Consider the following 55,826-nt stretch of genomic DNA (forward strand, 5'->3'; position numbering starts at 1 on the left):
GTCCCGAGCGGAGGCACGCTCCACGGGCCGGTTCCCTTTGTACGGCGAGGAGTTACAAGAGACATGGGACTGACCGCGAAGATCCGTACCCGCGACGGATGGGCCGTGTCGCACGCGGTCGTCACGGTGACCGACATGACCGGGGCGCAGGTGCTGCGGGCCGAGGCCGACGCGGAGGGGACCGTACGGGACGTGAACCCGCTGGCGCCCGGGCCGTACACGGTGATCGTGACCGCCGTCGGGTACGCGCCCGCCGCCGCCACGGCGATCGTCACCGCGAGCGGCCGGGCCGAGGTCGGCACGGTCACGCTGGCCCGGCAGGGCGGCACCGAACTGCCGCCGCCCGGCCCCTGGACCGTAGACCCGGCGCACTCCACGGTCGGCGCCGTCGCCCAGCATCTGGGCATCTCCAGCGTGCGCGGCCGGTTCACCGACTTCGCCGCGACGGTCGAGATCGCGCCCGACGACATCGCCAAGTCCCGGGTGGAGGCGGTCATCCGGGCCGCGTCCATCGACACCGGCAACGGCATGCGCGACGAGCACCTGCGCTCGGCGGACTTCCTGGACGTGGCCCGCTGCCCGGAGATCACCTACTCCTCGACGGGCCTGACGGCAGCGGGCTCCGACCGCTGGACGGTCCACGGTGAACTGACCCTCCGGGGTGTCCTACGGCCCGTCGACCTCGACCTCGCCTACCTCGGCACCGGCGCCGATCCCTGGGGCGGTACGCGAGCGGCGTTCCGGGCGACCACGGAACTCCACCGCGAGGACTTCGCCATGAACTACAACCAGGTCGTCCAGGCGGGCATCGCCGCGATCGGCACGACCCTCAAGGTCGAGCTGGACATCCAGGCGGTCCAGGGCGAGACGCTGCCTCAGGGGTAAGCGGCCGCGGTGCGCCTAGGCTGGACGCATGGCACCGAACATCGCGACCAACACCACCGTTTCCCTGGACGAGTTGCTCGACTTCGTACGGCCCCGTCACCGCGCCCTGCTGCTGACCCGGCGGGGAGACGGCGGACCCCAGGCCTCGCCGCTGACCTGCGGGGTCGACGACTCCGGGCGGATCGTGGTCTCCACCTACCCCGAGCGCGCCAAGACCCGCAACGCCAAGCGGGATCCGCGGGTCAGCATCCTCGTCATGAGCGACGAGTGGAACGGCCCGTGGGTCCAGATCGACGGCACGGCGGAGGTCATCGACCCGCCGGAGTCGGTGGAACCGCTGGTCGAGTACTACCGCAACATCGCCGGCGAGCACCCGGACTGGGACGAGTACCGCGCGGCCATGCTGAAGCAGGGCAAGTCGATCATCCGGATCACGCCGGAGCGGTGGGGCCCGGTCGCCACCGGGGGCTTCCCCGCGCGGCTCGCCTCGGACGAGTAGACAACCACGGCCCACCACCACCCGACGGACGGAGTCCGGCGCAGCGCCTCGAAGCCTGCGAAGCAGTGCGAGAGACGCGGACAAGAGGGGTCCGCGCGGCCATGCTGAAGCAGGGCAAGTCGATCATCCGGATCACACCCGAGCGGTGGGGCCCGGTCGCCACTGGGGGCTTCCCGGCGCGGCTGGCCGACAACTGAGGCGTTCTCAGCCTCGTTTCACCATCGCCTCGATGCCCGCCACCAGCAGGTCCAGGGCGAAGATGAAGTCGCGGTCCATCATCTCCGCGACCGTGTCGCCGCCCCGGGCCGCCATGAGTGCCCTGGACTCCTCGATGACGTCGGCCGTCGCCGGGGACTCGTTCACCGTGGTCATGGCGTCTCGGAAGTAGTCGTCGGGGGTCATGCCCGTGTCGGCGACGCGGGCGAAGAAGTGGCCCTCGATCGTGCCGTAGCCGTACACGAACTGGAAGACGGCCGAGATCGCCCCCGTCAGGCCGTGGGCCGGCAGCCCGGTGCGGCGGATGACGCGCTGGACGACACGGGAGAACGCGAGCGAGTTCGGGCCGATGTTGAGGAACGTGCCGGCCAGCGGCGACAGCCACGGGTGCCGGACCAGCAGCGCCCGGTACTCCGTGGCCAGCATGCGCAGTTGCTCGCGCCAGTCCTCGCCCTCGGCCTCCGGGTCGGGCAGCCGCAGCTCGCCGAAGACGGCGTCCAGGGCGAGTTCGAGGAGGTCGTCCTTGGTGTCGACGTACCAGTAGACGGACATCGCGGTCACCTTGAGCTCGGTGGCCAGCCGCCGCATGGAGAACCTCGCGAGCCCCTCGGCGTCGAGCAGTCGTACGGTGGCGTCGGTGATGCGGGTGCGGTCGAGCCCGGAGGGCTGTCCTCCGCCACGACCGCCGCGCCGCGTCCTGGTCTCCAGCCACACGCTGGTACGCGCGTTGCCGGCTGCCTTCACCATGGGCGCACCTTCCTCAGCATTCCAACCCGGCCACCTTACGCAGGGTTGCCGACCACCATCTCCGAGTCTGCCCGCTCAGCCCGCCACAGCAACGCGGCCGCGAGCAAGCCCCCGGCCAAGACAGCGACGGCACCCACCAACTGGCTGACCTCCAGGCCCGCCGAGAAGGAGTCGGTCACCTCCTTCCGGTCAGCCGCGGAAGTCGCCGCCGCCAGGCCCGCGGGCAAGGACACCGCCGCGAACCGGGAACTCAGTACCGCGCCGAGTACGGCGACCCCCAGCCCGTTCCCGAACTCGCCCAACGTGCCGTTGACCCCCGCGCCGATCCCCGCCTTCTCCGGCGGAATCGCACTCATGATCGCGTGAGCCATCGCCGGATTGGCCAGCGCGGCCCCCGCCCCGATCAGCAACAGGCCCAGCAGCGTGCCCGCATAGCCGCCGGAGGCGATCACCGCGATCGAGGCCAGCCCCGCCGACATCAGCACCATGCCCAGGGCGATCGCCACCGGCGCCCCGAGCTTCGCCGTCCACTTGGCCGCCAGGCCCGAGAAGTTGAGCGCCACGATCGCCAGGGCGAGCGGTGCCGTCCGGACGCCGGCCTCCAACGGGCCGTAGCCGAGGACGAATTGGAGGTGCTGGGTGAGCAGGAAGAGGGAGCCGGCCATGCCGAAGGTGATCAGGACGACCCCGGTGACCGCGCCGGTGAACCTGCGGTCGCGGAAGAAGTCCAGGTCCAGCATGGGGTACGGGATACGGCTCTCCCAGTACGCGAAGGCGGCCAGTACGAGGACCGCCACCGCGCCGGTGAGCAGGACCCGCTCCGAGGTCCAGCCGTGGGCGGGGCCGGAGATGATCGCGTAGACCAGCGCGGCCATGCCGATGGTCGAGAGCAGGGCGCCGAGGAGGTCGGGGCGGTCGCCGCGCGGGTTTTTCGACTCCGGGACCAGGGCCACCGCCGCGACCAGGGCCAGCGCGGCGACCGGCAGGTTGATGAGGAAGATCGCGCCCCACCAGAAGTGGTTCAGCATGAAGCCGCCGAGGAGCGGGCCGGTGGCGAAGCCGAGCGCGTTGACGGCGGCCCAGATGCCGATCGCTCTCGGCTGTTCCTCGGGGGTGAAGATCTGCATCACGACGGCGAGCGTGGTGGTGATGAGCAGCGCCCCGCCCACCCCCATGCCGGCACGCGCGGCGATCAACTGCCCGGTGGACTGGGCGAGTCCGGCGACCAGCGACCCCACGCCGAACAGCACGAGGCCCGCGATCAGCATCTTCTTGCGGCCGTAGCGGTCGGCGGCGCTGCCCGCGGTGAGCAGCAGTCCGGACTGGACGAGCGAGTACGCGTTGATCATCCACTGGATGTCCGCGGTGCCCGCGCCCAGCTCGCGGGTGAGCGAGGGGATGGCGACGTTCAGGACGGTGTTGTCGAGCAGCACGGTGAGCTGCGCCAGGCAGATGACTCCGAGGACGATCCAGCGCTGGGAGTGGGCCTGGAGGGCTGGGGAGGTCGGCACGGTTGGCATGTTGTACACCGTAGAACAGTTCCTTTACGGTGTACAACGGAGATACGAAGAAGGGCGGTGACCGTGTGGTCACCGCCCCTCTCAGGTCAATCCGACCGTCAGCTGCTCGTCTTCTGCGTCAGGTCGTAGAAGGTGGCCGAACCGACCGTCACCTTCTTGTAGTTCTTCTCGACCCACGAGGTGATCTGCGAGGAGCTGCCGGTGCTGCTGCCGCCCATGCCGGTGCCGCCCGAGATGAAGTAGTGGATCTTTCCGTCCGCCACGTACTTCTGGAACTGGGCCAGCGTCGGCGACGGGTCGGTGCCGTTGAAGCCGCCGATCGCCATCACCGGGTCACCGGTGGCGAGTTGGTAGCTCGCGGCGTTCTGGGAGCCGATGGACGCGGCGACCCAGGTGTACTTGCTCGCGTCCGTCGACAGCAGCTTCTTGGCCGCGGAGGTCACGGTCGCGCCGTTGAGCAGGCCGCCCACACCGCCGCCCATGCCGCCGCCGTCGCCCATCTGGCCGCCGCCGAAGCCGCCGCCCTGGTTCTGGGTCGTGCCGCCGCCACCGGGCGCGGTGCCCGTGCCGCCGCCGGGCATGGTGCCGCCGCCCGGGAAGCCGCCGCCCTGGTTCTGGGTGGTGCCGCCGCCGGGCATCGTGCCGGTGCCACCGGTGCGGTTGCCGCCGCCGAAGCCGCCACGGCCACCGCCCGGACCGCCGCCGCCCATCATGCTCGCGCCGGCCGGACCGGCCGTCGGGATGGAGCCGGTGTGCGCCGAGTTGACCGTCGACATCGTGTACGCCGCCGGACCGGCCAGACCCGCCACGATGCTCAAGCCGACCGCCGCGAGGGCGAGTTGGCGGCCGATCTTCGCCACGAAGATCAGGCCGAGCGCACCGGCCAGCGAGCCGAGGAGCACGAGCCACTTCAGCCAGGGCAGGTAGTCGGGGGTGCGGTTGAGGAGGACGTAACCCCAGACGCCGGCGGCGACTACCGCTGCGGCGAGGGTGATCGACGCCCAGATCTCGCCGCGTCGTTCCCACAGGGAGCCGGCGCCGATGCCGATCACGGCCGCCAGGTAGGGGGCCAGCGCGATCGTGTAGTACTGGTGGAAGATGCCGGCCATATAGCTGAAGACGACCAGGGTCGTCACCAGCGAGCCGCCCCACACCAGCAGCGAACTACGCCTGACCGAGGTGCGGCCCAGCTTGCGCGTGGCCACCAGGCCCGCGACGAGGAGGATCAGCGCGGCAGGCAGCAGCCAGGAGATCTGGCTGCCGATCTCGTCATTGAACATCCGGTTCCAGCCGGTGGCACCCCACATGCCGGTGCCCGTGCCGCCGCCTCCGCCGCCGACGCTGCCGGTCTCGTCGCCGCTGAGGCGGCCGAACCCGTTGTAGCCGAAGGTCAGTTCAAGGAAGCTGTTGTTCTGCGAACCGCCGATGTACGGGCGTGAGGACGCCGGCCACAGCTCGACGATCGCCACCCACCAGCCACCGGCGGCGACCAACGCGGCCGTCGCCAGGCCCAGTTGGGCGAACCTCTTCTTCACGCTCACCGGCGCGCAGACCGCGTAGACGATGGCCAGCGGCGGCAGGATCAGGAAGGCCTGAAGGGTCTTCGCGAGGAACGCGAAACCGATCGCGGCACCGGCCCACACCAGCCACTTCGTACGGCCGTCCTCCAGGGCCCGGACGACGAGGTAGCAGGCGACCGCCATCAGCAACGCCAGTGCGGCGTCAGGGTTGTTGAAGCGGAACATCAGCGCGGCGACCGGGGTGAGCGCCAGCACGGCGCCCGCGATCAGACCGGACTGCGGGCTGTACCGGCGCCGTACCGCCGCGTAGACGACCGCGACCGTGCCGACGCCCATCAGGACCTCGGGGACCAGGATCGCCCACGAGTTGAGGCCGAAGATACGGACCGAGATCTCCATCGGCCACAGGAACGCCGAGGGCTTGTCGACGGTGATCGCGTTGCCCGCGTCCAGCGAGCCGAACAGGAACGCCTTCCAGCTCTTGCTGCCGGCCTGAACCGCCGCCGAGTAGAAGGAGTTGGAGTAGCCGGACGCGCTCAGGTTGTAGAGGTAGAGGAGCGCCGTCGCCAGCAGCATCCCCCAGAACGCGGGGCGCACCCAGCGCGGGTCCTCGGGCCGGCCGCGCCACAGACGGCGCCCGAGCGGCTGCTTGGGCTCACCGGCCTGGGGGGCCAGGATCTCCGAGGACGCGACCGGCTCGTGGACAGCCGTGTCTCTGTCTCCGGTGTCACCGGCCGGCGCCCCCCAGGACGAGGGGCCGCCTCCTCCCGGATAGGTCGTCTGATCGGTGTCGGTGCTCATCGGGGGTCCCTCGGGTCGGTGTCGTGGGGACGCACCGGCTGCAACTGCATCGTCGCGTCCCTCCAGGTGCCGTCCGCGGCTTCACCGGCGCGGAACTGGGTCGTGCTGTCGTACGTGGTGGTGTCGTACGTCCCCTGCTGGGGCTGGGGCTGCGGCTGCCGCTGGGGCAGCGGGTCGTACGAACCGTTGTGCTGTGCGTGCTGAGGCGTCGCCGTCGAATAGGTGGGCGACGCAGGGGTGTTGAGGGCTACGACCGTCAGCTCCTGCTCGCTGTCGCCGCGGTCCGGGAAGACCCAGGCGCGCAGCAGCAGGAAGCGCAGCACGGTCGCCGCGAGGTTGGCGACCACCAGGACCGCCAGCTCGGTGGAGTGCCCCGGGTTGCTGCTGGCCGCGTTGAGGGCGGCGAGCGAACCGGCGGTGAGCGCGAGGCCGATGCCGTAGACGACCAGGCCCTGTGCCTGGTGGCGGACGGCGCCGCCCCGGCCGCGGACCCCGAAGGTCAGCCGGCGGTTGGCGGCCGTGTTGGCGATCGCCGAGACCAGCAGCGCGAGCGCGTTGGCGATCTGCGAGCCGGAGAACTGCCGGAAGGCGCTGTAGAGCACCAGGTAGAAGAGGGTGGAGAGACCGCCGACCACGCAGAACCCGACGAGCTGGCGGGCCAGCCCCTTGGGCACGTCCTGGATGTCGCGGTCGCGGGGGTCGTCGCCGAAGGGTCGCGTGACACGGTCGAGCGGCAGCGAACCGGAGGCCAAGGCCTTGCCCACGCGCCACACTCCCTTCAGGTCCTCGGTCGCCGTCTTGACGATGTGGACGGTCGAGTTCGGGTCGTCGACCCAGTCGACCGGCACCTCGTGGATGCGCAGTCCGGCCCGCTCGGCCAGCACCAGCATCTCGGTGTCGAAGAACCAGCCGGTGTCCTCGACGAGCGGCAGCAGCGCCTGGGCCACATCACGCCGGATCGCCTTGAATCCGCACTGGGCGTCCGAGAAGCGGGCCTGGAGCGAGCCGCGCAGGATCAGGTTGTAGGTCCGGCTGATGAACTCGCGCTTGGCGCCACGCACGACACGCGACGAGCGGGCCAGCCGGGAACCGATCGCCAGGTCGGAGTGACCGGAGATCAGCGGCGCCACCAGGGGGAGCAGCGCGTTGAGGTCGGTGGAGAGGTCGACGTCCATGTAGGCGAGGATCGGGGCGTCCGAGGCGGACCAGACGGTGCGCAGTGCTCGACCGCGCCCCTTCTGCTCCAGCCGGAACGACTTCACCTCGGGGATCTCCGACTCCAGCCGCGCCGCCACCTGAGGAGTGGTGTCGACCGACGCGTTGTCCGCGATGGTGATGCGGAACGCGTACGGGAACGTGCGCTTGAGGTGCTCGTGCAGTCTGAGCACACATGGCTGGAGGTCCTTCTCCTCGTTGTAGACGGGGATCACTACGTCCAGGACAGGCGTACCGGCGTCTCCGGCCGGGAGGTGCTCCCGCGCCGGCAGGGTGCCGGGAGAAGAGTCGGTTCGCATGAACCAAATCTCCTCAAGCGCCCTGTTGCACCCATGTGGTGGCACTGTGGTGTGCCTGTGAGTGCGATTGCCAATTCGTTTCGGCCGCGGGCGTGGGCACAGCCGGTGCGAGCGCGGGCAGATGCACGGTGAACACCGTGCGTCCGGGAACACTGTCCACGGTGACGGCACCGCCGTGCGCGGTCGCGACCGCCTGCACGATGGCGAGGCCAAGACCGGTCGAACCCGTCGAGCGGGAACGCGCCGAGTCGCCGCGCGCGAACCGTTCGAAGACATGCGGCAGCAGATCGGGCGGGATGCCCTGGCCGTTGTCCTCGACGTCCACACACATCCACGGTCCGCGCCGCTGGACGCGGGCGGTGATCGTGGTGCCGGGTGGCGTGTGCTTGCGGGCGTTGCCCAGCAGGTTCACGAGGACCTGCTGGATACGGGCCGCGTCCGCCGACACGAGGGCCGGTTCGTCGGGCAGGTCGAGGCGCCAGTTGTGGTCCATGCCGGCCGCGCGCGAGTCGCTGATGGTGTCCACGACGAGCGGGATGAGGTCGGTCTGGTCGAACTGGAGCGGTCTGCCCGCGTCCAGCCGGGCGAGGAGGAGGAGATCCTCGACGAGCAGGGTCATCCGCCCGGCCTCGGACTCGATCCGTCCGAGCGCGTGCTTGGTGTCGGGCCCGGTCTGTTCGCGTCCGCGACGGGTCAGCTCGGCGTATCCACGGATGGAGGCGAGCGGCGTCCGCAGCTCATGGCTGGCGTCCGCGACGAACTGCCGTACCCGCATCTCGCTCTGCTGTCTGGCGTGCAGGGCGCCGTGCACATGGTCGAGCATCCGGTTGAGCGCGGCACCGACCTGGCCGACCTCGGTGTGCGGGTCGGTCTCGGACTCGGCTACGCGTTCGTTCAGGGTGACTTCGCCGGTGTGGAGGGGGAGTTCGGAGACGCGGGTGGCGGTGGCGGCTACGCGGCGCAGGGGGCGGGTGGCCACACCGACCAGGACGTACCCGGCGATACCGGCGGCGACCAGGCCGGCGGCGGTGACGCTGAGTTCGACGAGGATGAGGGTGGTGACGGTGTTGTCGGTGTCCCCGGTGGGGATGGCGACGTAGTAGTTGCCGTTCGGACCGGTGACGTACTTGACGAGGTAACTGCCCAGCCCGGGAAGGTCGGCGGAGTGCGTCTTGCCGTCCTGCGCGACCTCGTTGAGCGCCTCCTTCTGGGCGGCGGTGAGCGGCTTGCCGCTCATGCCGGAGACGCCGGTGTTGCTGTTGGTCGACTTCTGACCGACCTTGCCGTCGGTGATGGAACCCTTCTTGACGCTCGCGGCGACCGTGCCCTCCGGCTGCGGCCCCCGGCTGACGAAGTCGACGAGGTTGACCGCTTTGCCCTTCGGTTGCTGCTCCTTCTCACTGGGTGGGTTGGAGGAGCCTTGCGTCTGTCCCTCGGGCGGCTGTCCGAAGCCGCCCGAGGCACGGATCGAGACCTCGCTCAGCTTGTCACCGAGCTGATCGTACAAATGCGACCGCAGTGCCACCGTCGTCACCGTACCGATCACCGCACACACCACCGCGATCAGCGTCACCGACGCGACGACGAGCCGGGTCCGCAGGGTACGCGGCTTACCCGCTCGCCTCTTCTGCGCATGCGGCCGTCGTCGCCCGCTCATGAGGCCGCGGGCTTGATCAGGTAACCGGCGCCGCGCCGCGTGTGGATCATCGGCTCACGTCCGGCGTCGATCTTCCGTCGCAGGTACGAGATGTAGAGCTCGACCACATTGGCCTGCCCGCCGAAGTCGTACGACCACACGCGGTCGAGGATCTGCGCTTTGCTGAGTACACGCCGGGGATTACGCATGAGGAAGCGCAACAGCTCAAACTCGGTGGCGGTGAGGTGGATGCCCTCCCCGGCCCGCGACACCTCGTGGCTGTCCTCGTCGAGGGTGAGGTCACCGACGACCAGCACGGAGTCCGAACGACGGTCGGCGGCACCGGAGCGGCGGATCAGCCCGCGCAGCCGGGCCACGACCTCTTCGAGGCTGAACGGCTTGGTGACGTAGTCGTCGCCGCCGGCGGTGAGCCCGGCGATACGGTCCTCGACGGCGTCCTTGGCCGTCAGGAACAGCACCGGAACGTCCGGCAGCTCCCGGCGCATACGGCCGAGGACAGTCAGGCCGTCCATGTCCGGCAGCATCATGTCGAGGACGACGGCGTCGGGCCGGAACTCGCGCGCGGTCTGGATCGCGCCGGTTCCGTCACCCGCGCTACGGATCTGCCAGCCCTCATAACGGAGGGCCATGGACAGCAGCTCGGTGATCGACAGCTCGTCGTCCACCACAAGCACTCGGACGGGGCTCCCGTCCGGCCTCAGCAGTTCGGTGCGCCCCTGGGGCGAGGTCGTGGTCATAGTGGACACCATGTCGGGGTCCTCTAAGAGCACGCTTTCTAGAGTCTGTGATTTTCCTGAGAAACTCACAGCCGCCTCTCAGGCCACGCCTTGGAACCGCTTGCCCAGTACTCATCCGGCGGGGGTGGAACTGTGCGTTCCACCCAGCCGATGTCCTCGGCTCAGGCCCTCGCCTCAGAGCCCGAACAGCCGAGCCCCGTTGTCATGGCACACCGCCCGCAGCCAGTCGTCGCCGAGGTCCAGCCGCTCCAGGGCGTGCAGTTGGTGGACGTACGGATACGGGATGTTCGGGAAGTCGCTGCCGAGCAGCACGCGGTCGCCGAGCGCGGCCAGCCGGGGGAGCGCACGCGGCGGGTAGGGCGCGAAGCGTTCGCTGAAGTCCGTGAACGCCATCGTCGTGTCCAGCCGCACCTCCCCGTACCGCTCGGCGAGATCCAGGAAGTCCTCGTACTCCGGCATTCCCATGTGCGCGAAGACCAGCCTCAGTCGCGGGTGCCTGGCCAGCACCCGGCCGATGGGCTCGGGCCCGGTGTGCTTGCCGGGCGCGGGCCCCGAGCCGCAGTGGATCACGACCGGTGTACCGGCCTCGGCGAGCAACCCCCAGGCGGGGTCGAGGAGTTCGTCGGCCGGGTCGTACGCCCCCACCTGTACATGCGCCTTGAAGACCCGGGCGCCGGAGTCCAGCGCTTCCCTGACGTACTCCCCGACTCCCGACTCCGGAAAGAGAGTCGAGGTGTGCAGACAGTCGGGAGTGCGGGCGGCGAAGTCCACGGCCCAGTTGTTGAGCCACTGGGCCATGCCGGGCTTGTGCGGATAGAGCATGGCGGTGAAAGCGCGTACTCCGAACTCCCTGACCCGCGCGACCCGTTCGGCCTCCTCCTCCCGATACGTGATCGGCCATTCGAGCAGCCCACCGGTCGCCGCCCCGAGCGCGTCGAAGTACTGCCAGACCTTCCTGAGCACCTGCTCCGGCATGAAGTGCGTATGCACGTCGACCAGCCCTGGCAGCCCGAGCCGCTGCCAGAACGCACGCACTTCGGCGGCCTCGCCGTGTTCATCACGTTGATCACGCCCATCACGCTCATGACGCTCAACGTCCATACGGAACCCCACTCCTGACCATCACGGTTTCCCGGCCCTCATGCCCCGGCGTCAGAACAACCCCTCCTGCACCCCGGGCACCTCGCGCCTGAACTCCCGCACCGGCACGGTGAATTCACCACCCTCACCCCCGGCGGGAATCAACCCCCACCCCGTCATCAACCGTGTATCGAGCACCAGCACGCCCCGCGCGGTCGCGAGGTGGAGATCCGGTCCCGCGGCCGCGATCACCTCCCCGCTCACCTCACCGCCCGCGACCAGCCCGCTCACCTCACCCACGGCGGCCGGCAGTCCCGCGAGGCCGAACACGTCCACATGGTCGACGGGTTGATACGGCTCGCGGTGCAGCGACTCCGGCCATTCGCGCAACGCGAGGGCGCGGGCGTGCAGTTCGGCGATCTCGGCCGCGCGCTCCGCCGCCGAGTCCGGCAACGCGGACCGTACGGCGCGCTTCTCGGCGTAGGGAATCCGGTCCGGCACCCGGAGTGCGGCCCGCAGCAGCTCCTCCGAGCGGCGGCCGCCATCAGCGGGCCGAGGCCGAGCCAACTGAAGCAGACGGCACCCTGCTCGAGCAGCCGCGCGGAGCCGCGCTCTTCGGCGGTGATCCCGACCTTGAGCAGACCGGGCCCGAACCAGGCCAGATATACGTGATACGGCCGCGGGTCGTCGGCGATCGTGTCGGCGGCCACCGAGTGCGCCCGGTCCAGCCGCCCGCACTCCTCGCACCGCGCGCCCGTGCCCCGCTCCGGCACGGCCGCCCGCACCGGACAGGGATGCCCCCGCGCTCCGACACATGTCCGCCCGCCCCCTTCCGCGACCGCGAACGCCACCCGCTTCCCCCGGGGCAACGGACTCCCGCGCCCGCCGTCCCACTTCAGCTCAGGACCGTCCGCCGCCCACCGCAGTCCCGAGCACTTCCACGTCTGTGCCATCGCTCACGAGACTAGACGGCGCCACTGACAACGGCCTCAGCCCACGGTCTCCCCGACCTGGGCGGACTCGCGGGGCACCACGACCGCGTGCTCCTCGGCCACCCGCCCCCGCCCGGCCAGCCGGCACCCGACACACCCGGGATGCCCCGCGCGCGCCAGCGGATCCCGCACCCGCATCCCCCACTGCGCCCGGTCCCGCCGCCCGGGCGGTTTGCCCCACCCGGTGAGATGCAGCGCCCAGGTGACCAGGAGGCTCACCACGACGATGCCAAGACCGCCGCCGATCAGCGGGGCGGAGACCGTACACACCCCCACTCCGGCGACGGCCGACCCGACGGTCGCGATGCCGAATCCGGTCCACCCGGCGACCGTATGTCCCTCGTCATACTGGTGTGCGCTCATGTGCCAGCCTCCTCGGCCGATCCACCACAGACCAATCACTTACCGCCTAAGAAGTTTAGAGCATAAACCTCTCACAAGCTAAGGCAATACGATGCACGCCAAGCCTCGCCCCACCGCCACCCCGGCCCAGGCGCTGGACGCGATGGACTCCCTCATCGCCACCGCCCAGCTCGGCCAGCAGGAAATGGCCGAGCGGCTGGGGCTGAACGTCACCGATCTGCTCTGCTTCGCCTGCGTCCTGAAGGCGGGCGAGAACCTCCTCACGGCGGGCGACCTCGCCGAACACGCCCACGTCACGACGGGTGCGGCGACCGGCATCATCAACCGCCTGGAACGCGCCGGTTTCATCACCCGCGTCCCCGACCCGACCGACCGCCGCCGCGTCCGCGTGGCCGCGGTACCGGCCGCGGTGACCCGGGTCGTCGCCCTCTACGGCCCCTACTACGACCGCCTCAACGCCCAGTTCGCCGACTACTCCCCCGAGGAGATCGCCGTACTGGCCGACTGGTTCGCGCGGACGACGACGTTGGCGCAGGAGTACATCGAGGAACTCCGCGCGCGGGACCGGGGGTAAACCCGACGCCCGTTGGTACAGCCCGCTACACCAACGGTTCGGGAGAACGCTTCATCGTGCCCGGAGACGTACGACGGCATCGTTGACCTCAGCCGGTCAAGAGGACTGGCACAGGTCGAACGGCCGCCGTACGAAGGGGAATCCCATGAAGTCGCCGCTCTCGCCGAAGCAGGGAACGGCGACCGGGACGGCCACGCCCGGCCCGTTCGCGTCGTTCGTCAGGTTCGTGGTCTGCGGCGGCGGTGTCGGGGTCCTCTCCAGCGCCGCGGTACCGCTGCTGGCCGCGCTGATGCCCTGGGCCGCGGCGAACGCGCTGATCACGGTCGCCTCGACCATCCTCTGCACCGAGCTGCACGCCCTGTTCACCTTCGGCACCGGCCGCCGCCCCGGCCGGCGCGAGCACTGGCAGTCGGCGGGTTCGGCCACGGCGGCCTACGCGGCGACCTCAGCGGCGATCCTCGTCCTCCACACCGTCCAGCCCTCACCCGGCATGCTCACCGAACAGATCGCCTACCTCAGCGCCTCGGCCCTGGCCGGCATAGGCCGCTTCCTGGTCCTGCGCCTGTTCGTCTTCCCCGACCGCACCTCCCGGCCGACCACACCGTCGACCGCGGTCACGCTCCCGCTACGACCGACGACGGCAACGCCCGCGTTCAGCGCGGCGGCATAAGGGACCCACGCCTCAACAGCCCGACGCACCAACGGAAGTGGCCGTCACCGCCGTTCGAGGAGAACAGGTCGTACGTCGACAGCGCGTACGCGCGCTGGTAAAGGGCGAGCGTGTCCGGTGAGTGGTGGAGTTCCGCGGCGAACAGACGGGTGAGGGTGACGGTGTGCCGCTCCGCGTGCGGCCCGTACATGTCCCACACGGCGGCCGTCACGGCAGCGTCGAAGGCCGGGTCGCCGGCGGTGGTGAAGAACCCGAAGTCGAGTACGGCCGTAGGGGCACCGGCGTCGTCGACGTGGATGTTCGGCGGTACGAGGTCGCCGTGCAGGACGGTGACGGCCTGGTTGTCGGGGAGCGCCAGCAGCGACTCCGTCGTGCGACCCACGACGGCCGCGAGGTCGGGGACCCGGGCGGCCAGCAGATCCCCGTGCCGACGGACGGCACGCAGGACGAGGGCGGCGAGCGCGTCGGGGAAGCGGGCGTGCCCCTCCCAGAGGGGGCGGTCGTCACCCTGCACGGTGAGGCGCCGCATGGCTTCGGTGCCGGGTACGGCGGCCAGGCCGCGCAGCACTGTCAGCAGGCCGTCGGTCTCCGTCGCGGGCAGCTCCCGTTCCGGCGCCACGAACGCCGAGTCGGCCCGCAGAGGTACCCCTCGCAGCTCGCGTTCATAGGTCACCAGAACACCCTGGTGCTCCTCCACGGCGAGGATCTCCGGCGTGGCGAAGGGCAACGACGCCGACCGCCGGGCGATGTCCTCGTAGACCTGCCGCACGAGCCCCACCCCGGCCGGCCGCCGCCCACTCCACACCTTGGCGACCGTGCCGTCACCGAGCAGATACACGGCACCCTCGACCCCCGCGGCGAGCGGCCGGACAGCCTCGTGACCGCGGTCGACGAAGTACCGGGTCCAGTCGGCGGTGTGCTGTTGACGGTGGGCGGCCATGATCGAAGCAGAGCCGTTCGGCGGCGGGGACGGCAACGGGAAGCCTCTTCGGCGTACACCAGTTGAAGGACTGCCGAACTCACTCGTCGTTGACGGGCTTCGCCGGACGCGGTCATGGAAAACCGAGCCCATGGCGACTCGATCGATGTCGATCCGTATCGATCGGTGTTGAGGGTCTGTATCGGTGTTGAGGGGTGTCACCGCACCGGTCGGACCGGCCCGCCCCGACTAACCCGCCCTGCGGTAGGTCTCGTCCAGGTCGGTGAAGGATGTCTGCCCGTCGTCGAGCGACAGGGCGTCGTCCTCCCCGAAGTCCGGGGCCTGGAAGGGGTTCGTCGCCGGAGGGGGTGAGCCCGCGTTGGGGTGGCGGGACGCCCCCTCCGGGGCGGAGAACAACGAGGTCAGATCGATGAGAGGTCTCCCGTTCGATACAGGCCGCTGGGACCTGGTGTGCCGTGACCGGGCACTGCGGTCCTACAGCTTGCTCATCTTGGCGTACGGACTCAGGATGCGCTCCTGGACCGACCCGAAGTCGACGAGCACCGCGATTCCGTCCTCGATGCCGATGACCCGGCCGAGGCCGTACATGTCGTGTGTGACCTGGTCGCCCACCGCGAAGTGCTTCGGGGACGGCGCGGCCGGGGCTTTGAAGGGGCTGGTGGGCAAATAGCGCTTCGGTGCAGCTGGCTTTGTCATTGCTTCCAGTATGGGCCTTGACGGGCCTCCCGCTGAGGCCGTCCACATCGCTTGTTCATCACAACCTAGTCGCGGACCGTGCCGAGGGGGCCTGTCCTGCGGAAACGCGAGCGGCTCCGGATCACTCCGGGTCTCACATCACCGCGCATTCGGCAGGACCGGAACCCGCGACCTTCCGATCCGCAGGTCCGGACGGCGCGTGACGCGGGCTCCGCCCGCTTCCGAAGGCATCGCCAACCGTGGTGAACACCTCGTCAGCCGGTTCCCGCGGCCAGGACCGTCTCCTGGGCGACGCGCGCGAAGTTCTCGGCGGCGCGGGGCGCGTCCCGGCGGCGCACGGCGGCGACCTCGCAGTCGTCCATGCCTTCGATGGGCACGAACCGCACGCCGGGGCGGGCGTAGAGACGCGCGATCGACGCGGGAACGACGGAGACCCCGCGACCGATGGCCACGGACTGCAGCTCGGCCTCGAAAGTGGCAGCCTCATGGGCGACGTGGGCCGGCGTTTCGCGGTGGGACGCGAGGATCCAGTAGTCGCGCCAGACGTTGTCGCCGGGTGCCGCGACGATGGGCTCCGTCAGCAACTGCGCCACGGTCACCTTCGGCAGGGCCGCGAACGGGTGCCGCTCGGACACGCACGCCACGCACCGCTCGCTGAGCAGAGTGGTGGTGACCGCGTCCGCCACGCCCTCCAGTGGCGGCCGGACCAGGGCCACGTCCGTCTCCCCGCTGTCCAGCCCACCGCCCGGCGAGGCGAAGTCGTACTCGGTCAGCTCGACGGTGACCTCGGGATACCGCTCGTCGAACGCCCGCAGGATCGCCGGTACCTGCTCGACGGCCGCACCGATGAGGTAGCCGACCCGCAGCCGGCCGAGTTCACCGCCGGCGATGCGCGAGGACCGTTCCATCGCGAGGTCGAACCTCTCCAGGACGGCCTTCGCCTCGGCGAGGAACTGCTCGCCGTCGGGCGTGAGGGCCGTCGCACGGGTGGTGCGGGCGAAGAGGCGGAAACCGAGGTGGCCTTCGAGCTGGCGGATGGTGTGGCTCAACGACGGCTGGGCGATGTGAAGTTGCTCGGAGGCGCGGGTGAAGTTCATGGTCTGCGCGACGGCCACAAAGGCCCGCAGGTGCCGAAACTCCACATTAATAGACGCCATCTATAAAGTGTACGGTATTCGGTCTTTCACAACCGCCGGGGCCGCTTCCTACGCTGCCGCATGAGGCAGCTCGTCATGACGCAGCTCACATCCCCGAGGCGGAGACAACGTGACCGACATGCTCACTTACCAGACCGAGACCCACGCCCGGGGCCGGGAGGCCCTGCTCCACGAGCCGGCGGGCGGCGACCCGGACAAGCTGACCCTCGTCAGGGCGCTCGGCTCCCTCGTGTGGGACGAGAACGGCAAGGAATACATCGACTGTACGGCGCAGGCCTGGTCGAACAACCTCGGCGCGAACGACTCGCGGGTCATCGAGGCGGCGATCGAGCAGACCCGGCAGATCACGCATGCGCGCCCCACCTTCCACACCCCGGCGCTGCTGGAGCTGGCGGAGCTCCTGGTGTCGATCGCACCGGAGGGCCTGGACCGCGTCGGCTTCACCCTGCACGGCTCCATGGCCGTCGAGATGGCACTGAAGCTCGCCCTGCGCAACCGCCCCGACGCCCGGCACGTCGCCGTCCTGCACGACGCGTACCACGGCCGTTCCCTCACCACGATGGCGGCGAGCTGGCCGCACCCCGGCAACGTCTTCGGGATCCTCCAGCCCCAGTTCCTGCGCCTCCCGCGCCCGGACCTCTACCGTCCGCGCCAGGGCCTGAGCACCGGGCAGGACACCGAACTCTCGCTCCGGCTGATCCGCGACATCCTCACCAAGGGCACCGAGGGGCCCGTCGCCGCCCTGATCTACGAGCCCATCCAGGGCAACGGCGGGCACAACGAGTTCTCCGCGCGCTGGCACCAGGGCATCCGCGAGATCTGCGACGAGTACGGAATCATGCTCATCATCGACGAGGTGCAGACGGGGCTGGGCCGCACCGGTCGGATGTGGGCGAGCGACTACTACGGCATCGAGCCCGACGTGCTGGTCTTCGGCAAGGGCGTCGGCGGTGGCTTCCCGCTCGCCGGGGTGCTGGCGAAGAAGCGCTTCGCCAAGTTCCTCGCGGGCGACGACCAGCTCACCTTCGGTCAGTTCCCGATCTCGATCGCCGCCGGGCTCGCCGCCGTGAAGGCGATCATCGCCGACGACCTGTGTTCCCGGGCGGCCGAACACGGCAGGTACGCGACCGAGCGCCTCCTGGAGATGCAGAAGCGTCACCCGCTCATCGGTGAGGTGCGGTCCCCGGGCCTCATGGTGTCGATCGAGCTCGTCCGTGACCGGGTCACCAAGGAGCCGGCGAGGACCGAAGCGCACGCGGTGTTCGAACTGGCGCAGGAACGCGGCGTCATCCTCGGCGAGAGCCGGTACGGCTGCCTGGGCAACCTGATCAAGATCAAGCCTCCGCTCGACATCAGCCGCGAGCATCTGAGCACCGCCCTCGATGTCCTCGACGAGGTCCTGACCCTCGTCGAGAACGGAACGGAAGCACCCTGATGGCCACCGACGAAAGACCACCCGAGGCGACACGGTCAGACTCCGACGACCTCGCGGCACTCGGCTACGGCCAGCAGCTCAACCGGTCGATGAGCTCCTTCACCGCCTTCGCGCTGGCGTTCTCGATGGTCTCCATCAACACCGGGATCGTCACCCTGTTCACCGACCCGTTCAACCGCATCGGCGGCGCCGCCGTCCTGCTGTGGCTGCTGGTCACCCCGATGGTGCTCACCCTCGTCGCGGTCTACGCACACCTGTCCGGTCGCATGCCGATCACCGGCTACGCCTACCAGTGGTCGAGCCGGCTGGTGGGGCCGAACTTCGGCTGGTTCACCGGCTGGATCGCCCTGATCTCGTTCCTCGCCGGCACCGCGGGAACCGCGGCGGCCCTCGGCACGGTGTTCGCTCCGGAGATCTGGGACAACCCGACGACCCATCAGATACAGGCGTTGTCCATCGGCTGCACGCTGGTGGTCGCGGTGCTCAACATCGTCGGGGTGAAGATCGCCACCCGCGTCAACAACATCGGCGCATCCGTCGAGTTGATCGGCACGGTCGTCCTGGTCGTGGTGCTGGCGGCCGGCGTACTGGTCTTCTTCGACCACACCCAGGGCCTGAAGATCCTCACGGACACCCACCCGCTGGACGGACACCCGATCACGCTGAGCAGCATCGCGCTGGGGGCCCTGCTGCCCGTCTACGTCCTGCTCGGCTGGGAGGGCGCGGCGGACCTCGCGGAGGAGACCGTCAATCCGCGCAAGGCGGCACCCCGGGCCATGTTCCGCTCCGTGGTGGTCTCCGGCGTTATCGGCTTCGTGGTGTTCGCCCTCCTGGCCCTTGCCATGCCCACCGGTCCGGCGACCTTCCTGACCGGCTCCGAGAACCCGGTCCTGAAACTGATCTCCGAACAGGTCGGACCGTTCGCCAGAGCCCTGATGATCGTGGTCGCTTTCGCGTCGATCTTCGCCTGCCTCATCGCCAACATGGCGGTGGCCACCCGGATGACGTTCGCGCTGTCACGCGACAACATGCTGCCCGCGTCCAAGGGCCTCCAACGAGTGGGCAGGCGCACCAAAGCCCCCGTACCCGCCATCATCCTCGTGACGGTCCTGGCGATCGGACTCAACCTGCTCAACTCCGGCCTGGTCGGCAAGATCTACGCGATGATCGGGCTCACCTACTACCTGACCTACGCCCTCACCATGATCGCGACAGCCATCGCGGAGAAACGGAAGACCATCCCGCGCGCCACCGACGGCGTCTTCGACCTCGGCCGCTGGCTGAACCCGGTCGTCGCAATCGCACTGCTCTGGTGCCTGGCGGTCATCGCGGCCCTGACCATCCCCGAGGAGAACAACCAGAACGCGGTGACTGTCACGATCGTGCTCGCCATCGGCTTCCTCTGGTGGGTCCTCGTCCTCAGACACCGCCTCAAGGCAGGCACCGCAGGACCGCCCAGAACACGAAACGACTGACCGGGCACCCGACTCATGACTCATTGACCGACGTCCCAGAAACACCTAAGGCCCCGGATCGCTCCGGGGCCTTAAGCCTGCTGTGCACTCGGCAGGATTCGAACCTGCAACCTTCTGATCCGTAGTCAGATGCTCTATCCGTTAAGCTACGAGTGCTTGTTTTCTCTTGTTTTCCTTCGCCGCTCCCGGCCCTTCCGGCCCGCTCGCGGCGACAGGAAGAACATTACATGACTGCCGCCGCCATGTGAAATCCGTTAGCCATACCCCTTGTGAGCTGCGGAAACGGCCTGAAAACGACCTTCGGAGCAGCCTGCGGAACGACCGAAGCCCCGGTCGTGTGACCAGGGCTTCGACGAGGTGCGGAGGCGGAGGGATTTGAACCCTCGATGGGATTTGCGTCCCAAACCGCATTAGCAGTGCGGCGCCATAGACCGGACTAGGCGACGCCTCCAGCACAACCACCCGCGCGAGCGCGGAAGGTGCGTGCAGATGATGACACAGATGAGCGCGCTGTCACCAATCGCCTCCCACGGTACTAGGCAGTCGGCCCGCAGGGCAAAGCCGTTCCCGCCGGCCGGCGGGTCCGCAACATCGGGGGGCGGCGGGCGTTAGTCAGGTCATGTCGCAGGTCAACCGTTTCCTCGTGATCGCCGCCGCCTCCGCCGCCACCGTCGGCTCGCTGGCCGCCGTACCCGCCACCGCGTCCCCGGCGGCTCACCGCACCCTCGCGCCACCGCCCGTCCATGACGAGAACCAGTCCGGCGGCGACCACCTCACCGTCACCGTCCAGCACGCGGGCGGCTCGGCCGACGGGACGTACGACCTCTACTGCCATCCCGACGGCGGCACCCACCCGGACGTCAGCGGCGCGTGCGAGGCCCTCACCCGCAACACCCGGTGGGGAAAGGACCCCTTCGCACCGGTGCCCCCGGACAGCATGTGCACGATGATCTACGGCGGCCCCGCCACCGCCCATGTCACCGGCACCTGGGCCGGACGCCCCGTCGACACTACGTACGACCGCGGCAACGGCTGCGAGATCTCCCGCTGGAACGCAATGGTCCCGCTGCTCCCCGACCTCCACCAGTAGGGGGCCGACGACGGTCGGTCACACGTTCTACGTCACTTCACCGTGCGACCTCCCTCTCATCTCACTCCGCGAGCACAACGACTGCCCTTAGACTCCCTCGCGTGACACGTCGCGGGCAGGTTGGCAAGATGGCCTCCGCGGTCGGAAAGGTGCGGTAACAGGGAGGAAGCGTCTCGTGAGCAGCAGGCCATCCCGAGGCGCTGCTCGCCTCGCAGCCATACTCGACGCGCTCCCGGACGCGTTGGTCCTGGTCAACGCCAACGGGACAGTCGTCAACGCGAACACCATCGCGCTGGAGGCGTTCGAGGCGCCAGGCACCGCGCTCGTCGGACGCGGACTGCTGGATCTGCTGCCGGAGTTCGACTCCCGGCTCATCCCCGGTTCCATGCGGCGCCCCGACTCGATGGACCCGCGCGGCCGCACCAAGCCGACCCGGATGACCGCCCGCCGCACCGACGGCTCCGAGTTCCCCGTCGAGGTCACCAGCGCCAACCTCGAAGACGGCCAGCAGGCCTACGACGGCTACGGCTACACCGCCGACGAACTGCTGATGCTCGTCGTCCGCGACCTCTCCGGCACCGTCGACACCGAGGCCGAACTGGCCCGTTCGCAGCGGCAGACCGAGATGATCCTGCGCGCCGCCGCCGAGGGCGTCGTAGGAACGGACACGGACGGACGGGTCGTGCTCGTCAATCCGGCCGCCGCGCAGATCCTCGGGTACCGCGCCAGCGATCTCGGCGGCAAGGAGCTGCACAACCTCGTGCTGCACTCGCGCGCGGACGGCTCGCCGTTCCCGTACGCGGAGTCGCCGCTCGCCGACACCCTGCGCTCCGGGCGCAAGCACCGGGTGCGAGGGCAGGTGCTGTTCGCCAAGAACGGGGACCGGGTCTCCGTCGACCTGACCACCGCGCCCGTGCGCGACGGCGACCAGCTCGTCGGCGCCGTGATGACCTTCACCGACCGGCGGCCCTACGACTCGCTCGCCGAGGAGAAGGAGGCCGCCGACAAGCGGCACCGGGACGAGCTGGAGCGGATCGACGAGGAGCACGCCTCCGAGCTGACCGCCCTGCGCCAGAAGCACATCGCGGAGATCGAGGAACTCCAGGAGCAGCACCAGGAGGAGCTCGCGGCGCACGAGGAGCGGTACGCCGCGCTCGGCGAGCGGGAGAAGGACCGCTACGAGGAGCTGGCCGCACGGCACGAGCAACTGCTCACGCTGCTCGGCCGCTCGCTGCGCGGCCCCCTCGACGAACTGCGCCGGGAACTGGCCGCGTTGGCCGCCGACGACGCCGGGCAACTGTGGCCCGAGGCCAACCAGGTCCTGCACCACCTCTCGGCGGGCTACTCGCGCATCACCCAGCTCATCGACAACGTGCTCGGCTATCAGCGGCTGGAGACAGGTGCCGAGGGCGTCTCGCGTACGAAAGTCATGCTCGACGCCGTCGTCGCCGCGGGTGTCGACGGGGCCGTCGAACTGATCGGTCCCGGCCGGGTGCAGTTCGCCGTGCACGCGCCGCCCATCGAGGCCGAGGTCGACCCCGTTCTCCTCGCCACCGCGCTCGCCCACCTGGTCGCGGACGTCGCCGGGGTCGACGCGACCGGCAACTCGCCCGCGTCGGCGGGCGGTTACATGGACAACACGGTCGTCGTGGCGGCGGCGCAGCGCGGCGAGGTCGTACGGATCGAGGTGCGCGGGCCGTACGCGGGGGGAGACCCGGTGCACGAGCCGATCGTGCGCGGGATCGTGCGGGCGCACGGTGGTGTGCTGCAGACGCACGACGTGCCGGGGATGAGCGGCAGCGCGTACGTCCTGGAGGTTCCGATCGGCGGCGGGGCGGGCGCGGTCGCCGTGCCGGCCGCGGGCGGCGGTGCCGAACTCGCCGTGCCCGAGCAGGCCTCGGGCAGCGGCGGGCGCCGACGTGCCCGGCGGTCCTCCGTCGACTCCTTCCTGGAGAGCGAGGTGCCGGGCGGCGCGACCGACGACTCCGGTGGCGAGGCCGCGGTGCCCACCGGGCGGCGCAGAAGGCGTGCGGGCGAGGAGCCGGGCGGCGACGGTGCGTCCAGCGGTACGGGGCGACGGCGCGGGCGGGCGGCGGAGCTCGCGGCCGGTGAGCTGTCCGACGAGGATGCGGAGGGTGTCTCCGAGGGTGCCGTGATGACGGCGGCCGAGCATGCCGCCGGGACCGCGGCCGCGGGCAGCGGCCTGGGCGGGACGGTGCCGCCGCAGGGCGTGCCCGCACCCGGCGAACGCCAGGCGCTGGCGCCCGCGTTGCCCTCGGGCGGTACCTCTGACGGTTCCACCGGCGAGGACGGGCAGCCGACCGGGCGTCGTAGGCGCGCGCTCGCGGCCGCGGCCGAGCGGGCCGCCGCGCAGGAGGCGGGCGCCCGTACGGTGTTCGCGCTGCCGCCGGCCGAGGCGGACCGGACGCCGGAGCCGGCCGGTGACGAGGGGCGGCACGACGCCGTTCCGCACGACCAGTCCGAGGACCACACCCCGCCGCAGCCGCACCCCGCGAACGCACCCACCGGCCGCCGCCGCCGGGCCGTGGCCCAGCCGCAGCCCGAGTCGGTCCAGGCGGCCGGCGCGGTGGTTCCGGCGCAGGCCGGGGTCGTTCCCTCGGTGCCCGGGCAGGGGCAGGCGGGTCGGCAGCAGGGCGCGGCTCAGCCGGTCGGCGGTCCGTCCGCGGGCGGTCAGCCGGTGCCGGGCCAACCCGGGACCGCCATGCGGCTCGCCCCCGCGCAGAACCTCCCCGCCGCCGGGCAGACCCCTGCGGCCCAGCCGCTGCCGCTGCCCGCGGAGGCGACTCCCGGCCAGGGCATCCCCGGCCAAGCGGCCGTCCCACAGGGCGGTCCCGGACAGCCGGTCTCGCCCCAGGGCATTCCCGGCCAGGCTGTCCCGGGTCAGCCGATTCCGCCTCAGGGAATCCCTGGTCACTCGGTCTCACCTCAGGACATTCCCGGGCAAGGCGGCCCCGCCCAGCCGATTCCACCTCAGGGAATCCCCGGCCATCCCGTCTCACCCCAAGGCGTCTCCGGCCAAAGCGGCCCGGCCCAGCCGATTGCGCCCCAGGGCACCCCGGGCCACCCAGTCTCACCGCAGGGCGTCCCCGGCCAAGGCGCCCCGGCTCAGCCGATCCCCCCTCAGGGGGTCCCCGGCCACCCGGCCTCACCCCAGGGCGTCCCCGGCCAAGGCGCCCCGGCCCAGCCGATCCCGCCCCAAGGAATCCCCGGACACCCGAGTTCGCCTCAGGGCGTCCCCGGCCAAGGCGCCTCAGGCCAGCCGATTCCACCTCAAGGAATCCCCGGCCAACCCGCCCCCGCCCAGGGGCTCCCCGCGCAGGACCCCCACGGTCAGCCCGTCCCCCCGCACGGGATCCCCGGGCAGGGCGTCGGTCCGGCTCAGGGTCATCCCGGTGAGGCGGCTCCGCAGCAGGCGTTGCCCGCCGGGCAGGCGACCCCGACCCCGGCACCCGGCACCCCCGTACCGGCGAACGGCGCCGACCCCGCCGTAGCGCCGCACGCGGAGCCGCAGGCGAACCCGCACACCCCCGTCGCCGCGCAGGCGCGGGCCGCTCAGCCGTTGCCCGCCGAGGCTGTTGATCCCAACTCCACTCAGGGGCGGGCGATCAGTGTGCGGACGCTGGGGCAGGGGGTGCCGTTCACGCGGCAGGCGGCTCAGGTGCAGCAGCCGACCGCCACGCCTCCGCCGCATCAGCCGGGTGGTGGCGGGCGGCGGCGGAAGTTGGGGACGCGGCCCGAGCCCGGCACCGGCGGGGCGCGTCCGCATCCCCAGGGTGAGCAGGCGCAGCCCTCGATGGCCGGGCAGTCCCGGCTCACGCAGTTGACCGAGGGCGCCGGACGGTCGTACGCCATAGGGGCACCGGACGAGAACGCGGCCGAGGGGCCCGAGCCCCTGGACGGGCCGGGCGGGGCCGTGGAGATCGCGGACACGCCGAGGCCGCAGCCGCTCGACGACGAGCTGCCGCCCGAGCCGCTCGACAATCCGCGTCGGCTGCTGGTGTGGCCCGCGCCGGACGTGACGACCACGCAGGCGCTGAGCGACCGCGGGTACCGGCCCGTCATCGTGCACTCGCGCGAGGAGGTCGACGCGCAGATCGCCGCGTTCCCGGCGGCGCTGTTCGTGGACCCGCTGACCGGGCCGATCACCCGGACCGCGCTCCAGTCCCTGCGGCAGGCCGCCGTCGCGGCCGAGGTGCCCGTGCTCGTCACGGCCGGTCTCGGGCAGGCGACGCGCGAGGCGGCCTACGGCGCCGATCCCGCCGTCCTGTTGAAGGCCCTCGCGCCCCGCGACAGTGAGCAGCATCCGCCGCGGGTGCTGCTGATCGAGGAGCACGCGGAGATCGCGCTGGCGCTGACCGCGACGCTGGAGCGGCGCGGGATGCAGGTGGCGCGGGCCGCGAGCGATGCCGACGCGGTGGCGCTGGCGGGGCAGTTGCGGCCCAACCTCGTGGTGATGGACCTGTTGCAGGTGCACAAGCGGCGGGCCGGGATCGTCGACTGGCTGCGGGCGAACGGGCAGCTCAACCGCACCCCGCTCGTCGTCTACACCGCCGCCGTCGACCAGGCCGACCTGCCGCGACTGGCCTCCGGGGAGACCGTCCTCTTCCTCGCCGAGCGGTCGACGAGTACGGAGGTCCAGTCGCGGATCGTGGATCTGTTGGCGAGGATCGGCACCAACTGACCCTGCCGCGCTCGCGGTTCAGAGCTTGGTGACGTCCAGGTCGCCGGCCGCGTACCGCCTGCGCAGCACCTTCTTGTCGAACTTGCCCACGCTCGTCTTCGGGACCGACTCGATGATCGTCCAGCGCTCGGGGAGCTGCCACTTGGCGATCTTCCCCTCGTCGGCGAGGAAGGCGCGCAGGGACTCGAAGTCGGCGGTGGAGCCTTCCCGGAGGACGACGGTCGCCAACGGACGCTCCCCCCACTTCTCGTCCGGTACGGCGACCACGGCGGCCTCGGTGACGTCCGGGTGGGACATCAGGGCGTTCTCCAGGTCGACGGAGGAGATCCACTCGCCGCCGGACTTGATGACGTCCTTGGCCCGGTCGGTGAGGGTGAGGAACCCGTCGGGCGAGATGGTGCCGACGTCACCCGTCTTGAGCCAGCCGTCCTCGCTGAACTTGTCGGCGGGGCGCAGGGGTTCGGCGTCCGGGCCGTTGTAGTAGGCGCCGGCGATCCACGGGCCGCGCACCTCCAGCTCGCCCGCCGACTCGCCGTCCCAGGGCAGCCGCTCGCCGCCGGGGCCGGAGAGCCGGGCCTCGACGCTCGTCGGGAAACGGCCCTGGGTGAGCCGGTACTCGAACTCCCGGTCCGTGCCGACCGCCTCGGCCGGCGGGCGGGCGACCGTGCCCAGCGGGGAGGTCTCCGTCATGCCCCAGGCGTGGCAGACCCGCATGCCCAGCTTGTCGAAGGCCTCCATCAGGGCGGGTGGGCAGGCCGAACCGCCGATGGTGACCTGGGTGAGCGAGGAGACATCGCGCGGCTTGGCGGTCAGCTCGGCGAGCAGGCCCTGCCAGATGGTGGGCACGGCCGCCGCGTGCGTCGGGCGCTGGCTCTCGATCATCTCGGCGAGCGGGGCGGGCTGGAGGAAGCGGTCCGGCATCAGCATGTTCACGCCGGTCATGAAGGTCGCGTGCGGGAGGCCCCAAGCATTTACATGAAATTGGGGGACCACTACGAGCGAGGTGTCCTGGTCCGTGAGACCCATCGACTGGGTCATGTTGACCTGCATGGAGTGCAGGTAGATCGAACGGTGGCTGAACACCACGCCCTTGGGGTCGCCGGTGGTGCCGGAGGTGTAGCACATGGCGGCGCCCGTGCGTTCGTCCAGCTCGGGCCAGTCGTACGTCGTCGGCTTGCCCGCGATCAGTTCCTCGTACTCGTGCACGTGGGCGTGAGCGCCTTCGAGGGGCGTGCGGTCGCCGGGGCCGGACACGACGACGTGCTCGACCGTCGGCAACTTGGGCAGCAGGGGGGCGAGCAACGGGATCAGCGAACCGTTGACGATCACCACCCGGTCCGCCGCGTGGTTCACGATCCACGCCAACTGCTCCGCCGGAAGACGGAGGTTGAGCGTGTGCAGCACCGCGCCCATGGCGGGGATCGCGAAGTAGGCCTCGACGTGGACGGAGTTGTTCCACATAAAGGTTCCGGTGCGCTCGCCGTCCGCAACGCCCAGGTCCTCGCGCAGGGCGTGCGCCAACTGGGCCGCCCGGGCACCGATCTCCGCAAAGGAACGGCGTTCCGGCTCTCCCTCACCGGTCCAACTGATCACCTGCGATGTTCCGTGGACCGTCGACCCGTGGGTCAGGATCCTGGAGATCAGCAGCGGTACGTCCTGCATGGTGCTCAGCACGGCGTCCTCCCGGGGCGACATTGCCTAGGCGGTAGTAAGGGATGCGCTGATTCTGCGCACATACCGCACGGTATGTCACTAGGACCGGGTGATCGATCACATCTGGTCGCCGACTGCCACTGACAGGAGTTATCGAACCAGGTCCAGCTCGGGGTCCTCGCGCAGCTTGCCCAGCGCCCGCGACACCGCCGACTTCACCGTGCCCACGGACACCCCGAGCACCTCGGCCGTCTGGACCTCGCTGAGGTCCTCGTAGTACCTGAGGACGACCATCGCCCGCTGCCGCTCCGGCAGCTTCGCGATCGCCCGCCACATCGCGTCGTGCAGCGCCTGCCGCTCGGCCGGGTCCTCCGCGGTGACGCCCGTCTCCGGCTCGGGCAGCTCCTCGCAGGCGAACTCGTCGACCTTGCGCTTGCGCCACTGCGAGGTCCGCGTGTTCAGCAGCGCCCGGCGCACATAGCCGTCCAGCGCCCGGTGGTCCTCGATCCGCTCCCAGGCGACATACGTCTTGGTCAGCGCGGTCTGCAACAGGTCCTCGGCGTCGCACGGGTTCGCGGTCAGCGACCGTGCGGTGCGCAGCAGCACCGGCTGCCTGGCCCGCACATACGACGAGAACGACGGGTACGTGATGGTCTGAGCCGGGGCCTGGGTCTGCGAGGCCCGTGCGGCGGGACGCGTGACAGGCCGTGCGGCCGCCCTGGGGGCTGGCCCTGCGGCGGCGTTCGACGCGCTGGTGCAGACTGCTGTGGTCATGGCTCCACGCTATGAGCGATGGCCGCTCCGGCGGATCGGCCGCAGGTCCCGAAGCAGACTCCGCCTCAGGTTGTAGGGGTGGGGCTGGCTCCACCTCCTGAAGGTGGACGAGCGGCTCACATGTACTGCGGGTTTACCCCTGGGTGCTCACCCGTGAGCACCAGCCCCGACGTCGGTACGCCCGTCCCCGCCGTCACCAGGACCCGCCCGGCGTCCGGTATCTGGTTCACGGCGGTGCCGCGCACTTGCCGGACCCCTTCCGCGATCCCGTTCATCCCGTGCAGATACGCCTCCCCGAGCTGTCCCCCGTGCGTGTTGACCGGCAGCCGCTCCTCGGCCATGAAATCCGCCGCCTCCCCCTTCCCGCAGAACCCGAACTCCTCCAACTGCATCAGCACGAACGGCGTGAAGTGGTCGTACAGGATCGCCACATCCATGTCCTCGGGCCCGAACCCCGCCGTCCGCCACAACTGCCGGGCGACCACGCCCATCTCCGGCAGGCCGGTCAGGTCGTCGCGGTAGAAGCTGGTCATCTGCTCCTGCGACCGGCCTGCGCCCTGGGCCGCCGCCGCGATGACCGCGGGCGGACGCGGCAGGTCACGGGCCCGCTCCACGGACGTGACGACGATCGCCTGCGCGCCGTCCGTCTCCTGGCAGCAGTCCAGCAGCCGCAGCGGCTCCACGATCCAGCGCGAGGCCGCGTGCTCGGCGAGCGTGATCGGTCTGCCGTGGAAGTACGCCGCCGGGTTCGTCGCCGCGTACGTGCGGTCCACGACCGCCACCTGTCCGAACGCCTCCGGTGTCAGCCCGTACGTGTGCAGATAGCGCTGCGCCGCCATCGCCACCCACGACGCCGGGGTGAGCAGCCCGAACGGCAGCGACCAGCCGAGCGCCGCACCCTCCGCCGAGGGCTCCCGGTGGGTCACGCCCGAGCCGAATCTGCGTCCCGACCGCTCGTTGAACGCGCGGTAGCAGACCACCACCTCCGCGACGCCCGCCGCCACCGCCAGCGCCGCCTGCTGGACCGTCGCACAGGCCGCGCCGCCGCCGTAGTGGACCCGGGAGAAGAAGGACAGCTCGCCGATCCCGCAGGCCTGGGCCACGGTGATCTCCGGGTTGGTGTCCATCGTGAACGTGACCATCCCGTCCACGTCCGCCGGTGTCAGCCCCGCGTCGTCCAGCGCGGCCCGCACCGCCTCCACGGCCAGCCGCAGCTCGCTGCGCCCCGAGTCCTTGGAGAACTCCGTGGCCCCGATACCGACGATCGCGGCCCGCCCGCCGAGGGTGTCGCGGGTGCGGGTACTCATCGCCCGGCCTCCCCCGGCACCATGACCACGACGGTGCCGGTCACATGTCTGCCGATACCGTTCGCCCCGAGCACGCTCACCGTCGCGGTGTCTCCTTCGACCTTCTTGATCCGGCCGGTCAACACCATGCTGTCGCCCGGGTAGTTGGGGGCACCGAGTCGTATGGCCAGCTTGCGGAGGGTCGCCCCCGGGCCGAAGTGGTCCGTGATGTAGCGACCGACCAGGCCGTTCGTCGTCAGGATGTTCATGAAGATGTCGGGGGAGCCCCTCCGGCGTGCCGACTCCGTGTCGTGGTGCACGTCCTGGTAGTCACGGGAGGCGATGGCTCCGGCGACGATCAGGGTGCGGGTGATCTCGATCTCCAGCGGGGGCAGTTCGGCACCCGGCCGCACCTGTACGTCCACTGTCATCCCTCGCTCTCCTCGCTCTTTTCGTTCTCTTCGCTCTCCTCGTTCACGATCAACTCCCCCAGTTCTTGCAGCACTTCGCCTCCGCAGCCCAGGTACGCGTCCAACTGCCGGCCCCACAGGAAGTGCCGGTGGACCGGATGCTCCAGGTCGGCTCCCGCGCCGCCGTGCAGATGCTGGCCCGTGTGGACGACCCGCGTGCCCGCCTCCGACGCCCACCAGGCGGCGGTCAACGCGTGGATGGCGTACGGCAGTTGGGCGTCGCGCCGCCAGGCCGCCTCGTACGCCGTCACGCGTATCGCCTCGATGTCCATGTGCGCGTCCGCGGCACGGAGTTGGACCGCCTGGCGGGTGGCCAGCGGGCGCCCGAACTGCTCCCGGGTGTTGGTGTGCGCCACGGCCCGGGCGAGCGAGCCCGCGCAGACCCCGGCCTGGAGACCGGCGAACGCGGTGCGGGCGGTGGCCAGGACGTCGGCGTAGGGGGAGGAAGAGGAGGAGGGAGACTGCTGGACCTCGTCACCGACGTGAGCGTCCCTCGCCCCCAGCCGCTCCGCCGATGCCCCGTTGAGCGTCAACCGCCCCGCCGACCAAGGCGCCGTCAGCTCAACCGCCTCGATGTGCGTCCCGTCCGCGACCGGCGTCAGCCACAACCTCCGCCGATCGTCGGCGACAAGGACATGCGTGGCATCACGCAGCCAGGGGACGACAGGCACCGTCCCGCTCAACTCCCCCCACTCAGAGGCCCGTACACCCCCCTGAGCCAGAAACGCCCCGCACACCACCACCGACCCGTCCGCGATCCCCGGCAACAACCGCTCGCGCTGCTCGGGTGATCCGTGCGCCGCCACCGCCAGCAGCCCGTACACGCAGGTCGACGCGAAAGGCACCTGGGCCGTCGTCCGCCCCTGTTCCTCCAGGAGGAGGACGAGACCGAGCAGGCCCAGCTCCTCTACGGCGCCGACCAGTCCGGCCCCGCACAGGGCCTTCCACAGCTCGGGGTCGCTGGCCGTCCCGGCCGCCGTGAGCCGCTCCGGTGTCGCGAGGTCGCCGAAGATCCGGGCGGCCAGGTCACGGGCCGCCGCCTGTTCCTCGGTCGGCGTGAAGTCCATGTCAGCCCACCCCGCCCTGGGCGCGGAAGACGGGGAGCACCAGCGGGCCGTCCTCGTCGTCGTACCGCTGGAATTCCAGCCGTACCGGCAACCCGATGCGGACCTTGTCGTACGGCACCCCCACCACGTTGCTCACGATCCGCACGCCCTCGGCGAGCTCGACCAACCCCACCGCGTACGGAGGGTCGAAGGCGGGGAAGGGCGGGTGGTGGATCACCACGTACGAGTAGACCGTCCCCTCGCCGCTCGCCTCGACCGTGTCCCAGTCCGGCCCGCCGCAGGCGTTGCAGCCGGGCAGCCAGGGGTGGCGCGGTGTTCCGCAGTCCGTGCAGCGCTGGATGAGGAGACGGTGCTGCTCCACGCCCTCCCAGAAGCCGGCGTTGTCCCGGTTGACGACGGGGCGAGGTCGCCGTGCACGCGCCCCCTTGCCGCTCTGCTTCCCGTCCTGTTTCCCGTCCTGTTTCCCGTCCTGTTTCCCTTGCTGTTTCTGTCGCGCGGGGGCGTATTTGAGGATGCGGAAGCGGTGGGTGCCGGCGAGGTCCTGGCCCACCCGGACGTCCATGCGGGTGGTGACGAAGTACCCCGTGCCCAGCTTCGTCGTCTTGCGGTCCGACACCGACTCGATCACCGCGTCGAAGGTGATCTCGTCCCCCGGCCGCAGGGGCCGCAGATACTCCTGCTCGCAGTCGGTGGCGACCACCGAGGTGCAGCCCGCCTCGTCGAGGAGGTCGAACAGCTCGTCGTAGGCCTCCGTGCGTCCCGTGTGTCCGGAGAGACCGCCCATGGTCCAGGCCTGGAGCATGGTGGGCGGGGCGATGGCGTCCGGGCCCGCGTACGCCGGATCGGTGTCGCCCATCGCCTCGCACCAGTGCCGGATCATCGGCTCGTTGACCCGGTCCTTGCCCGTGCCGGCGACGGCGGCCGCACGCCCCTCGTACGCCTTGAGCCGCGCCCCCAGCTCGTCGCCCGTCCCGCTCACCGCCGCCCCCTCGTCATCCCGAGCCGCATCGTCGCGACGATCTCCCGCTGCACCTCGCTCACCCCGCCCCCGAAGGTGTTGATCTGCGCCGCCCTGTTCAACCGCTCCAGCTCGCCGTCCCCGAAAACGCCCGGCGACCCCGAACGCACCAGTCCTGCCAGCCCTGTTGACGCGTCCGGTCCGCCCGGTCCGGCCGGACCATCTATGCCGGCGACGTGCTGACATATCCGGTACACCGCCACCGTCGATTCGGTTCCCGCCACTTTCACGCCGCTCGCGTCGCCGGGCGCCAGTCGGCCCGCCCCCACATCGCCCACCAGACGCCAGTTGAGCAGGCGCGTTGCCGCCAGCCGGGCATGCGCCTCGGCCAACTGCGCCCGCACCCACGGCTCGTCGACCCGGCGCCGCCCCGTCACCGGGTCGGGGGTGCGGGCGGCGGTCAGCACGGCCGAGTAGAAGTCCTCGGCCTGCATGCCGGTCGCGGCGAGGGCGACGCGCTCGTGGTTGAGCTGGTTGGTGATGAGCGACCAGCCCTCGTTCTCCGCGCCGACGAGGTTGCCCGCCGGAACCCGGACGCCGTCGTAGTACGTGGCCGTCGTCCGCTGCCCGCCCACCGTCTCGATCGGCGTCCACGAGAAGCCCGGCGCGTCGGTCGGGACGAGGATGATTGAGATACCGCGGTGCTTGGGGGCCTCGGGGTCGGTGCGGCAGGCGAGCCAGATCCAGTCGGCGTTGTGGGCGTTGGAGGTGAAGATCTTCTGCCCGTCGATCAGCCAGCTCTGACCTTCACGTACCGCCCACGTCCGCAGCGACGCTAGATCGGTGCCTGCCGACGGTTCGCTGTAGCCGATCGCGAAGACGAACTCCCCGCGCAGAATGCCCGGCAGGAGGGCGGTCTTCTGGTCCTCGCTGCCGTACTTCATGAGGGTCGGTCCGACGGTGTTCAGGGTGACCATCGAGACGGGTGCTCCCGCGCGGTAGGCCTCGTCGAAGAAGACGAACTGCTCGTCCGCGCCGCGCCCTTGACCGCCGTACTCGACCGGCCACCCGAGGCCGAGCCAGCCGTCGCCGCCGATACGGCGCAGCAGGGCCCGCTGCCCCCGGGGGTCGTCCGCGCGGGGTGGTCCGTCCGGCATCAACGCGGTGAAGTACGTACGGAGTTCGGCGCGCAGCCGCTGCTGGCGTTCGGTGGGGGCGAGGTGCACGACGGCGGACCTCCGGGGCGTCGTACGGGCGAGGGTGAGGGTTTCTGACTGTCCGTCAGATACGGAGCACTGTCAAGGTCGTTCCCACACAGTCGTTCCCGCGGAGGACCCGGTCGAGGACACGCGCGCGTGGCACACGAAAAACGCCTGCGCGGCGGCACCGAAGCACCACCGCGCAGACGTGTCACGACCCCCGAGCACACCTCAGTCACCTCCGCGCATCCCCATGCGGAAGTCGGGTGCGGCTACCAGAAGTTGGCGAAGTTGACGGCGACGTTCGAGTTTCCCTGGTTGATGGCGGTGAACGCGGATCCGTTGACCTGGGCGGTGTTGCTCTGGTTCGAGGCCCCGGAGCCGACCGCCTGCTGCTGGGTGGTGGACGAGTTGCCCTTGTTGTCGTGCCCGACCCCGCTGCCGCTGACGGTCGCCACACCCGCGTTCGATCCGTTGCCCGCGATGGCGCCGTTGTCCGCCGCCGCGACGCCGGTGAAGAGGGCGGCTGCCAGCGGGAGGGCGGAGACGGCGGCGATGACGCGGGCGGTACGGATGCTTGCCATGTTGTTCCTCCAGAACAGGGTACGTACCGGCTCCGTAGCCGGACGCACATGAAGTACGGCTTCAAGTACGGCTTCTACCAAGGCAGTTGGCCGACCGCCTCGGTGTGGTGCACGACGTCGCGAGATCAGAGTTGCCCACCGAATCCCCGGCGAACCAGACCGGAAGCGGTTATTCCCCCTGAAGCGTGATGAGAAGTCGATAAACCCCTTTGACTGCATTGAAGCCGCAGTTCGGGACAGTACGGACAACTCGGAGGACGGCTCACCCAGGCGCCCCAAGGGGCGAAGCGGTCCGGAACTTTTCCGGCCAATCGGCTCGACCCGGGCGAGTCGGAACCGCCTCCCCTTCCCTTTTTCGAACACTCGTACGAACATGGAGTCATGGCCACCACCGACCGGCAGGCCACGACGCTGGCCCTCGCACACGCCCTGTCAGCCGCCGAACGCGGACTGGCCGTCATCCCTCTGTCCCGGACCAAACTCCCGGCCCTGCGCTCCCCGCACCGCCCGGACCCGACAGGCGCCACAGGTGCCACCGGCTCGCCCTGCCACGGCGAGTGCGGACTCCTCGGCCACGGCGTCTACGACGCCTCCTCCGACCCGGTGCGCATCCGTGAACTGTTCGCCGCCGCGCCCTGGGCCACCGGCTACGGCATCGCCTGCGGACTGCCGCCGCACCACCTGATCGGCATCGACCTCGACACCAAGACCGGCACGGACTCCTCGTCCGCCCTGCGCGAGCTGGCCCTCCGCCATCTGTTCACGATCCCCGAGACCGTGGTCGTCCTGACCCCCAGCGGCGGCCGCCACCTCTGGCTCAGCGGGCCGCCCGACGTGGTCGTCCCCAACTCCGCGGGCCGCCTCGCCCCCGGCATCGACATCCGCGGCGCCGGCGGCTACCTCGTCGGCCCCGGCTCCCGCACCGAACACGGCTTCTACGGCGCCGCCCCGGCCACCGCCCACCTGGCCCCCGCGCCCTGCCCACCCTCACTCCTGCGCCTGCTCCTCCCCCCACCCCGCACCCACCACCCGACTCCCGCCTCGACCGGCCAACACGGCCAGGGCCTGGTCCAGTTCGTCCTCGCCGCCCACGAGGGCCAACGCAACACCCGCCTCTTCTGGGCAGCCTGCCGCGCCTACGAGAACGACATCGGCCCGGCCCTCGTCGACGCCCTGGTCGAGGCGGCCCGGGACACGGGCCTCTCCGAGCGGGAGGCACGGGCGACGATCGCCTCGGCGGCGCGGATGACGGGGCGACGGCCGTAAGGCGCGGGTACGTACGCGTAAGGGGCGCCCTCCTTGGAGAGCGCCCCTTACGGACGGGACCTTACGGTCACTGCGGTGGGTGTGGGATTTGAACCCACGGTCACATCGCTGCGACGACGGTTTTCAAGACCGTTCCCTTAGGCCACTCGGGCAACCCACCCGCGCCCCTGACCACCTGGGGTGGGACGGGTACAGCGTACCGGGAGACCGGGGGAGCTGTCGGCCCTCGGCCGGTCGTCGAAGCGCGGGCCTGGACGACATCCCTCGGGTGCTGGACGCGGAGAGCACCCTGCACGGCCCGGCCGTCACGCATCTGCGGCTGGTCGAGGACCAGTTGCGGCGGTTCCGGGCCCGCCGGGCCGGGCGGCAGCACACCACGACGGAACAGGTGAGCCTGATGCACAAGCTGGTGTCGATGTCCGACGACGACCATGATCACCTCAGGCAGGTGGAGGCCTGGATCGAGCTCGCGAGATCGTGCGGGACGAGGAGTTCCGCGCGGCGCTGCGGGACTTCTTCCACCGCGCCTTCGGCGCCGAGCGGGGCGGGATGATGGCTTCGCCGGAGATGGTGGCCCGCGTCGAGCGGCACAGCAGGCTTCTCCTGGAGGTGCGTTCCTGGCGATCAACTCGGCCGTGTCGATGGCCACCCGCTCGGCGATGTCCCGGGCCTGCGGCGAATCCACGGGCACGCCGGCCTGCTGGGACCAGGTACCACGCCCTGGTGTCGACGATCAACGGCACGCCCGGACCCGACCCCGACCGAGCGGCGGCGACCCAGGAATGGATGGCCGCCACCCTGCGCCCGAGCGCGGCCCCTACGACGCCGTAGCCTCGAAGTCGTACACGGCCCAGTCGGTGATCAGGTCGTAGCCGAGCCGCTGGTAGAGGGCGTTGCTGGCGGGGTTGGCCGGGTCCGTGAAGAGGACGACGTCCGTGGCGCCCGTGGCCAGTGCGGCTCTGGTGACCGCGACCGTGACGACACCCGCGTAGCCGCGGCCCCGGAGGTGGGCCGGGGTGTAGACGGGGTCCACCCGGACCATGCCGCCGATCTTCTCGGTCGACCCCGCGATGGAGACCGGGGTGCCGTCCGGGGTCTCCCAGAAGGTGAAGCGCTTGTCGGCGAAGCGGGTGTCGGCCCAGGAGTCGGGGAGGACTTCTCCTACGGCGGCTGCGAACTCGTGGCACCAATGGGCGACTTGCTCGTGGTCCTCCTCGCCCGCCGCTCGCTCCCGCCCCTCCGGGGCCGGCTCCGGTGGGGTGAGCGTGCCGAGACGGTAGAGGTGCAGGCCCACACGGAAGGTCGGCGTCGCGCCCGTGTGCCGCTGCCATGCCTCGGCAAAGGCGATGGCTGTCCTCTGGTCGGCAGTGACGTAGGGGAGCGAGTGGCCGAGGTCCATCAGGTGGGCGGCGAGGGTGTCGGCCTGCTCGGGGGTGAGGGGGGTGGGGGCCAGGCCGCGGGACGGGAGGCGGTAGAAGGTGGCCTGGATCTTTCCTTTCTGTTCCAGATGGCCGAACAGGGTGGACTGGGCGCCCTGTTGGGCCGCTCCTTGCGTTCGCAGCTTCTCAAGGACCGTCAGTTGCACGGTGTGCAGGGCGGGGCGCGAGCGCAGGAAGTCTCCGCCTCGGGCGAGGAAGTCGTCCAGGTCTTCGGTGAGTTGCCAGTCGTCCGATCGCATGGTTCATGATTTCCCGCGCTCGCCCGGCCTCGCTACGGACGCTGCATCACCCGGTCCACCACGGCGCTCGCGGCCATGTACGACCACTGTTCGTACGTCGTCCCGCCCGCATTGCGCCGGTCGTGCATGCCGAAGTACCGGTACGTCCTCGCCTCGAAGACCAGGACCGGTCCGCCGCCTTCCCAAGGAGTTCCTGGAGGGCCCACGTACTGGATGCCGATGCCCACGCGGCCGTCGGCGTCCTTCTGGTGGGGCAGGACCCTGATGCCGGGGACGGCGGCGAGCGCCTCGTAGGCCGCGGAACGCAGCCCCTTCGGCAGGACGGAGGTACGGAGCAGACCCGAGACGAAGAACTGCGTCCTCGGCCAGTCGTCGCCCTTCATCGGCCTGCTGTAGTCCGGCTTCCCGGGGCCGTCCCGGAGGGCGATCAGCAACTTCCCCGGATCGGTGGGCAGTTGCTTCAGTCCGTCCCATTTCCGCGGCGGCCAGTTGGTCTGGTTCGGCGGGTACACCGGGACCCACTGCTTGTTGCCCAGTTCGCTGACGTACGACCTCTTGGAGCCGTCGACCGAGTCCCAGCTCTCGTCGACGTACGTCCTGGTGCGGCCGCCGCCGGCCGGGGTCTCCTTGATGATCTCCTTGGTGTAGATGAACTGGTCGTCGCGCGGGGCGACCGGCTTTTCGAGTCTGCGGTCCTCGGCCGCCGCCCCGTGCAGCACGGTGGTCGCGCTCACCGGCCGGGTGCGGGGCGAGGTGTTGTCGCTCTCGGCGACCAGCACGGTCGTGGCGACCGCGGCCGTCGCGACGCCGGCCACCGCGATCCGCAGGAGCGGGCGGCGTCCGACGGTCACCGGGGCGGCGGGAGCGCGCATCGCCTCGTGGAGGCGGAAGCGGGCACGCGCGCGTGCGGTGTCGGTGAGCGGGGGCGCGTCCGCGTCCCACTCCCTGAGGAGTTCGAGTTCGTTCATCGTCGTCCGCCTCCCTCAGGCTTCGGAAGTTCGTCGAACCGGCGCATCGTCGGATTCCTCTCGGAAGGCTGTCGGATCGGATCCGCCCAAGGCGTCGCGGAGTCTGCCTCGAGCCCTGTGCAGCCGTGACCGGACCGTCCCCACCGGTATCTCCAGGGCGCGTGCGACCTCCTCGTAGCCGAGGTCGGCCCACGCGACCAGCAGCAGCACGTCCCGGTGCCGGGCGGGCAACCTGGCCATCGCCAGGGCCAGTTGGCCGCGTACGGCCTCCGCGCTGACCCGTGCGGCCACCCGGTCCGCGACCGTGTCCTCGGCGCCGGCGGCCGACGGCAGCCGGCCGATCGCCCTCAGCCGCCGGGCCTCGGCGCGCCGGTGCCGGCCCACGAGGTTGGTCGCGATGCCGAACAACCACGGGCGGGCGTCGGCCAGTTCCGTGTCGTAGCGGAAGCGCTGTTGGAAGGCGATGGTGAACGTCTCCGCCATCAGGTCCTCGGCCACCTCCGTGCCGAGCCGGCGCGCCGCGTATCGGTGCACCGGATCGGCATGGCGGTCGAAGAGCACGGCGAATGCCTCGGGCTCGTCCCAGGACCGTTCGATCACCGAGGCGTCACTCATCGAGACGCCACTGTCGTGCCCCACTGTGACGCCTGGTCGGGCGGCCATCGGGGCTCCTCTCGTCCATGCGAACACGCTGATGAAGACTGGGCTTTCACCCGTACTTCGCCGCTGGGAGGAATCCGGTTCCCCTGGTGTGCGCGCACAGTCGCGGAGGGCGGGAAAACGACCGGGCCGGGCAAGGAGAGTCCTTGCCCGGCCCGTCGATCCGTCAGCCGATCAGGTCGGCGGATCCGGCGATCCGGCGATCGTCGGTGCTACGTCAGCTGTCGCCGACCCTCGACCCCAGGGTCAGGTCGGTCGTGTGCTCCGTGCCGTCGCGCTTGTAGGTGATCTTGACCTTGTCGCCCGGCTTGTGGGTCCAGATCTCGCCGATGAGGGTCGGGCCGCTGTCGATCACCGAGTCGTCGAGCTTGGTGATGACGTCGCCGGCCTTGAGGCCCGCCTTGGCGGCGGGGCCGCCGGCCTCGACCGCGGAGGAGCCGGTGGTGATCGTCGCGCCGGCGCTGCTGTCCTCCAGGGAGACGGAGGCACCGATCTTGGCGTACACCGGCTTGCCGGTCTTGATGAGCTGCTGGGCGACGTACTTCGCCTGGTTGATCGGGATGGCGAAGCCCAGGCCGATCGAGCCGGACTGGCTGCCGCTGTCGCCGAGGCCGCCGCTGCTGGTCGACTGGATCGCGGAGTTGATGCCGATGACCGCGCCCTGGGCGTTGAGCAGCGGGCCGCCCGAGTTGCCGGGGTTGATGGAGGCGTCGGTCTGCAGGGCGCTCATGTAGGACGCCTTGCTGGTGGAGCTGCCGTCGCTGGAGGCCACCGGGCGGTTCTTGGCGCTGATGATGCCGGTGGTCACCGTGTTGGAGAGGCCGAAGGGGGCGCCGATGGCGATCGTCTCGTCTCCGACGGCCACCTTGTCCGAGTCGCCGAGGGCGAGCGGCTTCAGGTCGCTGGGGGCGTTCTTGAGCTTGATGACGGCGACGTCGTAACCCTGGGCGTGGCCGACGATCTCGGCGTCGTACTTCTTGCCGTTCGGGAAGGTCGCCGTGAGCTTGCCGCCGTCGACCGCGTCGGCGACGACGTGGTTGTTGGTGACGATGTGGCCCTGGGTGTCGAACACGAAGCCGGTGCCGGTGCCGCCCTCGCCGCTGGTGCTCTCGGCCTCGATGGTGACCGTGCTGGGCAGGGACTTGGCGGCGACCGCCGCGATGGTGCCCGGGTCGCGCTTCACGGAGGCGCTGCTGCCGGTGTCGGCGGAGACGGTGGTGGAGTTGCTGTTGTTGTCGTTGTCCTTGGCCAGGGTGTAGCCGAGGCCGCCACCCAGGCCGCCGGCGACCAGCGCGGCGATCAGGACCGCGGCGATCAGCCCGCCGCGCCCGCCACCGGGCTTCTTCGGCGCGGGCTGCTGCTGGTAGGCGGCGCCCCAGCCGCCGCCCGCACCGGCTCCTCCGTACCCGTCGCCCCCGTATCCGCCCACGCCCTCGCCGCCGTACCCGCCCGCGGCAGCACCCGTGCCGTTGTCGGCGTACGACGGGGTGGCGGGCGGCGGGGGCGGCCAGGCGGCGTCGGGAGCGGATCCCGTGCCCTGCGGGCCGGGGGTCTGCGGTCCGGGCGTCTCGGGTGCGGCAGCGTACGCGGGCGCGTGCCCGGGGTGCGGCGTGTCCTGCAGGGCGCTCGGAGGCACCTGCGGGAGCCGCGTCGTGGGTGCGCCCCCTTCGGGCGCCGCCGGCTGCGGGGAAGCTGCGGGAGATTCCACCGGCACAGGAGGTGCAGACGGGGCCGGGGGTACCTCAGTGCCCTCGTTCTCGGTGCTCACAGCTCTTCTCCTCGGTCCACGGCTGTTGTTCTCGGAAGCATGCGGTCACACTCGTTCACGCTTGTCGACGGTCCGGCGCGAAACAGCTGTGCATGTGCTTTTGTATGCCGTCAGCTTTTCCCACCGGACGTCAGGGCACCATAAGCGGTGCCTGTGGGTCCATGGCGAACCTTTATATGGGTTCATTAACGTAAAAAAGGCGCATACCGGCACCTTCTTGGTTCCACGTGTACCCCTTGGCGGTGACACCATGACGCGGTGACCCACGCACGGCAGCACCGGATCCAAGTCGTCGCCCACCGCGGAGCCTCCGAAGAGGCGCCCGAGCACACCCTCGCCGCCTACAAGAAGGCGATCGAGGACGGGGCGGACGCTCTCGAATGCGACGTGCGGCTGACCGCCGACGGCCATCTCGTCTGTGTCCACGACCGCCGCGTCAACCGTACGTCGAACGGGCGCGGAGCGGTGTCGGCTCTGGAACTCGCCGATCTGGCCGCCCTCGACTTCGGCTCCTGGAAGGGCCGCGACTCCTGGAAGACGCGGGACGAGGAGCCCGACTGGGAGCACCTTCCGGAGGACCGGGAGGACACCTCCGTCCTCACCCTGGAGCGGCTGCTCGAACTCGTCGCGGACGCGGGCCGGCGGGTGGAGCTGGCCATCGAGACGAAGCATCCGACGCGCTGGGCGGGGCAGGTCGAGGAGCGGCTGCTGGTGCTCCTGAAGCGCTTCGGCCTGGACGCCCCGAACACCGCCGCCGACTCCCCTGTACGGGTCATGAGTTTCTCGGCGCGATCACTGCACCGGGTGCGGGCCGCGTCCCCGACGCTGCCGACGGTCTACCTGCTGCAGTTCCTCTCTCCCCGCCTCAGGGACGGTCGACTTCCGGCCGGTGTCCGGATCGCAGGCCCCTCGATCCGGATCGTGCGCAATCACCCTGCGTACATCGCGCGGCTGAAAAACGCCGGTCATCAGGTGCACGTGTGGACCGTCAACGAGCCCGAGGACGTCGATCTCTGCGTTGACCTGGGCATTGACGCCATCATCACCAACCGGCCGAGGGCCGTTCTGAGCCAGCTCGGCCAGGAACATTAAAGAACCTCATAAAGACCGCCAAACACCCCTTGACCCAGGTACCTCACCTGCACCATCCTCCGAACTCGGCCACACCATCGAAAACAAGCCACTCGATTACAGGGAGTGCTCCGGCGCGTTCGGCCCGTGTTCGATCGTGGCGAATGCGTCACTGAACGTGGATTGGCCGGTTTCCGGTACAGGCCAATGGGGCATCCACACCGTGGCGTGGGGCGAAGGAGGTCTCGGGGGTGGCGTTGGTGGTGGCACAGGAGGTGCCCGCGTCGTCGAGCATGGCCGTGACCCATGGCCCTGCGGGCGTGGGACTGGCAAGACATCGCATGCGCGATCAGTTGCGCACGGGCGGTGTGTCGGAAGCGGTCATCGACGACGCCGTACTGATCCTTTCCGAACTTCTGAGCAATGCGTGCAAGCACGGTCGACCGCTGGGCGACGCCCTGTCCGGTGACGGTGACGTCCGGTGCGCCTGGCGCGTGGACGCGGGCGGACGGCTCACGGTCGAGGTGACGGACGGCGGCGGCCCGACCCGCCCGGCTCCGGCCACCCCGTCGGTGACCGCGCACGGCGGACGCGGGCTCAACATCATCACGGCCCTGGCCGACGACTGGGGCGTACGGGACGAGGCCCGGGGCGAGGTCACGGTGTGGGTCGTCGTGCACGCCGACGTCCATGATCCGGATGCCGCCCACCGACGCGACGACTTCGCTACGCGCGTCACGGCACCCACCGTGTCGACGGCCCCCCGGCTGGAGTTCGCGGACGCCTTCGACGACCTGGACTGACCCGCCGGACCGAACGTCCGTCCACAGGCACACGGTTGTCCACAGGCTCCCGTCGGTCATGGCGTGAACGGCTAGGCTCCCGCCGTACGAGACGAGCCGTAACCGGGAGACACCCACGATGGCCAAGAAGCGACCCCAGACCACCGCCAAGCGGCCGCAGCGCAGCGACGGGGCCCGTGCCGCGGGCGCTGATGGAGACTTTCCGGTCGTCGGTGCCCGCGAGCCCTGCCCCTGCGGCAGCGGCCGGCGCTACAAGGCCTGCCACGGCCGGGCCGCCTCCCACGCGGCGACCGAGCTGGTGCAGCGCCCCTTCGAGGGGCTGCCCGGCGAGGGCCACTGGGTGGCGCTGCGCGAGCTGGTCCCCGCCGCCACGGTCGAACTGCCCCTGAAGGGCGGCCTCCCCGAAGGCGTCCCCTCGGTCACGCTCACCACGGTGCTGCCGATGGCCTGGCCGGCCCTGCGCCGCGACGACGGCTCGGTCCTGCTCGGCCTGCAGAACGACACGGCCTCCGGCGACATCAGCCGCGACCTCGCCGACACCCTCCTGCGCGCGCTGGACGCGGAGCCGGGCACTCCGGTGCAGGCCCGCCGCGCCCCTGCCGACGGTCCGCGACTGCAGGATCTGCTCGACCCTGAAGGCACGTTCGAGCCAGTTGTGCACGCGGGCTTCGAATTCTGGGTTCCGGAGGCGGAGAACGCGACGCCGGAGGTGACCGCCTCCCTGGAGCGCGCCAACGCCGCCGCCATCCCGACCGCGAAGCTCCAGGGCGTGGACGCCGCGTACTGGTGCGAGACCCCGGACAAGAACCATCTGCGCTGGGTCATGCCGTACCCGGAGGAGCAGCTTCTGGACGGTCTCGCCCGGCTGCATGCCGCGGGCCGCTCCAGTCTCGGTGAGGGCACCCGTCTCGTGGGGTCCTTCCGTGCTCACGGTCTCACCGTCCCCGTCTGGGACCTCCCCAGCGGGCTCACCGCGGACGACATCGAGAAGCCGGCCGCCGAGTTCGCCGAGCGTCTCACCGCCGCGCTGGCGACGGACGCACCGCTCACCGCGGACGAGCGCCGCGCGCGCGGGGGCCTCACCAACCGGCAGGTCACGCTGAGCTGACGCCTGGAGGGGGGCAGGGGTTCGACTGACCGACGGTTCAGCAGCAACAGGCCTGTTCACTTGGGTGACTCCTGTCACAACTCCCCGTTGTGAAAAGGAAGTCGGTGTCCGAATAGCCGAGATCGAATTTGCGAACCGCCGATCTCTTGTTACCGTTCGAGTAGCCCGGTTGCTGGTGCATCCCCCGTCGCCAGCAACCGGGTCTTTTCATGCCCGGCCCGCATGTACGGAACGACAGGCTCCGTCAACTCGCCGTAGGCGCCGAGGAGTTGCTCCCCGAGCGCAGCAGCAGCGGTCCGCGCCCGCCCTGTCCGGCGAACTCCGCGACGGCCGTGTAGGACGCCAGATCTCCCTGTGTCCGCTCCCGGGGTGTCTCGCACAGCGCGGGCTCGTCCTCGGCCTCCACCGCGCAGTGCATCTGCACGGTGCGGTCCTCCGGACCCATGAGGCTCAGCACCGAATCCAGGTCGTCTCCGGTCGTGTTGCGGTAGTAGGTGCGCGCCCAGGTCTCCTCACCCTGCGTCATGACACAGGTCTGCGCCTCGATGCCGTCGGGGGAGGAGAGCCCCGGTCCGCAGCGGGCGGCGGTGGCCAGCCCCAGTCCGAGCGTCAGCGGGGAGCGGGTGGGCGCGGGGGCGGCGGACGGCACCTTGTCGTCGTTGCCGGAAGGGACTCCGGAGGAAGCGCGCGAGGAGTCGCCGGAAGAGGTGTGCGAGAGGGAACGTACGACTGCGTGGCCCTCGTCGCGAACGGGCCCTGCGGACGCCACGGCCAGCGGCAGCGCGACCGCGCACACCGCGACGCCCGCGAGGGCGAGCAGACGGAGGTTCATACAGCGGAAGATAACGACCGACGACGGGCGTCACGTTCCGCGCGCGCCCGACACCCCTACAACTCGGGTGCGCTCACACCCGTACGAGTGAGGGCCTCGACCACGGCGTCCACCACGGCCTCGACATCGGGGACCCAGGGCGAGGAGGAGCCGGGCAGGGGGGCACGCTCCCAGCGGATCCGGCCCTGGCCGGTCTCGGAGGGCGGCAGGGCGAGATAGCCGCCCTCGCCGTGGAAGCGGAGGGAGCCGGGGACGTGGTCCTTGGCGTAGAGCAGCTCGCCCAGCTGCTCCATGGAGTACGGCTTGACGAGCAGCGACCAGCGGGTCGGCGCGGCGACGACCGGGCCGAGGCGCATGCCCTGGCGGTCGAGCGCGGCGAGGGCCCGGGCGGCCGCGGGGGCGGGCAGGCTGACCGCGCAGGGAGCCTTGTCGCCGGTGGCGAGGACGATCGGGGCGGTGGGTCGGTTGCCCCACCACCAGCGCACCATGCGGGCGTCGGTGGTGGCCGCGAGGAGGCCGGGGTCGAAGGGGTGTGCGCCGGGCACCGTGCACTCCGGGTCCGGGCAGCCGCAGCGGGCACGTCCCTGGGGATCCGGTGCCACGCCCGGGAGGACGGGCCATCGCCAATCTGTCGCGAAGGTCAGGGCCGCGCCGAGCATCTCAGACCTCCTGCTGTCTCGCCTGAACAGGAGCCTGCGTCGCTTTCCGAGGATCTCGCGCATGAGCGCTCGTTCCTTTCCGTTGCACCGCTGGCAACACCGAGGACCAGTTCACACCATGTGTCGATCACTGCACTGTGCGTACCTGTTGGCGCATCACACCCCTGCCTTCGGCAAGGGGAACCCGTGCGTGCATGAAAAGCGTGGGCGTGGCGTGGGGGTGGCGAAGTCTGGCGTTTGCCGTCCCGCGTATTTCTCTCCGCCTCCGCCACGGGAGGATGGGGCACGATCGTCGGTGGTTAAGACGCCCGGGTTCCTCACCAGGTTCCGGGTGGCCCCCAGCCACCCCTGGCCTTCTCCGAGTACGTACCCATCACGACCGCTGTGACGCTCCGTCGAGCAAGCCCAGTCGACCGCAATAGGCCGTCCCCTGAAGCAGTTTTAAGCCAACTTTGCCAATCCGCAAGGGGAGAGCGAAATGCCCCCGCGCAACCCATGGACACCAGGAATCCCAGCAGGACAATGCTGGACATCCCCTCACGAGTGCGTGTACATGTGGAGACACTGCCAGCGGCGCAGAATGACATGGGGGTTTGCGATGCTTTTGAGCAAAACGCACCGGTCGGAAAGCCGGACGCCATGAACGCCCCTCACCCTCCGAAAGTGGCTGGAATCGATTCAACGGTTCCCTCGCCCGCACACACTGTCGCGCCCGCGCCAGCCGCCACCGGTACCCCTCCGGCCCCCTCCTCGAACGTCCAGAACCCGCCGGATACCGCCCAGAACGCGCCAAGCGCCCTGCTCCAGGACCGTCTCGCCGGCTGGGTCTCCGACCTCACGACCCTCCATGAACTCACGGAGCGGCTGGCACGCACGGACGCACTCGACGGGGCGCTCCAGGAGCTGCTGCGCGCCGGAGCCGCCTTGGTGGGCGCCCGGCGCGGACTCGTCGTCCTGGAACCCGGCGACGGACTCGGCCCCCACACCACCATCGGCCTGGGCCTCGCCCGCTCCGACCTCGGCCACATGGAGACCGTCCCGCGCGGGGCGATGTCCTACGGCGAACTTCTCGACAGCCCGGTCGGCACACCGGGGGGCGGCGAGATCGTCCACCCCGACCTGTTCGCCGAGGACGCCCTCGACCCGCGCCACCGCGAGGTCGCCGTACGCCTGGGTTACGCGGCCAGTTACACGCTGCCCCTGGCGACCGACGCGGCCGGGCGGCTGGGCGCCGCCGTGTGGCTGTACGACGAGCCCGCCGAGCCCGCCGAGCGGCAGCGCCATCTCGCCGGCCTGTACGTCCGCTACGCCACCGAGCACCTGGCCCGGCTGCTCGAAGTCGAGCGCACGCGCGCGTGCGTGGCGACCATCGCCGAGGAGCTGCTGCCGTCCCGGCTCCCCCGCGTGGCCGGTGTGCAGCTCGCCGCGCTGCACCGCACGGGTCCGCGCGGCGGCGGCGACTGGTACGACGCGCTGCCGCTGCCCGATGCCGCGCTCGGCCTCGCCGTCGGCTCGGTGACCGGTTCCGGGCCGAGCGCGATCGCCGCGATGGGCCGACTGCGCGCGTCCCTGCGGGCGTACGCGGTGATGGAGGGCGAGGACCCGGTCGCGGTCCTGTCCGACCTCGAACTGCTCCTCAGGCTCACCGAGCCCGCCCGCTCGGCCACCGCCCTGTTCGCCTACTGCGAGCCCGCGCTGCGCAAGATCACCCTGGCCGGCGCAGGCCACAGCCCGCCGCTCCTGGTCGGCGAGCGGCGCACGGAGTTCGTGGAGACCTCCGTGTCCGCGCCGCTCGGCATGCTCGCCTGCTGGGAGGCGCCGAGCGTGGAGCTGGAGGCTGAGGCGGGCGAGACGGTTCTGCTCTACACCGACGGGCTGCTCCACCGCACCGGCGACCCCATGGACCGCGCCTTCGCCCGCCTGCACTCGGCGGCGGCGAGCGTCCCCAAGGCGCTGCGCGAGGACCCGGCCGCGATCGCCGACCATGTGCTGCGCACCGTGCTGCCGGACGGCCTCGACACGGCCGACAGCGACGAGGACGTCGTCCTCCTGGCATGCCGTTTCGAGTAGTCGCCCGGACGCCACGTGTAACAGGCCATACGGCCCTGGACCCCCTTCCGTACGACCGTACGATGGACGGGGTCCAGTGCCGTATCTAGGAGGATGACCGTGGCCGACGAGCTCAACCCGGAGACCCCGGAAACCGAGCCTGAAGAGCCGATCAAGAAGCGGAAGAACGGCCTGTACCCGGGCGTGTCCGACGAGTTGGCCGAGAGCATGAAGTCCGGCTGGGCCGACACGGAGCTGCACGACCTGCAGCCGGTCGAGCAGGCCGCGCACACCGCCCGCCGCCGCACCGCGCTCTCCGCGCGCTTCCCGGGCGAGCGCCTGGTGATCCCCGCGGGCAACCTGAAGACCCGCTCGAACGACACCGAGTACCCCTTCCGGGCCTCGGTCGAGTACGCGTATCTGACGGGCAACCTCACCGAGGACGGCGTCCTCGTCCTGGAGCCCACGACCGACGGCCACAAGGCGACGATCTACCTCCTGCCGCGCTCCGACCGCGAGAACGGCGAGTTCTGGCTCTCCGGCCAGGGCGAGCTGTGGGTCGGCCGCCGCCACTCCCTCGCCGAGGCCGAGCAGCTCCACGGCATCCCCGCATCCGACGTCCGCGAACTGCCCGACGCGCTGCGCGAGGCCACCGGTCCGGTCCGGGTCGTGCGTGGCTACGACGCCGGCATCGAGGCGGCCCTGACCGACAAGGTCACCGCCGAGCGCGACGAGGAACTGCGGGTCTTCCTCTCCGAAGCACGCCTGGTCAAGGACGAGTTCGAGATCGGCGAGCTCCAGAAGGCCGTCGACTCCACGGTCCGCGGCTTCGAGGACGTCGTCCGCGTCCTCGACAAGGCCGAGGCGACCAGCGAGCGCTACATCGAGGGCACGTTCTTCCTCCGCGCGCGCGTCGAGGGCAACGACATCGGCTACGGCTCGATCTGCGCCGCCGGCCCGCACGCCACCAACCTGCACTGGGTGCGCAACGACGGCCCGGTCCGCTCCGGCGACCTGCTCCTCCTGGACGCGGGCGTCGAGACGCACACCCTGTACACCGCCGACGTCACCCGCACGCTGCCGGTGAACGGCCGCTTCAGCGAGCTCCAGAAGCAGATCTACGACGCCGTGTACGAGGCCCAGGAGGCCGGTATCGCGGCGGTGCGGCCTGGCGGCAAGTACCGCGACTTCCACGACGCGGCGCAGCGCGTGCTGGCCGAGAAGGTCGTCGAGTGGGGCCTTGTCGAGGGCCCTGTGGAGCGCGTCCTGGAGTTGGGCCTCCAGCGCCGCTGGACGCTGCACGGCACCGGCCACATGCTCGGCATGGACGTCCACGACTGCGCCGCCGCGCGGACCGAGACGTACGTCGAGGGCACCCTGGAGCCCGGCATGGTCCTCACGGTGGAGCCCGGCCTCTACTTCCAGGCCGACGACCTGACCGTCCCCGAGGAGTACCGCGGTATCGGCGTCCGCATCGAGGACGACATCCTCGTCACCGAGGACGGCAACCGGAACCTGTCCGACGGCCTGCCCAGGCGGTCCGACGAGGTCGAGGCATGGATGGCGTCCCTCAAGGGCTGACGGAGCTGATACAAGACTGATGGCCGGGCACACGTGCGGTGCCCGGCCATTCGTGTGCCGGTCGGCGCCGGTCGCACGGCTGTCATATGCCAAGTCGTATGCCTAGGGGGAGGGCTTTTTCGTGAACGACTTCTGGTCCGGCGTCGGGGTCGACCTGCACCTGGAACCCGACCCCGAGGGCGGCCGCCGGGTCGGTCTCGAACGCGCGCTGCGGGACGCCGTACGCGACGGCCGGCTGGCCCCCGGGACCCGCCTCCCGGCCACCCGCCGCCTCGCGACCGAACTCGGCGTCTCCCGGGGCACCGCGAAGGCCGCCTACGACCAGCTCGTCGCCGAGGGCTATCTGACCGCGCGCCAGGGCTCCGGCACCCAGGTCGCCCTGCTGCCCTCGGTCGACGCGGAGGCACCGGGCGCGGCGGCACGCACGCGTGTACCCCGTTTCGACCTGCGGCCCGGCAGCCCGGACGTCGGCGCGTTCCCGGCGGCGGCCTGGCTGCGCTCGCTGCGCCGGGCCATCGCGACGGCCCCCTCCCTGGCGTACGACTACGGCGACCCGCGCGGCCGTGTCGAACTGCGCACCGCGCTGTCGGGCTACCTGGGGCGGGCGCGCGGGGTGATCGCGCCCCCGGAGCGGATCGTGGTCACGTCCGGGTATGTGCAGGGGCTCGCGCTCCTCACGCGTGTGCTCGACGGTTCCCGGGTGGCCATGGAGGATCCCGGACTGCCCTTCCACCGGGAGGTGGTGCGGCACAACGGCGGGCAGGTGGTGCCCGTACGGGTCGACGAACGGGGCGTCCGCGCCGAGGAGTTGGGGGACGCGGTGGCCGTGGTGGTGACACCGGCCCACCAGTACCCGACCGGCGTGACCCTGCACCCCGAGCGCAGACGGGCGCTCACCGACTGGGCACGCGCGCGTGGAGGGCTGATCGTCGAGGACGACTACGACGGGGAGTTCCGCTACGACCGGCAGCCCGTGGGCGCGCTCCAGGGGATGGCGCCGGGGCAGGTCGTCTACCTGGGCACCGCCTCCAAGACGCTCGGGCCCGCGCTGCGGCTCGGCTGGATGGTGCTGCCGCCGCACCTGGTCGACCCGATCGCCGACGCCAAGCTGCACAGCGACCACCACACCGAGACCATCGGCCAGTTGGCGCTCGCGGAACTGATCGACAGCCATGCCTACGACCGTCACGTGCGCGCGTGCCGGCTGCGGTACCGGCGCCGCCGCGACCAACTCCTCGGCCGGCTCGGGGCGCGCAGAAGCGTGCGCGGGATCGCGGCCGGGCTGCACGCGCTGGTGGAGGTGGACGACGAGGAGGCCGTACTGGCGCGGGCCGAGAAGGAGGGCCTCGCGGTCGGTCGGCTCGGGGAACACTGGCACGCGGACGGAGAGCACCCTCAGGGGCTGGTGGTGGGGTACGGGACGCCTCGGGAGCGGGTGTATCCGGAGGCGTTGGAGGTGTTGGGGCGGGTGCTGGAGGGGGCGTGAGGGGATCGGGTCACTCGGCAAATTGGACCAGTGAATGTGATGCCTATTGGGCCTTCTGACGGGTCCAACCTCGCCCTACCGTCGTAGTCATGACGAACTCACTCGTCCCGTCTCCAGGCCCGCAACGCACCCTCGCGCTGGCCCAGTTGACCAACTCCGTCGGTGACGGCGCCTACTACGTGACCGCGGCGCTGTACTTCACCCACGTCGTCGGCCTCGCCCCCGCGCGCGTGGGCCTCGGGCTCACGCTCGCGTGGGCGGTCGGTTCGCTGGTGGGGGTGCCGCTGGGGCGGCTGGCCGACCGGCGGGGGCCGCGCGGTACGGCGGTGCTGCTGGCGCTGGCGACGGGGCTCGCGGTGGCGTCCTTCCTCATCGTGCGGGGGTTCGTGCCGTTCGTGATCGCCGCGTGTGCCTACGCGTCCGCGCAGTCGGGGCTCGCGGCGGCCCGGCAGGCGCTGCTGGCGGGGCTGGTGTCCGCGGGGGAGCGGACCGGGCTGCTGGCGCATCTCCAGTCGACGCTGAACGCGGGGCTCGCGGTGGGCGCGGGCCTCGGCGGCCTCGCGCTGCGGGCGGGGACGCGGTCGGCGTATCTCGGGGTGTTCGCGCTGGACGCGGTGAGTTTCCTGGTCTGCGCGGGGCTGCTGCTGCGGCTGCCGTCGGTACGGGCCGCCGGGGTGCGGAAGCCAGACGGTATCGGTGTCCTGCGGGACCGGCCGTATGCCGTCGTCGCGCTCCTCAACACCGTGCTGCTGCTCCGGATGCCGCTGCTCAGCCTCGGGCTGCCGCTGTGGATCGCCTGGGGGCACCTCCCACGCCCTTTAGGCAGTGGGGGAGGACGGACGCGCCGACCTGGCTGGTCTCGGCGCTGTTCGTGCTCAACACCGCTGCGGTGATGGTCTTCCAGGTACGGACGGCCCGCCGGATCACGGGCCTCGCGTCGGCCACGCGCGCGGTGCGGCGGTCCGGTTGGGTGATGCTGGCGGCCTGCGCGGCCTTCGCCCTGTCGGCGGGAGCGTCGCCGTGGGTGGCCGTGGGCGCGCTGGTGGTCGGCGCGGTGCTCCAGGTCGCCGCCGAGATGAGCCAGTCGGCGGGTTCCTGGCAGCTCTCCTTCGATCTGGCACCGGCCGGCCGGGTGGGCGAGTACCAGAGCTTCTTCGGAACCGGCGTCACCGTGGCCAGGACGATGGGCCCCTTGGTGCTGACCTCCCTCCTCCTGGAGTGGGGCACCCCCGGCTGGCTACTGCTGGGCGGGGCCACGGTGGCGGCGTCGTATGCGATGGGCCCGGCGACACGGTGGGCGGCCGCCGGTCGTGCGGTGGCTGTCGGGCAGCCTGCACTGGCGAGTTGACGACCGATTAGGAGCCCCGCACTTCCGCGAGGGCTCCACACGCGGGTGGAGGTCGGTGTCCTGGAGGGTCCACATGACGGTGAGCAGGGCGTCGAGGCGGGCCTGGATCTCGCTCACCCCGGTCGCACGGACCGTGGCGAGGGTGTCCAAGGCCCGTCGTACGTACGGGAATCCGGTCTTGGCCTCGCCGCCGTGCGAGGGGCGGCACGGGGCGCGATGGGCCACGCGGGTCGGCCGGGCGGCCACGTCGCGCGGGTCGGCCAGGCCCCGCCTGGGGGCCGGTGCCAGTTGCCCGATCAACGCGTCCAGACCGCTCAGTGCGCCGCGTTCGGGTCGTCGTCGTGCAGGATCCGCTGGAACAGGCGGTGGTCCCGCCACTCCCCGTCGATGTGCAGATAGCGCGGCGCCATGCCGATCGGCTCGAAGCCGTTCTTCGCCAGGACGCGTTGGGAGGCCAGGTTGTCGAGTCGGGTGCTTGCCTCCAGTCGGTGCAGCCCGACCCTCTCGCGCGCGATCCTGCACACCCGTTCGACACCGGCAGTGGCCAGGCCGCGGCCCTGCCGGTCGGTGGCGATCCAGTAGCCGAGGGAGGCGCTGCGGAAGGGGCCGAGGACGACGCCAGAGAGGGTGAAGGCGCCGGCGATCCGGCCGTCGGACACGAGGAGCAGGGGTACGAGGCGGCCCGCCGTGTACTCCCGCACCTGCGCCTCCAGGCGCTCGCGCTGTCCTTCGACGGTGTAGAAGGAGTCGGGGCGATACGGCTCCGTGGCCCGCATCCGGTCCCTGTTTTCGACCTGGATGGCGGCGAGGGCCGGGGCGTCGGCGGGCTCGGCGAGCCGCAGTGTCACGTCGTCGGCCAGTTGTTCGGGTCGAATGTCCATCCGCAGATTCTGCCGCCGCGTCACGGGCGAGCACGCACCCGCCTCGGACGCGCCCTCACACCGCCATCAACGGCGCGTCCTTGCGCCACTTGAGGATCTTGTCGAAGCTCACCACCGCGCCGCCCACCCCCGGCTTGTTGCCGATGTGGACGTGGTCGGCGAGTTCCTGGATGAGGCACAGACCCCGGCCGTTCTCCGCCTCACTGGGGGCCGGCCGCACGGACTGCGTGCGGGTGAAGCCGGGGCCCGAGTCGGCCACCTCGATCCGGCACTTCTCCCCGTCGAGATACGCGGTGACCCGGTACGCCTCCGAGGAGGCGCCGTGCGCGGTGTCGCCGCCGTGCTCCACGGCGTTGGCGCAGGCCTCGGTGAGGGCGACGGAGAGGTCGTAGGAGATGTCCGGGTCGACGCCCGCGGTCTCCATCGTGCCGAGGAGCAGTCGCCGGGCCAGCGGAACGCTCGCGGCCTCGCGCCTCAGATGGAGTGACCACCAGATGCTCATGCTCCAGCCTCCCGGCCGCGGCTCGACATACCGATACCTATTGCCGCCAGTGCCCCTGTGTAAGCACGGAGTTGACGTGATGCCGCCCATATGGGGGATGTGTCCCAAACGTAATTGGTGTATCTGGAGGTAGCTCACGCCGGAGAGTGATCTATGTGAGTTACGGCACAGCGCGGTCCCGATGTTGCGGACCTGCCGTATGGCGGCGATAAGGCCGGTGCGATGATGAGCCCGCCATGACTGCCCCCCACCCACGTACGGCGCGCTCCGGCGGTGAGCTCCGGGCCCTGCGGGCCGCGGTGTTCGCCGCGGTCTGTGTCGTGCTGGCCGCGGCCGGTCATGCGATCGCCTCCTGCGCCACCGTCCCGCTGTGGACACTGGGCGCGGGCTTCCTCGCCACCTTCCTGGTGGTGGCCCCGCTCGCCGGGCGCGAGCGCTCGCTGCCGGGGATCACGGCGCTGCTCGCGGTCGGACAGGCCGTGCTGCACACGCTGTTCGGGCTCGGTCAGACGGCCACCACCGTGTCGACCGGCTCCCTCCCGACCTCCGAGGCCACGCTCGTCGCGCGCGCCGCGCATCTGCTGTGCGGAACCACCGCGGCGGCGATCAGCCCGGCGCAGGCCCACCAGATCCTCGCCAACGCACGGCTTCTGCCGGCCTCGGGCTCGATGGGTTCGATGAGCGGCATGGGGTCGATGCACCACCCGGCGGACGCCATGTCCACCTCCGCCGACTCCTCGATGTCGCTGTTCCCGTCCCTGTCCATGCTCCTCGGCCACGTCCTCGCGGCACTCGCCGCGGGCTGGCTGCTGCGGCACGGGGACCTGGCGCTGCGGCGCCTGATGGAACTGTCGGCGCACGGAGTCGCGGAAGGGGCGCTCGTACGCTCCCTGCGCGGGGCGCTCGCCCTGGTGCGCGCCCTGCGGGCCGGGCTGCCGGGGGCGCCCGAAGCGGGCCCGCGCCCATGGCGTACCGCCCTCTTCGCCCCGCCCGCGCCGCACACCACCGCACTCCAGCACTCGGTGATCCGCCGCGGGCCGCCGGCCGCCGCCACACACGTCCTCGCCGCCTGACGCGACGCGACCACCGTCCCGCACTCCTTCCTGGTGCGTGGAGAGGCCGCCGTCGTGCGGCACACGCGCGTGCCCGAGTTTTTCAGCCGGGAAACCACGCGCCCCCTCTTCACCACCGGAACTCACTCGAACTCGAAGTGGAGTGCTCCTTTCCATGAAGGCTTCTCGTATCGCCGCCGCCGCTGCCGTCGCCGGCTCGGCCGTTGTCGTCCTGTCCTCCCCCGCCTTCGCGCACGTCTCCGTGCAGCCGGAGGGCTCGGCCGTCAAGGGCGGCTACGCGGTCGTCGACTTCAAGGTCCCGAACGAGCGCGACAACGCCTCGACCACCAAGCTGGAGGTCACCTTCCCGACCGACCACCCGCTGGCCTCCGTGATGCCGGAACCGATCAGCGGCTGGACCGTCAAGGTCACCAAGTCGAAGCTGGCCAAGCCGGCCGAGATGCACGGCGAGACGATCACCGAGGCGGTCACCAAGGTCACCTGGACCGCGACCGGCAAGGGCGTCGAGCCCGGCTACTTCCAGAAGTTCCCGGTCTCCGTCGGCATGCTGCCCACGGACGCCGACCAACTCGTCTTCAAGGCGCTCCAGACGTACTCCAACAACGAGGTCGTGCGCTGGATCGAGGTCCAGAAGGACGGCGCGGAGGAGCCCGAGAACCCGGCACCGGTGCTCGAACTCACCGCCGCCTCCACCTCCGGCTCGGCCGCCGAGGACGCCTCCGAGAAGACCGAGAACACCGCCGCCGACACCACGTCCGACGCCGGCTCCTCCGACACCACCGCCCGCGTCCTCGGCGTGGTCGGCATCGTCGTCGGCGCGGCGGGCGTGGCGTACGGCGTTCTCGCCGGTCGTCGGCGTACGACCGTCTGAGGCCCGTCCGCCCATGGCGCGCACAGGGGTCCGTGCGACTCTTGCGTACGACCCCGGTGCGCGCCGGAGCTCTCACAACTGGGACATTTTTCCTATGCGCAAGAAGACGTTCGCGGCCGCCGCGCTGCTCGCCGCCGCCACTCTGACGCTCTCCGCCTGCGGCAGCGGCGACGACGGCAAGAGCCCTGTCGCCGTGGTCTCCGAGGACACCGCGACGCAGGCCGCCACCGTGCTCGACACCCCGTTCGAGAAGCCGGACCTGGTCCTCACGGACACGCACGGCAAGAAGTACGACTTCCGGGCGGAGACCAAGGGCCGGCCGACGCTGATCTACTTCGGCTACACCCACTGCCCCGACATCTGCCCGCTGACGATGAACAACATCGCGGTCGCCAAGAAGGCACTGCCCAAGGCCGAGCAGGACAAGCTGCTGGTCGTGTTCGTCACCACCGACCCGGCCCGGGACACCCCGACCGAACTCGGCAAGTGGCTCAAGGGCATCGACACCCAGTTCGTCGGTCTGACCGGCTCCTTCGCCACCATCCAGGCCGGCGCCCGCTCCCTGGGCATCTCCATCGAGCCGACCTCCAAGGACAAGAACGGCAAGCTCGTCTCCGTCCACGGCACCCAGGTCGTCGCGTTCTCCCCCAAGACCAACGGCGGCTATCTCCTCTACGGCCAGGACACCACCGTCGACGACTACACCAAGGATCTCCCCAAGATCATCAAGGGGGAGACACCGTGAGGCCGTTCGCCGTGCCGGTCGCGGTGCTGAGCGGAGCGCTGGTCCTCGCCGGCTGCGGCGGCTCGGACGACGCGAAGGCCCAGCTCTCCGTCGGCTCCGCCTATATACCCCAGCCGGTCTCGGACATGGCGGCGGGCTTCCTGGACATCGCCAACAAGGGCGGCGCGAAGGACGAGTTGACCTCCGTCACCAGCGACGCCGGCCCGGTCTCCGTGCACGAGACGGTCGGTCAGGCGATGGAGCAGGTGAAGTCCCTCGATGTGCCCGCGCACGGTCAACTCGTGTTCAAGAGCGGGGGCAACCACCTGATGTTCGACAAGCTGAAGCACACGCTCAAGCAGGGCGACAACGTGACCGTGAAGCTGCACTTTGCCAAGTCCGGCCCTCTCACGGTTGAGATGCCCGTCAAGTCGGCCACGTACAACCCCACGACCGGGCACTGAGGGAGGGACCCCACCTTGAAGACGACCATCACCCCCAGAGTCCGCAATCTGGTGCTGCTGTTCCTGGCCGTCACCGGCATGCTGTTCGCGGGTGCCGGGACGGCCTCCGCCCACGCCGCCCTGACCGGCAGCGACCCCTCCTCGGGGGTGGTGGTCGACAAGGCTCCCACGCAGGTCTCGCTCACCTTCTCCGAGAAGGTCGCCACGAACGACGACTCGCTGCGCGTGCTCAACCCCAAGGGCAAACGCGTCGACGTCGGCAAACCGTCCAACATCAGCGGGACGACATACGCCGTCCAGGTCCGCAGCGGGCTGCCCGACGGCACCTACACGGTGGCCTGGCAGGTCGTGTCCGCGGACAGCCATCCCGTCGGCGGCGCCTTCACCTTCTCGATCGGCGCCCCCTCGAAGACCACCGTCTCCGCGTCGACCGACCAGGAGGTGGGCGGCGGGCTCGTCGGCGGGCTGTACGGCTTCGGGCGCTACATGTCGTACGCCGGCTTCATCGTGATGGTGGGCGCCGCCGCCTTCGTCCTGGCCTGCTGGCAGCGGGGCGCCGGGGTGCGCGCCCTCCAGCGGCTGGTGGTCTCCGGCTGGGTCTCGTTGACCGCTGCCACGCTCTGGCTGCTGCTCATCCGCGGCTCGTACACGACCACCGGGAAGTTCGGCGACATCTTCGACCTGAACCTCCTCGGCCAGGTCCTCCAGACCAAGACGGGCGCCGCGCTCGTCTCCCGGCTGCTGCTGCTCGCCGCCGCCGCGCTGTTCATCGC

At 70.7% G+C, this 55,826-nt stretch carries 50 protein-coding genes, 3 tRNA genes and 4 pseudogenes (1 of these 57 running past the window's edge); 24 read left to right on the forward strand and 33 right to left on the reverse strand.

The features are described from left to right. The first annotated feature begins 63 nt into the window (after positions 1–63). The 3 genes and pseudogenes from ABZT04_RS33750 to ABZT04_RS33760 all read left to right on the forward strand — a co-directional run. On the forward strand, positions 64–885 hold the full coding sequence (locus tag ABZT04_RS33750; protein WP_356061009.1) for a YceI family protein: 822 nt from the start codon (positions 64–66) through the stop codon (positions 883–885). A gap of 28 nt (positions 886–913) precedes the next feature. Continuing rightward, complete coding sequence (locus ABZT04_RS33755; protein ID WP_356061011.1) at positions 914–1,384, forward strand: PPOX class F420-dependent oxidoreductase; 471 nt, start codon at positions 914–916, stop codon at positions 1,382–1,384. A gap of 92 nt (positions 1,385–1,476) precedes the next feature. Next, positions 1,477–1,581, forward strand: a pseudogene (locus ABZT04_RS33760) (PPOX class F420-dependent oxidoreductase); the annotation flags it as partial. 7 nt (positions 1,582–1,588) lie between these two features. Here ABZT04_RS33760 and ABZT04_RS33765 read toward each other — a convergent pair. The 7 genes from ABZT04_RS33765 to ABZT04_RS33795 all read right to left on the reverse strand — a co-directional run bounded on the left by ABZT04_RS33765 (position 1,589) and on the right by ABZT04_RS33795 (position 11,131). After that, positions 1,589–2,347, reverse strand: coding sequence for a TetR/AcrR family transcriptional regulator (locus ABZT04_RS33765; RefSeq protein ID WP_356061013.1), 759 nt, complete (start codon positions 2,345–2,347; stop codon positions 1,589–1,591). 35 nt (positions 2,348–2,382) lie between these two features. Then, complete coding sequence (locus ABZT04_RS33770; protein WP_356061015.1) at positions 2,383–3,867, reverse strand: MFS transporter; 1,485 nt, start codon at positions 3,865–3,867, stop codon at positions 2,383–2,385. A gap of 98 nt (positions 3,868–3,965) precedes the next feature. After that, positions 3,966–6,188, reverse strand: coding sequence for a glycosyltransferase family 39 protein (locus ABZT04_RS33775; RefSeq protein ID WP_356061017.1), 2,223 nt, complete (start codon positions 6,186–6,188; stop codon positions 3,966–3,968). Further along, the gene (locus tag ABZT04_RS33780) at positions 6,185–7,702 is read right to left on the reverse strand and encodes a bifunctional glycosyltransferase family 2/GtrA family protein (RefSeq protein WP_356061019.1); all 1,518 of its coding nucleotides are present in this window, start codon (positions 7,700–7,702) and stop codon (positions 6,185–6,187) included. Before ABZT04_RS33780 ends, ABZT04_RS33775 begins: the two co-directional genes overlap by 4 nt. Before the next feature lie 13 nt (positions 7,703–7,715). After that, positions 7,716–9,359: a HAMP domain-containing sensor histidine kinase gene (locus ABZT04_RS33785; protein WP_356061021.1), complete on the reverse strand. Its 1,644-nt coding sequence runs from the start codon at positions 9,357–9,359 to the stop codon at positions 7,716–7,718. Next, complete coding sequence (locus ABZT04_RS33790; protein WP_019054929.1) at positions 9,356–10,096, reverse strand: response regulator transcription factor; 741 nt, start codon at positions 10,094–10,096, stop codon at positions 9,356–9,358. Before ABZT04_RS33790 ends, ABZT04_RS33785 begins: the two co-directional genes overlap by 4 nt. A 174-nt stretch (positions 10,097–10,270) precedes the next feature. Beyond that, entirely contained in the window at positions 10,271–11,131 is an 861-nt protein-coding gene (locus ABZT04_RS33795; protein ID WP_356061146.1) for an amidohydrolase family protein, read from the reverse strand. Here ABZT04_RS33795 and ABZT04_RS33800 point away from each other — a divergent pair. Next, on the forward strand, positions 11,081–11,215 hold the full coding sequence (locus ABZT04_RS33800; RefSeq protein ID WP_356061156.1) for a hypothetical protein: 135 nt from the start codon (positions 11,081–11,083) through the stop codon (positions 11,213–11,215). The genes ABZT04_RS33795 and ABZT04_RS33800 overlap by 51 nt on opposite strands. Before the next feature lie 33 nt (positions 11,216–11,248). On the opposite strand, the pseudogene ABZT04_RS33805 reads toward ABZT04_RS33800, so the two are convergent. Then, positions 11,249–12,129 (reverse strand): annotated as a pseudogene (locus ABZT04_RS33805) (DUF2797 domain-containing protein). A 36-nt stretch (positions 12,130–12,165) separates the two neighbouring features. Then, positions 12,166–12,531 carry an HGxxPAAW family protein gene (locus tag ABZT04_RS33810; RefSeq protein WP_356061023.1) on the reverse strand — a complete coding sequence of 122 codons (366 nt, stop codon included), beginning with the start codon at positions 12,529–12,531 and terminating at the stop codon, positions 12,166–12,168. Between the two features lie 91 nt (positions 12,532–12,622). On the opposite strand from ABZT04_RS33810, the gene ABZT04_RS33815 reads away from it, so the two are divergent. Together ABZT04_RS33815 and ABZT04_RS33820 are read left to right on the forward strand one after the other, a co-directional pair. Continuing rightward, positions 12,623–13,105, forward strand: a complete 483-nt coding sequence (locus tag ABZT04_RS33815; protein ID WP_356061025.1) for a MarR family transcriptional regulator — start codon at positions 12,623–12,625, stop codon at positions 13,103–13,105. 145 nt (positions 13,106–13,250) lie between these two features. Beyond that, complete coding sequence (locus tag ABZT04_RS33820) at positions 13,251–13,775, forward strand: GtrA family protein (protein WP_356061027.1); 525 nt, start codon at positions 13,251–13,253, stop codon at positions 13,773–13,775. Here ABZT04_RS33820 and ABZT04_RS33825 read toward each other — a convergent pair. The 4 genes from ABZT04_RS33825 to ABZT04_RS33840 form a co-directional block, all read right to left on the reverse strand. Further along, entirely contained in the window at positions 13,759–14,715 is a 957-nt protein-coding gene (locus ABZT04_RS33825; protein ID WP_356061029.1) for an aminoglycoside phosphotransferase family protein, read from the reverse strand. The genes ABZT04_RS33820 and ABZT04_RS33825 overlap by 17 nt on opposite strands. A 228-nt stretch (positions 14,716–14,943) precedes the next feature. After that, entirely contained in the window at positions 14,944–15,111 is a 168-nt protein-coding gene (locus ABZT04_RS33830; protein WP_356061031.1) for a hypothetical protein, read from the reverse strand. Positions 15,112–15,189: 78 nt separating this feature from the next. Continuing rightward, the gene (locus tag ABZT04_RS33835) at positions 15,190–15,411 is read right to left on the reverse strand and encodes a hypothetical protein (protein WP_355910528.1); all 222 of its coding nucleotides are present in this window, start codon (positions 15,409–15,411) and stop codon (positions 15,190–15,192) included. Positions 15,412–15,665: 254 nt separating this feature from the next. Further along, entirely contained in the window at positions 15,666–16,568 is a 903-nt protein-coding gene (locus ABZT04_RS33840; protein WP_356061033.1) for a LysR family transcriptional regulator, read from the reverse strand. A 118-nt stretch (positions 16,569–16,686) separates the two neighbouring features. Here ABZT04_RS33840 and ABZT04_RS33845 point away from each other — a divergent pair, with 118 nt between their 5' ends. Both ABZT04_RS33845 and ABZT04_RS33850 read left to right on the forward strand, forming a co-directional pair. After that, a complete protein-coding gene (locus ABZT04_RS33845) occupies positions 16,687–18,003 on the forward strand; it encodes an aspartate aminotransferase family protein (protein WP_356061148.1) in 1,317 nt (438 codons plus the stop codon). Next, positions 18,003–19,478, forward strand: a complete 1,476-nt coding sequence (locus tag ABZT04_RS33850; RefSeq protein ID WP_356061035.1) for an amino acid permease — start codon at positions 18,003–18,005, stop codon at positions 19,476–19,478. Before ABZT04_RS33845 ends, ABZT04_RS33850 begins: the two co-directional genes overlap by 1 nt. An 83-nt stretch (positions 19,479–19,561) precedes the next feature. Here ABZT04_RS33850 and ABZT04_RS33855 read toward each other — a convergent pair. After that, positions 19,562–19,634, reverse strand: a tRNA-Arg gene (locus ABZT04_RS33855). 204 nt (positions 19,635–19,838) lie between these two features. Continuing rightward, a tRNA-Ser gene (locus ABZT04_RS33860) sits at positions 19,839–19,929 on the reverse strand. 168 nt (positions 19,930–20,097) lie between these two features. On the opposite strand from ABZT04_RS33860, the gene ABZT04_RS33865 reads away from it, so the two are divergent. Both ABZT04_RS33865 and ABZT04_RS33870 read left to right on the forward strand, forming a co-directional pair. Further along, on the forward strand, positions 20,098–20,568 hold the full coding sequence (locus ABZT04_RS33865) for an SSI family serine proteinase inhibitor (RefSeq protein ID WP_356061037.1): 471 nt from the start codon (positions 20,098–20,100) through the stop codon (positions 20,566–20,568). A gap of 175 nt (positions 20,569–20,743) precedes the next feature. Beyond that, complete coding sequence (locus ABZT04_RS33870) at positions 20,744–25,270, forward strand: PAS domain-containing protein (protein WP_356061039.1); 4,527 nt, start codon at positions 20,744–20,746, stop codon at positions 25,268–25,270. A gap of 18 nt (positions 25,271–25,288) precedes the next feature. Here ABZT04_RS33870 and ABZT04_RS33875 read toward each other — a convergent pair whose 3' ends face one another. The 8 genes from ABZT04_RS33875 to ABZT04_RS33910 form a co-directional block, all read right to left on the reverse strand. Then, entirely contained in the window at positions 25,289–26,965 is a 1,677-nt protein-coding gene (locus tag ABZT04_RS33875; RefSeq protein ID WP_356061041.1) for a long-chain fatty acid--CoA ligase, read from the reverse strand. A gap of 108 nt (positions 26,966–27,073) precedes the next feature. Continuing rightward, positions 27,074–27,697: a SigE family RNA polymerase sigma factor gene (locus ABZT04_RS33880; protein WP_356061043.1), complete on the reverse strand. Its 624-nt coding sequence runs from the start codon at positions 27,695–27,697 to the stop codon at positions 27,074–27,076. 116 nt (positions 27,698–27,813) lie between these two features. After that, positions 27,814–29,004, reverse strand: coding sequence for a lipid-transfer protein (locus ABZT04_RS33885; RefSeq protein WP_356061045.1), 1,191 nt, complete (start codon positions 29,002–29,004; stop codon positions 27,814–27,816). Continuing rightward, entirely contained in the window at positions 29,001–29,396 is a 396-nt protein-coding gene (locus ABZT04_RS33890; protein WP_356061150.1) for a MaoC family dehydratase, read from the reverse strand. Before ABZT04_RS33890 ends, ABZT04_RS33885 begins: the two co-directional genes overlap by 4 nt. Positions 29,397–29,410: 14 nt before the next feature. Beyond that, positions 29,411–30,520, reverse strand: coding sequence for an acyl-CoA dehydrogenase family protein (locus ABZT04_RS33895; RefSeq protein WP_356061047.1), 1,110 nt, complete (start codon positions 30,518–30,520; stop codon positions 29,411–29,413). Between the two features lies 1 nt (position 30,521). Then, the gene (locus ABZT04_RS33900; protein WP_356061049.1) at positions 30,522–31,499 is read right to left on the reverse strand and encodes a bifunctional MaoC family dehydratase N-terminal/OB-fold nucleic acid binding domain-containing protein; all 978 of its coding nucleotides are present in this window, start codon (positions 31,497–31,499) and stop codon (positions 30,522–30,524) included. Next, positions 31,496–32,704, reverse strand: a complete 1,209-nt coding sequence (locus ABZT04_RS33905) for an acyl-CoA dehydrogenase family protein (RefSeq protein ID WP_356061052.1) — start codon at positions 32,702–32,704, stop codon at positions 31,496–31,498. The genes ABZT04_RS33900 and ABZT04_RS33905 overlap by 4 nt, the downstream gene beginning before the upstream one ends. 245 nt (positions 32,705–32,949) lie before the next feature. Beyond that, positions 32,950–33,261 carry a hypothetical protein gene (locus tag ABZT04_RS33910; protein ID WP_033285529.1) on the reverse strand — a complete coding sequence of 104 codons (312 nt, stop codon included), beginning with the start codon at positions 33,259–33,261 and terminating at the stop codon, positions 32,950–32,952. A gap of 381 nt (positions 33,262–33,642) precedes the next feature. On the opposite strand from ABZT04_RS33910, the gene ABZT04_RS33915 reads away from it, so the two are divergent. Beyond that, positions 33,643–34,527: a bifunctional DNA primase/polymerase gene (locus ABZT04_RS33915; protein WP_356061054.1), complete on the forward strand. Its 885-nt coding sequence runs from the start codon at positions 33,643–33,645 to the stop codon at positions 34,525–34,527. A gap of 73 nt (positions 34,528–34,600) precedes the next feature. On the opposite strand, the gene ABZT04_RS33920 is transcribed toward ABZT04_RS33915, so the two are convergent. Next, positions 34,601–34,687 (reverse strand) — tRNA-Ser (locus tag ABZT04_RS33920). A 108-nt stretch (positions 34,688–34,795) separates the two neighbouring features. Between ABZT04_RS33920 and ABZT04_RS33925 the strand changes: the two genes are divergently transcribed. Then, positions 34,796–35,080, forward strand: a complete 285-nt coding sequence (locus tag ABZT04_RS33925; RefSeq protein ID WP_356061056.1) for a hypothetical protein — start codon at positions 34,796–34,798, stop codon at positions 35,078–35,080. 264 nt (positions 35,081–35,344) lie between these two features. On the opposite strand, the gene ABZT04_RS33930 is transcribed toward ABZT04_RS33925, so the two are convergent. From ABZT04_RS33930 to ABZT04_RS33945, 4 genes are all read right to left on the reverse strand, one after another. After that, positions 35,345–36,205 (reverse strand): GNAT family N-acetyltransferase, encoded by an 861-nt coding sequence (locus ABZT04_RS33930; protein WP_356061058.1) that lies wholly within the window; start codon positions 36,203–36,205, stop codon positions 35,345–35,347. 32 nt (positions 36,206–36,237) lie between these two features. Beyond that, the gene (locus tag ABZT04_RS33935) at positions 36,238–37,173 is read right to left on the reverse strand and encodes a CU044_5270 family protein (protein WP_356061060.1); all 936 of its coding nucleotides are present in this window, start codon (positions 37,171–37,173) and stop codon (positions 36,238–36,240) included. 15 nt (positions 37,174–37,188) lie between these two features. Continuing rightward, entirely contained in the window at positions 37,189–37,836 is a 648-nt protein-coding gene (locus ABZT04_RS33940; RefSeq protein WP_356061062.1) for a sigma-70 family RNA polymerase sigma factor, read from the reverse strand. Positions 37,837–38,050: 214 nt separating this feature from the next. Further along, positions 38,051–39,601 (reverse strand): trypsin-like peptidase domain-containing protein, encoded by a 1,551-nt coding sequence (locus ABZT04_RS33945; RefSeq protein ID WP_356061064.1) that lies wholly within the window; start codon positions 39,599–39,601, stop codon positions 38,051–38,053. Positions 39,602–39,859: 258 nt separating this feature from the next. Between ABZT04_RS33945 and ABZT04_RS33950 the strand changes: the two genes are divergently transcribed. The 3 genes from ABZT04_RS33950 to ABZT04_RS33960 all read left to right on the forward strand — a co-directional run bounded on the left by ABZT04_RS33950 (position 39,860) and on the right by ABZT04_RS33960 (position 42,583). After that, the gene (locus tag ABZT04_RS33950; protein ID WP_356061066.1) at positions 39,860–40,693 is read left to right on the forward strand and encodes a glycerophosphodiester phosphodiesterase; all 834 of its coding nucleotides are present in this window, start codon (positions 39,860–39,862) and stop codon (positions 40,691–40,693) included. Between the two features lie 272 nt (positions 40,694–40,965). Further along, positions 40,966–41,475, forward strand: coding sequence for an ATP-binding protein (locus ABZT04_RS33955; RefSeq protein ID WP_356061152.1), 510 nt, complete (start codon positions 40,966–40,968; stop codon positions 41,473–41,475). A gap of 118 nt (positions 41,476–41,593) precedes the next feature. Continuing rightward, on the forward strand, positions 41,594–42,583 hold the full coding sequence (locus tag ABZT04_RS33960; RefSeq protein ID WP_356061068.1) for a DUF5926 family protein: 990 nt from the start codon (positions 41,594–41,596) through the stop codon (positions 42,581–42,583). 244 nt (positions 42,584–42,827) lie between these two features. On the opposite strand, the gene ABZT04_RS33965 is transcribed toward ABZT04_RS33960, so the two are convergent. Both ABZT04_RS33965 and ABZT04_RS33970 read right to left on the reverse strand, forming a co-directional pair. Further along, positions 42,828–43,415, reverse strand: a complete 588-nt coding sequence (locus ABZT04_RS33965) for a hypothetical protein (RefSeq protein ID WP_356061070.1) — start codon at positions 43,413–43,415, stop codon at positions 42,828–42,830. A 56-nt stretch (positions 43,416–43,471) separates the two neighbouring features. Further along, on the reverse strand, positions 43,472–44,137 hold the full coding sequence (locus ABZT04_RS33970; RefSeq protein WP_356061072.1) for a bifunctional DNA primase/polymerase: 666 nt from the start codon (positions 44,135–44,137) through the stop codon (positions 43,472–43,474). Between the two features lie 459 nt (positions 44,138–44,596). Between ABZT04_RS33970 and ABZT04_RS33975 the strand changes: the two genes are divergently transcribed. From ABZT04_RS33975 to ABZT04_RS33990, 4 genes and pseudogenes are all read left to right on the forward strand, one after another. Continuing rightward, positions 44,597–46,144, forward strand: coding sequence for a PP2C family protein-serine/threonine phosphatase (locus ABZT04_RS33975; protein WP_356061074.1), 1,548 nt, complete (start codon positions 44,597–44,599; stop codon positions 46,142–46,144). 93 nt (positions 46,145–46,237) lie between these two features. After that, positions 46,238–47,704 (forward strand): aminopeptidase P family protein, encoded by a 1,467-nt coding sequence (locus tag ABZT04_RS33980; RefSeq protein ID WP_356061076.1) that lies wholly within the window; start codon positions 46,238–46,240, stop codon positions 47,702–47,704. Between the two features lie 121 nt (positions 47,705–47,825). Beyond that, a complete protein-coding gene (locus ABZT04_RS33985) occupies positions 47,826–49,190 on the forward strand; it encodes a PLP-dependent aminotransferase family protein (protein WP_356061078.1) in 1,365 nt (454 codons plus the stop codon). Positions 49,191–49,279: 89 nt separating this feature from the next. Continuing rightward, positions 49,280–50,538, forward strand: a pseudogene (locus ABZT04_RS33990) (MFS transporter). Positions 50,539–50,540: 2 nt separating this feature from the next. Here ABZT04_RS33990 and ABZT04_RS33995 read toward each other — a convergent pair. The 3 genes and pseudogenes from ABZT04_RS33995 to ABZT04_RS34005 form a co-directional block, all read right to left on the reverse strand. Continuing rightward, positions 50,541–50,790, reverse strand: a pseudogene (locus ABZT04_RS33995) (2-(5'-triphosphoribosyl)-3'-dephospho CoA synthase); the annotation flags it as partial. A gap of 62 nt (positions 50,791–50,852) precedes the next feature. Beyond that, positions 50,853–51,419, reverse strand: coding sequence for a GNAT family protein (locus tag ABZT04_RS34000; RefSeq protein WP_356061080.1), 567 nt, complete (start codon positions 51,417–51,419; stop codon positions 50,853–50,855). A gap of 55 nt (positions 51,420–51,474) precedes the next feature. Continuing rightward, positions 51,475–51,921 carry an ATP-binding protein gene (locus ABZT04_RS34005; RefSeq protein WP_355910452.1) on the reverse strand — a complete coding sequence of 149 codons (447 nt, stop codon included), beginning with the start codon at positions 51,919–51,921 and terminating at the stop codon, positions 51,475–51,477. A 236-nt stretch (positions 51,922–52,157) separates the two neighbouring features. On the opposite strand from ABZT04_RS34005, the gene ABZT04_RS34010 reads away from it, so the two are divergent. From ABZT04_RS34010 to ABZT04_RS34030, 5 genes are all read left to right on the forward strand, one after another. Further along, complete coding sequence (locus tag ABZT04_RS34010; protein ID WP_356061082.1) at positions 52,158–52,994, forward strand: hypothetical protein; 837 nt, start codon at positions 52,158–52,160, stop codon at positions 52,992–52,994. A gap of 154 nt (positions 52,995–53,148) precedes the next feature. Further along, positions 53,149–53,865, forward strand: coding sequence for a YcnI family protein (locus ABZT04_RS34015; protein ID WP_356061084.1), 717 nt, complete (start codon positions 53,149–53,151; stop codon positions 53,863–53,865). Positions 53,866–53,959: 94 nt separating this feature from the next. Then, positions 53,960–54,610 carry an SCO family protein gene (locus tag ABZT04_RS34020; RefSeq protein ID WP_356061086.1) on the forward strand — a complete coding sequence of 217 codons (651 nt, stop codon included), beginning with the start codon at positions 53,960–53,962 and terminating at the stop codon, positions 54,608–54,610. Beyond that, positions 54,607–55,053, forward strand: a complete 447-nt coding sequence (locus ABZT04_RS34025; protein ID WP_356061088.1) for a copper chaperone PCu(A)C — start codon at positions 54,607–54,609, stop codon at positions 55,051–55,053. The genes ABZT04_RS34020 and ABZT04_RS34025 overlap by 4 nt, the downstream gene beginning before the upstream one ends. A 15-nt stretch (positions 55,054–55,068) precedes the next feature. Continuing rightward, positions 55,069–55,826: the 5' portion of a copper resistance protein CopC gene (locus ABZT04_RS34030; protein WP_356061091.1), read on the forward strand. The gene runs 1,201 nt beyond the window's last position; the window shows 758 of its 1,959 coding nt (coding positions 1–758); it begins with the start codon at positions 55,069–55,071; its stop codon lies off the right edge, out of view.

The sequence above is a fragment of the Streptomyces sp. NPDC005492 genome, from assembly GCF_040605995.1.
Lineage (GTDB): Bacteria > Actinomycetota > Actinomycetes > Streptomycetales > Streptomycetaceae > Streptomyces.

What these genes read in the sequence shown, in the direction of transcription:
- ABZT04_RS34000 (WP_356061080.1), bottom strand. Translation starts at nt 51,419, where the DNA reads ATGGACATTCGACCCGAACAACTGGCCGACGACGTGACACTGCGGCTC.
- ABZT04_RS34020 (WP_356061086.1), top strand. Translation starts at nt 53,960, where the DNA reads ATGCGCAAGAAGACGTTCGCGGCCGCCGCGCTGCTCGCCGCCGCCACT.
- ABZT04_RS33880 (WP_356061043.1), bottom strand. Translation starts at nt 27,697, where the DNA reads ATGACCACAGCAGTCTGCACCAGCGCGTCGAACGCCGCCGCAGGGCCA.
- ABZT04_RS33875 (WP_356061041.1), bottom strand. Translation starts at nt 26,965, where the DNA reads ATGTCGCCCCGGGAGGACGCCGTGCTGAGCACCATGCAGGACGTACCG.
- ABZT04_RS34005 (WP_355910452.1), bottom strand. Translation starts at nt 51,921, where the DNA reads ATGAGCATCTGGTGGTCACTCCATCTGAGGCGCGAGGCCGCGAGCGTT.
- ABZT04_RS33840 (WP_356061033.1), bottom strand. Translation starts at nt 16,568, where the DNA reads ATGGCGTCTATTAATGTGGAGTTTCGGCACCTGCGGGCCTTTGTGGCC.
- ABZT04_RS33785 (WP_356061021.1), bottom strand. Translation starts at nt 9,359, where the DNA reads ATGAGCGGGCGACGACGGCCGCATGCGCAGAAGAGGCGAGCGGGTAAG.
- ABZT04_RS33810 (WP_356061023.1), bottom strand. Translation starts at nt 12,531, where the DNA reads ATGAGCGCACACCAGTATGACGAGGGACATACGGTCGCCGGGTGGACC.
- ABZT04_RS33970 (WP_356061072.1), bottom strand. Translation starts at nt 44,137, where the DNA reads ATGCGCGAGATCCTCGGAAAGCGACGCAGGCTCCTGTTCAGGCGAGAC.
- ABZT04_RS33800 (WP_356061156.1), top strand. Translation starts at nt 11,081, where the DNA reads ATGCACGTCGACCAGCCCTGGCAGCCCGAGCCGCTGCCAGAACGCACG.
- ABZT04_RS33820 (WP_356061027.1), top strand. Translation starts at nt 13,251, where the DNA reads ATGAAGTCGCCGCTCTCGCCGAAGCAGGGAACGGCGACCGGGACGGCC.
- ABZT04_RS33750 (WP_356061009.1), top strand. Translation starts at nt 64, where the DNA reads ATGGGACTGACCGCGAAGATCCGTACCCGCGACGGATGGGCCGTGTCG.
- ABZT04_RS33910 (WP_033285529.1), bottom strand. Translation starts at nt 33,261, where the DNA reads ATGGCAAGCATCCGTACCGCCCGCGTCATCGCCGCCGTCTCCGCCCTC.
- ABZT04_RS33780 (WP_356061019.1), bottom strand. Translation starts at nt 7,702, where the DNA reads ATGCGAACCGACTCTTCTCCCGGCACCCTGCCGGCGCGGGAGCACCTC.
- ABZT04_RS33975 (WP_356061074.1), top strand. Translation starts at nt 44,597, where the DNA reads ATGCTGGACATCCCCTCACGAGTGCGTGTACATGTGGAGACACTGCCA.
- ABZT04_RS33775 (WP_356061017.1), bottom strand. Translation starts at nt 6,188, where the DNA reads ATGAGCACCGACACCGATCAGACGACCTATCCGGGAGGAGGCGGCCCC.
- ABZT04_RS33935 (WP_356061060.1), bottom strand. Translation starts at nt 37,173, where the DNA reads ATGAACGAACTCGAACTCCTCAGGGAGTGGGACGCGGACGCGCCCCCG.
- ABZT04_RS33825 (WP_356061029.1), bottom strand. Translation starts at nt 14,715, where the DNA reads ATGGCCGCCCACCGTCAACAGCACACCGCCGACTGGACCCGGTACTTC.
- ABZT04_RS34015 (WP_356061084.1), top strand. Translation starts at nt 53,149, where the DNA reads ATGAAGGCTTCTCGTATCGCCGCCGCCGCTGCCGTCGCCGGCTCGGCC.
- ABZT04_RS33980 (WP_356061076.1), top strand. Translation starts at nt 46,238, where the DNA reads ATGACCGTGGCCGACGAGCTCAACCCGGAGACCCCGGAAACCGAGCCT.
- ABZT04_RS33845 (WP_356061148.1), top strand. Translation starts at nt 16,687, where the DNA reads ATGCTCACTTACCAGACCGAGACCCACGCCCGGGGCCGGGAGGCCCTG.
- ABZT04_RS33930 (WP_356061058.1), bottom strand. Translation starts at nt 36,205, where the DNA reads ATGCGATCGGACGACTGGCAACTCACCGAAGACCTGGACGACTTCCTC.
- ABZT04_RS33940 (WP_356061062.1), bottom strand. Translation starts at nt 37,836, where the DNA reads ATGGCCGCCCGACCAGGCGTCACAGTGGGGCACGACAGTGGCGTCTCG.
- ABZT04_RS33865 (WP_356061037.1), top strand. Translation starts at nt 20,098, where the DNA reads ATGTCGCAGGTCAACCGTTTCCTCGTGATCGCCGCCGCCTCCGCCGCC.
- ABZT04_RS33915 (WP_356061054.1), top strand. Translation starts at nt 33,643, where the DNA reads ATGGCCACCACCGACCGGCAGGCCACGACGCTGGCCCTCGCACACGCC.
- ABZT04_RS33835 (WP_355910528.1), bottom strand. Translation starts at nt 15,411, where the DNA reads ATGACAAAGCCAGCTGCACCGAAGCGCTATTTGCCCACCAGCCCCTTC.
- ABZT04_RS33815 (WP_356061025.1), top strand. Translation starts at nt 12,623, where the DNA reads ATGCACGCCAAGCCTCGCCCCACCGCCACCCCGGCCCAGGCGCTGGAC.
- ABZT04_RS33790 (WP_019054929.1), bottom strand. Translation starts at nt 10,096, where the DNA reads ATGACCACGACCTCGCCCCAGGGGCGCACCGAACTGCTGAGGCCGGAC.
- ABZT04_RS33850 (WP_356061035.1), top strand. Translation starts at nt 18,003, where the DNA reads ATGGCCACCGACGAAAGACCACCCGAGGCGACACGGTCAGACTCCGAC.
- ABZT04_RS33960 (WP_356061068.1), top strand. Translation starts at nt 41,594, where the DNA reads ATGGCCAAGAAGCGACCCCAGACCACCGCCAAGCGGCCGCAGCGCAGC.
- ABZT04_RS34010 (WP_356061082.1), top strand. Translation starts at nt 52,158, where the DNA reads ATGACTGCCCCCCACCCACGTACGGCGCGCTCCGGCGGTGAGCTCCGG.
- ABZT04_RS33965 (WP_356061070.1), bottom strand. Translation starts at nt 43,415, where the DNA reads ATGAACCTCCGTCTGCTCGCCCTCGCGGGCGTCGCGGTGTGCGCGGTC.
- ABZT04_RS33885 (WP_356061045.1), bottom strand. Translation starts at nt 29,004, where the DNA reads ATGAGTACCCGCACCCGCGACACCCTCGGCGGGCGGGCCGCGATCGTC.
- ABZT04_RS33770 (WP_356061015.1), bottom strand. Translation starts at nt 3,867, where the DNA reads ATGCCAACCGTGCCGACCTCCCCAGCCCTCCAGGCCCACTCCCAGCGC.
- ABZT04_RS33755 (WP_356061011.1), top strand. Translation starts at nt 914, where the DNA reads ATGGCACCGAACATCGCGACCAACACCACCGTTTCCCTGGACGAGTTG.
- ABZT04_RS33955 (WP_356061152.1), top strand. Translation starts at nt 40,966, where the DNA reads ATGGCCGTGACCCATGGCCCTGCGGGCGTGGGACTGGCAAGACATCGC.
- ABZT04_RS33765 (WP_356061013.1), bottom strand. Translation starts at nt 2,347, where the DNA reads ATGGTGAAGGCAGCCGGCAACGCGCGTACCAGCGTGTGGCTGGAGACC.
- ABZT04_RS33895 (WP_356061047.1), bottom strand. Translation starts at nt 30,520, where the DNA reads ATGGACTTCACGCCGACCGAGGAACAGGCGGCGGCCCGTGACCTGGCC.